The organism is Acidovorax sp. CF316 (assembly GCF_000276605.1).
In the GTDB taxonomy this organism is placed as follows: domain Bacteria; phylum Pseudomonadota; class Gammaproteobacteria; order Burkholderiales; family Burkholderiaceae_C; genus Acidovorax.
In genome coordinates this window covers 1-46,765 of sequence record NZ_AKJX01000173.1, presented here as the reverse complement: position 1 = coordinate 46,765, position 46,765 = coordinate 1, and the positions used below count along the sequence as shown (strand labels likewise).

Annotated in this window: 37 protein-coding genes; 12 read left to right on the top strand and 25 right to left on the bottom strand. The window is 68.2% G+C overall.

What is annotated here, in order from left to right; translation table 11 throughout:
* Positions 1-124: 124 nt before the first annotated feature.
* Complete coding sequence (locus PMI14_RS22325) at positions 125-910, bottom strand: enoyl-CoA hydratase (protein WP_007857669.1); 786 nt, start codon at positions 908-910, stop codon at positions 125-127.
* Positions 911-929: 19 nt separating this feature from the next.
* Positions 930-1,883, bottom strand: coding sequence for a histone deacetylase family protein (locus PMI14_RS22320; RefSeq protein ID WP_035205114.1), 954 nt, complete (start codon positions 1,881-1,883; stop codon positions 930-932).
* A 48-nt stretch (positions 1,884-1,931) separates the two neighbouring features.
* Between PMI14_RS22320 and PMI14_RS22315 the strand changes: the two genes are divergently transcribed.
* The 5 genes from PMI14_RS22315 (at position 1,932) to PMI14_RS22295 (ending at position 8,462) form a co-directional block, all read left to right on the top strand.
* A complete protein-coding gene (locus PMI14_RS22315; protein ID WP_035205112.1) occupies positions 1,932-2,852 on the top strand; it encodes a MoxR family ATPase in 921 nt (306 codons plus the stop codon).
* Between the two features lie 11 nt (positions 2,853-2,863).
* Entirely contained in the window at positions 2,864-3,913 is a 1,050-nt protein-coding gene (locus PMI14_RS22310) for a DUF58 domain-containing protein (RefSeq protein WP_007857666.1), read from the top strand.
* A gap of 70 nt (positions 3,914-3,983) precedes the next feature.
* Complete coding sequence (locus tag PMI14_RS22305; protein WP_007857665.1) at positions 3,984-6,020, top strand: DUF3488 and transglutaminase-like domain-containing protein; 2,037 nt, start codon at positions 3,984-3,986, stop codon at positions 6,018-6,020.
* Between the two features lie 10 nt (positions 6,021-6,030).
* On the top strand, positions 6,031-7,107 hold the full coding sequence (gene mltB / locus PMI14_RS22300) for a lytic murein transglycosylase B (RefSeq protein ID WP_007857663.1): 1,077 nt from the start codon (positions 6,031-6,033) through the stop codon (positions 7,105-7,107).
* A 311-nt stretch (positions 7,108-7,418) separates the two neighbouring features.
* On the top strand, positions 7,419-8,462 hold the full coding sequence (locus PMI14_RS22295; RefSeq protein WP_157405905.1) for a DUF2059 domain-containing protein: 1,044 nt from the start codon (positions 7,419-7,421) through the stop codon (positions 8,460-8,462).
* 38 nt (positions 8,463-8,500) lie between these two features.
* On the opposite strand, the gene PMI14_RS22290 is transcribed toward PMI14_RS22295, so the two are convergent.
* The 9 genes from PMI14_RS22290 to PMI14_RS22245 all read right to left on the bottom strand — a co-directional run bounded on the left by PMI14_RS22290 (position 8,501) and on the right by PMI14_RS22245 (position 19,240).
* The gene (locus tag PMI14_RS22290; RefSeq protein WP_007857660.1) at positions 8,501-9,565 is read right to left on the bottom strand and encodes an LLM class flavin-dependent oxidoreductase; all 1,065 of its coding nucleotides are present in this window, start codon (positions 9,563-9,565) and stop codon (positions 8,501-8,503) included.
* Positions 9,566-9,723: 158 nt separating this feature from the next.
* A complete protein-coding gene (locus tag PMI14_RS22285) occupies positions 9,724-10,659 on the bottom strand; it encodes an ABC transporter substrate-binding protein (protein ID WP_007857659.1) in 936 nt (311 codons plus the stop codon).
* An 8-nt stretch (positions 10,660-10,667) separates the two neighbouring features.
* On the bottom strand, positions 10,668-11,597 hold the full coding sequence (locus PMI14_RS22280) for an ABC transporter substrate-binding protein (RefSeq protein WP_007857658.1): 930 nt from the start codon (positions 11,595-11,597) through the stop codon (positions 10,668-10,670).
* Between the two features lie 103 nt (positions 11,598-11,700).
* Positions 11,701-13,557 (bottom strand): amino acid ABC transporter permease/ATP-binding protein, encoded by a 1,857-nt coding sequence (locus PMI14_RS35860; RefSeq protein ID WP_007857657.1) that lies wholly within the window; start codon positions 13,555-13,557, stop codon positions 11,701-11,703.
* 28 nt (positions 13,558-13,585) lie between these two features.
* Positions 13,586-14,101 (bottom strand): GNAT family N-acetyltransferase, encoded by a 516-nt coding sequence (locus tag PMI14_RS22265; protein WP_007857656.1) that lies wholly within the window; start codon positions 14,099-14,101, stop codon positions 13,586-13,588.
* Between the two features lie 40 nt (positions 14,102-14,141).
* A complete protein-coding gene (locus PMI14_RS22260) occupies positions 14,142-15,359 on the bottom strand; it encodes a M20 aminoacylase family protein (RefSeq protein ID WP_007857655.1) in 1,218 nt (405 codons plus the stop codon).
* Positions 15,359-16,711, bottom strand: a complete 1,353-nt coding sequence (locus PMI14_RS22255) for an LLM class flavin-dependent oxidoreductase (protein ID WP_007857654.1) — start codon at positions 16,709-16,711, stop codon at positions 15,359-15,361. Before PMI14_RS22255 ends, PMI14_RS22260 begins: the two co-directional genes overlap by 1 nt.
* A gap of 26 nt (positions 16,712-16,737) precedes the next feature.
* Positions 16,738-17,739, bottom strand: coding sequence for an LLM class flavin-dependent oxidoreductase (locus PMI14_RS22250; protein ID WP_007857653.1), 1,002 nt, complete (start codon positions 17,737-17,739; stop codon positions 16,738-16,740).
* A gap of 154 nt (positions 17,740-17,893) precedes the next feature.
* Entirely contained in the window at positions 17,894-19,240 is a 1,347-nt protein-coding gene (locus PMI14_RS22245; RefSeq protein WP_007857652.1) for a branched-chain amino acid ABC transporter substrate-binding protein, read from the bottom strand.
* A gap of 95 nt (positions 19,241-19,335) precedes the next feature.
* On the opposite strand from PMI14_RS22245, the gene PMI14_RS22240 reads away from it, so the two are divergent.
* Positions 19,336-19,722, top strand: a complete 387-nt coding sequence (locus tag PMI14_RS22240) for an Hsp20/alpha crystallin family protein (RefSeq protein WP_007857651.1) — start codon at positions 19,336-19,338, stop codon at positions 19,720-19,722.
* 151 nt (positions 19,723-19,873) lie between these two features.
* Here the strand turns inward: PMI14_RS22240 and PMI14_RS22235 are convergent, their stop codons facing one another.
* From PMI14_RS22235 to PMI14_RS22190, 10 genes are all read right to left on the bottom strand, one after another.
* Positions 19,874-21,619 carry a bifunctional protein-serine/threonine kinase/phosphatase gene (locus PMI14_RS22235; protein ID WP_007857650.1) on the bottom strand — a complete coding sequence of 582 codons (1,746 nt, stop codon included), beginning with the start codon at positions 21,617-21,619 and terminating at the stop codon, positions 19,874-19,876.
* Between the two features lie 178 nt (positions 21,620-21,797).
* Positions 21,798-22,610, bottom strand: a complete 813-nt coding sequence (locus tag PMI14_RS22230; RefSeq protein WP_007857649.1) for a formate/nitrite transporter family protein — start codon at positions 22,608-22,610, stop codon at positions 21,798-21,800.
* A 340-nt stretch (positions 22,611-22,950) separates the two neighbouring features.
* Positions 22,951-24,264: a nitrate regulatory protein gene (locus PMI14_RS22225; RefSeq protein WP_007857648.1), complete on the bottom strand. Its 1,314-nt coding sequence runs from the start codon at positions 24,262-24,264 to the stop codon at positions 22,951-22,953.
* 61 nt (positions 24,265-24,325) lie between these two features.
* Positions 24,326-24,685 carry a nitrite reductase small subunit NirD gene (gene nirD, locus PMI14_RS22220; RefSeq protein WP_007857647.1) on the bottom strand — a complete coding sequence of 120 codons (360 nt, stop codon included), beginning with the start codon at positions 24,683-24,685 and terminating at the stop codon, positions 24,326-24,328.
* 182 nt (positions 24,686-24,867) lie between these two features.
* Positions 24,868-27,411 carry a nitrite reductase large subunit NirB gene (gene nirB, locus PMI14_RS22215; RefSeq protein WP_007857646.1) on the bottom strand — a complete coding sequence of 848 codons (2,544 nt, stop codon included), beginning with the start codon at positions 27,409-27,411 and terminating at the stop codon, positions 24,868-24,870.
* A 373-nt stretch (positions 27,412-27,784) separates the two neighbouring features.
* Complete coding sequence (locus tag PMI14_RS22210; protein WP_007857645.1) at positions 27,785-28,990, bottom strand: ABC transporter permease; 1,206 nt, start codon at positions 28,988-28,990, stop codon at positions 27,785-27,787.
* Positions 28,990-29,766 (bottom strand): ABC transporter ATP-binding protein, encoded by a 777-nt coding sequence (locus PMI14_RS22205; RefSeq protein ID WP_007857644.1) that lies wholly within the window; start codon positions 29,764-29,766, stop codon positions 28,990-28,992. The genes PMI14_RS22210 and PMI14_RS22205 overlap by 1 nt, the downstream gene beginning before the upstream one ends.
* On the bottom strand, positions 29,763-31,160 hold the full coding sequence (locus PMI14_RS22200) for an efflux RND transporter periplasmic adaptor subunit (protein WP_007857643.1): 1,398 nt from the start codon (positions 31,158-31,160) through the stop codon (positions 29,763-29,765). Before PMI14_RS22200 ends, PMI14_RS22205 begins: the two co-directional genes overlap by 4 nt.
* Before the next feature lie 148 nt (positions 31,161-31,308).
* Entirely contained in the window at positions 31,309-32,739 is a 1,431-nt protein-coding gene (locus PMI14_RS22195; protein WP_007857642.1) for an efflux transporter outer membrane subunit, read from the bottom strand.
* Between the two features lie 132 nt (positions 32,740-32,871).
* Entirely contained in the window at positions 32,872-33,852 is a 981-nt protein-coding gene (locus tag PMI14_RS22190) for a helix-turn-helix domain-containing protein (protein WP_007857641.1), read from the bottom strand.
* Positions 33,853-34,070: 218 nt separating this feature from the next.
* Here PMI14_RS22190 and PMI14_RS22185 point away from each other — a divergent pair, with 218 nt between their 5' ends.
* Genes PMI14_RS22185 through PMI14_RS22160 form a run of 6 tightly spaced genes read left to right on the top strand, consistent with a single transcriptional unit; the run spans position 34,071 to position 40,061 of the window.
* Positions 34,071-35,264 carry an amino acid ABC transporter substrate-binding protein gene (locus PMI14_RS22185; RefSeq protein ID WP_007857640.1) on the top strand — a complete coding sequence of 398 codons (1,194 nt, stop codon included), beginning with the start codon at positions 34,071-34,073 and terminating at the stop codon, positions 35,262-35,264.
* A gap of 6 nt (positions 35,265-35,270) precedes the next feature.
* Complete coding sequence (locus PMI14_RS22180) at positions 35,271-36,149, top strand: branched-chain amino acid ABC transporter permease (RefSeq protein ID WP_007857639.1); 879 nt, start codon at positions 35,271-35,273, stop codon at positions 36,147-36,149.
* Positions 36,146-37,087: a branched-chain amino acid ABC transporter permease gene (locus tag PMI14_RS22175; RefSeq protein ID WP_007857638.1), complete on the top strand. Its 942-nt coding sequence runs from the start codon at positions 36,146-36,148 to the stop codon at positions 37,085-37,087. The genes PMI14_RS22180 and PMI14_RS22175 overlap by 4 nt, the downstream gene beginning before the upstream one ends.
* Positions 37,080-37,844 (top strand): ABC transporter ATP-binding protein, encoded by a 765-nt coding sequence (locus PMI14_RS22170; protein ID WP_007857637.1) that lies wholly within the window; start codon positions 37,080-37,082, stop codon positions 37,842-37,844. The genes PMI14_RS22175 and PMI14_RS22170 overlap by 8 nt, the downstream gene beginning before the upstream one ends.
* On the top strand, positions 37,841-38,551 hold the full coding sequence (locus PMI14_RS22165; RefSeq protein ID WP_007857636.1) for an ABC transporter ATP-binding protein: 711 nt from the start codon (positions 37,841-37,843) through the stop codon (positions 38,549-38,551). Before PMI14_RS22170 ends, PMI14_RS22165 begins: the two co-directional genes overlap by 4 nt.
* A 58-nt stretch (positions 38,552-38,609) precedes the next feature.
* The gene (locus PMI14_RS22160; protein WP_007857635.1) at positions 38,610-40,061 is read left to right on the top strand and encodes an aldehyde dehydrogenase; all 1,452 of its coding nucleotides are present in this window, start codon (positions 38,610-38,612) and stop codon (positions 40,059-40,061) included.
* Between the two features lie 185 nt (positions 40,062-40,246).
* Here PMI14_RS22160 and PMI14_RS22155 read toward each other — a convergent pair whose 3' ends face one another.
* The 4 genes from PMI14_RS22155 to PMI14_RS22140 form a co-directional block, all read right to left on the bottom strand.
* A complete protein-coding gene (locus PMI14_RS22155) occupies positions 40,247-41,911 on the bottom strand; it encodes a bluetail domain-containing putative surface protein (RefSeq protein WP_007857634.1) in 1,665 nt (554 codons plus the stop codon).
* A gap of 197 nt (positions 41,912-42,108) precedes the next feature.
* Positions 42,109-43,764 carry a bluetail domain-containing putative surface protein gene (locus PMI14_RS22150; RefSeq protein ID WP_007857633.1) on the bottom strand — a complete coding sequence of 552 codons (1,656 nt, stop codon included), beginning with the start codon at positions 43,762-43,764 and terminating at the stop codon, positions 42,109-42,111.
* Positions 43,765-43,798: 34 nt separating this feature from the next.
* Positions 43,799-45,370, bottom strand: coding sequence for a hypothetical protein (locus PMI14_RS22145; protein WP_007857632.1), 1,572 nt, complete (start codon positions 45,368-45,370; stop codon positions 43,799-43,801).
* A gap of 113 nt (positions 45,371-45,483) precedes the next feature.
* On the bottom strand, positions 45,484-46,765 hold a 1,282-nt coding region (locus PMI14_RS22140; protein WP_035205103.1), incomplete at its 5' end, for a bluetail domain-containing putative surface protein.

Sequence of the window (46,765 nt, the reverse complement as noted above, 5' to 3'; positions counted from 1 at the left end):
CGCCTTTCTTTTGGGTACTTTTCTTTGGCGAAGCAAAGAACAAGTACCTCGGCCGCCGGGCCGAGACCCGGCCTCCGCCTTCAGCAAAGGAACTGAAGCAATAACAACCCATGTCGGTCGACCATCATTTCCAGGCCGGAGCCCGCTTCTCGACAAAAGCCCGGGCCCCTTCCTGAGCAGCCCCATCCATCATGTTCACCGCCATGGCCTGCCCAGCCAACTGGTAAGCCGCATCCATCCCCAGCTCCCGCTGCTGGTACACCAGCGCCTTGCCCATGGCCACCGCCACGCGCGGCTTCTGCAGGATGGACGCCACGAGCTTTTCAACCTCCGCATCCAACTCAACGGCAGAAACCACCCGATTCACCAGCCCCTGCTCCAACGCAGTGGCCGCATCGATGAAGTCCCCCGTCAACAGCATCTCCATCGCCCGCTTGGCTGGCACATTGCGCACCAGCGGCACGCTGGGCGTGGCGCAGAACAGGCCGTAGTGGATCCCGCTGGTCGCAAAGGTCGCGCTGTCCACCGCCACTGCCAGGTCGCACTGGGCCACCAGTTGGCACCCTGCCGCCGTGGCCATGCCCTGCACGCGCGCGATCACCGGCACGGGCAGCTTGTGGATGGTGAGCATCATGCGGCTGCACTGTGCGAAGAGCTGCTGGTACCAGGCCAGGTCGGGGTGGGCCGCCATGTCCTTGAGGTTATGGCCGGCGCAAAAGGCCTTGCCCTCGGCCGCCAGCACCACCACACGCGCCGCCTCGTCGCGGGCCACGGCGTCGAGCGCCTGCTGCAGGGCCGTGAGCATCTCCCCGCCCAGGGCGTTGAAGCGCGCGGGGTCGTTCAGGGTCAGGGTCACCACGCCGCGCGCGTCGCGTGCAATGCGCAGGGGCTGGTGTTCGGATTCCGTCATGTCGTTGCAGTCCCAAAAATCACAGATCGGCCAGCACGCGCAGGTGGGCTTCCACGCTGCGGGCCAGTGGCCCCATCACATAACCGCCTTCCAGGCAGGACACGATGCGCCCCTTGGAGTAACGCCGCGCGATGTCCTTCACACGCTGGGTGATCCAGGCATAGTCGGACTCGGTCAGGCCCAGCTGCCCCATGTCGTCCTCGCGGTGGCCGTCGAATCCGGCGCTCACGAAGACCATCTCGGGCTTGAAGGCCTCGAGCCGGGGGATCCACATCATCTCGATGATCTCGCGGATGTCCATGCCGCGCGTGTAGGCGGGCACCGGCACGTTGACCATGTTGGGGGCCGGGTCCTGGTCGCCACTGTAGGGGTAGAACGGGTGCTGAAAAATGCTGACCATCAGCGCCCGTGGGTCATTGGCCAGGATGTCCTCGGTGCCATTGCCGTGGTGCACGTCGAAATCAACCACCGCCACGCGCTGCAGGTTGTAGCGCTGCAACGCGTACTTGGCGGCCACGGCCACGTTGTTGAAGAAGCAGAACCCCATGGCCTTGCTGCGCGTGGCGTGGTGGCCTGGCGGGCGCACGGCGCAAAAGGCGTTCTCCAGCTCGCCGGCCATCACCGCATCGGTAGCGGCCAGGGCGGCCCCGGCGGCGCGCAGCGAGGCCTTCCAGGTGTGGGCGTTGATGGAGGTGTCGGGGTCGAGCTGCGAGTAGCTCGGGCCGCCGGCCAGGATCTCCTCGTTGAGCCGGTCGGACAGGCCGCGCATGGCGGCCACGTGCAGGCGGTCGTGGGCCAGCTCGATGTCGGCCAGGGATGCCTCGGGCGCCTCGCGGCGGTCCAGGGCATCGCCCACGCCGGTGATCAGCAGCCGGTCCTCGATGGCGTCGAGCCGCTCGGGGCATTCGGGGTGCCCGGGCCCCATTTCATGCTTCCAGCAATCGCGGTGGGTGAAATAGCCCGTTTTGCTCACAGTCAATCCCCGTGTCTCATACTTTTAGGATAACGTCGCGCCATGACTATGAATGCACAGCACAAGATCAAATCGCTTCTGGACCAGCTTAACACGGTGATCGTGGGCAAAAAGGCCCAGGTACAGGACTGCGTGGCCTGCCTGCTGGCTGGCGGCCACCTGCTGATCGAGGACGTTCCGGGCGTGGGCAAGACCACTTTGGCGCACGCCCTGTCGCGCACCTTCGGGCTGCAGTTCTCGCGCGTGCAGTTCACGGCCGACCTGATGCCTAGCGACCTGACCGGGGTGTCGGTCTATGAGCGCGGCAAGGAAGCCTTCGTGTTCCACCCCGGGCCGGTGTTTGCCCAGGTGCTGCTGGCCGACGAAATCAACCGCGCCAGCCCCAAGACGCAGAGCGCGCTGCTCGAGGCCATGGAGGAAAAGCAGGTGTCGGTAGAAGGCGAGACGCGCGCCCTGCCCCACCCCTTCTTCGTGATCGCCACACAGAACCCGCACGACCAGCTGGGCACCTTTGCACTGCCCGAGTCGCAGCTGGACCGCTTTCTGATGCGCATCTCCATCGGCTACCCCGACCGCGCGGCCGAGCGCGTGCTGCTGGCCGGTGCCGACCGGCGCGACATGGTGGATACCATGCTGCCCCTGCTGTCGGATGAAGAACTGGCCGAGCTGCAGCGCGAGGTGCAGGCCGTGCACACGGCCGATCCGTTGCTCAACTATGTGCAGGACCTGATCGCCGCCACGCGCTCGGGCCGCTGGTTCCTGCAGGGCCTGTCGCCACGCGCCGGCATTGCCCTGGTGCGCGCGGCCAAGGCGCAGGCGCTCATCAGCGGGCGCGACTATGTGGCGCCCGACGACGTGCAGGCCATCCTGCCCCAGACCATTGCCCACCGCCTGGTGCCGGTCGGCGATGCCGGCCGCGGCGCGGTGGAGCAGGTGCGGGCCATGGTCGAGTCCGTGCCTCTTCCTTGAGCACGAGGGAAATGTCCGCCACCCCATCGCCCGCGGCAGCTGCCGTACCGGCCGGCCGGCTGCGCGCTGCCCTGGCGACGCTCAACCCGCTCACGCGCGTGCGCAAGCGCTTCGAGGCCTGGTGGATGGTGCGCCGGCCGCTGAGCGACACGCTCACGCTGACGCAGCGCAATGTCTACATCCTGCCCACCGGCGCGGGTTGGATGCTGGCGCTGACGCTGCTGATCCTGCTGATCGCCTCCATCAACTACCAGCTCAACCTGGGCTATCTGCTGACCTTTTTGCTGGCCGGCAGCGCGGTGATCGGCATGCACATCTGCCACGCCACGCTGCGCGGCATCACGCTGCACCTCAAGGCGCCCGAGCCGCACTTCATGGGAACCAGCGCCACCGTGGAGGTCCAGGTGTCCAGCGAACGCAAGACGCCGCGCTATGGCATCGGCCTGGCCGTGCATGGCAGCGGCGGCGAGGCGCACCACTGGGCCTGGACTGATGTGCCCGCACAGGGACGTTCCACCGTGCACGTGGCCTTTTCGCCCCCGCGTCGGGGCCTGCACCGCGTGCCCGTGCTCACGGCCGAGACGCGATTTCCGCTGGGCACCTTCCGCGTCTGGACCTATTGGCGCCCGGCGGCCCAGGTGCTGGTGTACCCGGCGCCCGAGCTGCCCCCACCGCCGCTGCCCCCCGGCGAGCCGCGCGGCGCCGGCACGGGCAGCGCCCCTTCGCAGGGCATTGGCGAGTTCGACGGTGTGCGCGCCTACCGGCGCGGCGACCCGCTCAAGCTCGTGGTCTGGAAGAAGGCGGCCAAGACGCTGGGCACTGGAACCGACGACCTGGTGAGCCGCGACTCCCAGCAGGCGCAGCGCCACGAACTCTGGCTGGACCCGGCCCTGGCCGCCCTGCCCGACCCCGAGGCCCGTATCTCGCGCCTGGCGGCCTGGGTGCTGCAGGCCGACCGGCTGGGCCTGGACTACGGCCTGCGCCTGCCGGGCGTGGAGATCGCGCCCGACACGGGCACCGCCCACCGCCGCCGCTGCCTGGAAGCGCTGGCGCTGTGCTGAACTTCTGCCGGCAACCAGCCCTCCAAAGGCATTGCCCCTTGCCTCCTTTTTCGCGGAAGACCGACGCTCCATGAGCCTGCGCCAGACCCTCGCCACCCTGCCACGCGACGCGCGGGACACACTGTTCCTGCTGTTCGCCACGGCCTGGGTGATCGCGCCCCAGGTGGCCAACCTGCCCGGCTGGGCCAGCGCCATGGCCTTTGGCATGCTGTTGTGGCGCGGCTGGATGGCCTGGACGGCGCGCCCCCTGCCCGGGCGCTGGCTGCTCACGGTGCTGGTCATCGTGGCCGTGGGGGGCACGCTGCTCACGCACCGCACCATCCTCGGGCGCGATGCCGGCGTCACCCTCATGGTGATGATGCTGGCCTTCAAGACCCTGGAGCTGCGCGCGCGCCGCGACGCCATGGTGATCTTCTTCCTGGGCTTCTTCACGATGCTCAGCAACTTCTTCTTCTCGCAGTCGCTGCTCACGGCCGCCGCCATGCTGGTGGCGCTGCTGGGCCTGCTCACGGCCCTGGTCAATGCCCACATGCCGGTGGGGCGCCCGCCGCTGGCGCAGACCTTCCGCATGGCCGGCACCATGGCCCTGCTGGGCGCGCCCATCATGGTGGCGCTGTTCATGCTGTTTCCGCGCATGTCGCCGCTGTGGGGCATGCCCAGCGACAACCTCACGGGGCGCAGCGGCCTCTCGGGCACGATGAAGATCGGCGACATGGCGGAGATTGCGCTCGATGAGCGGGTGGCGATGCGCCTGCGCTTCGAGGGTGCGCCCACTGACATCCCCCCGCAGTCCATGCTGTATTTCCGCGGGCCGGTCATGGCCGCCTTTGACGGCCGGCAATGGCAGGCCGAGCCCTTCCGCGAGGACAGTGCCTGGGCGGCGCGCGTGGCGGTGCCTGCCAATCTGCAGACCCGCGGCCAGGCCGTGCGCTACGAAGTCACCCTGGAGCCGCAACGCCAGCCCTGGCTGATGGTGCTGGAAGCCACGCCCGAAGCCCCCCAGTTGCCCAACATGCAGGCCTACATGACGCAGGACCTGCAGTGGATGACCACGCGCCCCATCACCGAGGTGCTGCGCTACCAGGCAGTGAGCTACCCCGAATTCCGCCATGGCCCGCAGCAATCCGTGCGCCAGTTGCGCGTGCACACCGAGCTGCCGCCCGGCTTCAACCCGCGCACCCTGGCCCTGGCCGAACAGATGAAGGCCGACCCCGCGCTGGCCGGGGCCGGCACCCAAGCACTGGTGAATGCCGTGCTGCAGCGCCTGCGCACGGGCGGCTACAGCTACTCGCTGGAGCCGGGTGTCTTCGGCGAGCACACGGCCGATGAGTTCTGGTTCGACCGCAAGGAAGGCTTCTGCGAGCACATCTCCTCGGCCTTCGTTATCCTGATGCGCGCGCTGGATGTGCCGGCACGCATCGTCACCGGCTACCAGGGGGGCGAGCGCAACCCCGTGGATGGCTACTGGACCGTGCGCAACGCCGATGCCCACGCCTGGGCCGAGGTCTGGATGGAAGGCCGCGGCTGGGTGCGCGTGGACCCCACGGGCGCTGTTTCACCAGGCCGCGTGGGCCAGTTCCAGCGGCTGCGGGCGCCCGAGGGCGCATTTGCCAGCGCCATGGGAACCATCAGCCCCGGAATGGTGCAATCCTTGCGCGCCGTCTGGGAGGCCGTGAACAACAGCTGGAGCCAGTGGGTGCTCAACTACAGCCAGAGCCGCCAGTTCGACCTGCTCAAGGCCCTGGGATTCGAATCGCCGAGTTGGCAGGACCTGACCACCGTGCTCGGCGCCCTCATCGTGATCGCTGCCAGCGGCGGTGGCCTGTGGACGCTGTGGGAACGCAGCCAGCACGACCCCTGGCTGCGCCTGCTGGCCCGCGTGCGCCAGCGCCTGGCCAAGGCTGGCCTGGTGCTGCCCGAGACCCTGCCACCGCGTTCCATGGCCCAGCAGGTGACCGCGCACTTCGGTGACAGCGCCAGCGGCGTGGCGGCCTGGCTGCTGCGGCTGGAACAGGTACGCTATGCCCCTCTACCTGCCCAGCAGTTCGGCGCCCTGCGCCGCGAATTCAACACCCTGCCCTGGCCCCCGTCCGCACGGGGCCGATGACCCGAACGACATGCGCCTCCTGAAATCCGTTGCCGTCGCCTGTGTGGCGGCGGCCTGTGCCCTGCCAGCCCTTGCCAGCCCCTCCAAGCCCCCCAAGCAGAAAACCACCGCCGCGAGCTCCACCGTACAGGGCGGCGCGCCCTATGCGGGCCGTGCCGATGCCATGGCCTTTGCCGACGACCTGGCCGCGCGGCGCGGCCTGGACCGCGAATGGGTGCGCCAGGCCATCGGCCAGGCGCGCCTGCTGTCCCAGGTGCCGCGCCTGATGCTGCCACCGCCCGTGGGCACGCCCAAGAACTGGCGCGTGTACCGCAGCCGCTTCATCGACCCGGTGCGCATCCGCGCCGGGGTGCGCTTCTGGCAGGAGCACCGCGAGGCCCTGGAACGCGCCGAGGCCGAATACGGCGTGCCGGTGGAGATCATCGTCGGCATCATCGGCGTGGAGACCATCTACGGCCAGCAGATGGGCAACTTCCGCGTGATGGACGCGCTGGCCACGCTGTCGTTCGACTTTCCGAATGCCCACCCGCGCGCCAAGGAGCGCCGCGAGTTCTTCCAGCGCGAGCTCGAGCAGTTCCTGAGCCTCGCCAACCGCAGCAACATCGACCCCTTCGAGCCGCGCGGCAGCTACGCCGGCGCCATGGGCCTGGGCCAGTTCATGCCTTCGAGCTGGGTGCGCTATGCGGTGGACTTCGATGGCGACGGCCGCATCGACCTGTTCAGGAGCCCGGTGGACGCCATCGGCTCGGTGGCCAACTACTTCAAGGGCCACAACTGGACCACCGGCATGCCCACGCACTTTGGCGTGCAGTTCGACACCGCACGGCTGCAGCTCGACACCTTGCTGGCACCGGACATCCTGCCCACCTTCAGCGCCGCCAGCATGCAGGCCAAGGGCGCGGTGCTCGACGCCGCAGGCGCGCAGCACACGGGCCCGCTGGCGCTGGTGGAGCTGCAGAACGGCGGCGACGCTCCGACCTATGTGGCGGGCACGGAGAACTTCTATGCCATCACCCGCTACAACTGGTCGAGCTACTACGCCATGGCCGTGATCGAGCTGGGGCGCGAGGTGGCGGCGGCGCGGTAGTCCACTGAAACCGAGAAATCGGCTGTGCGCCGGGGTGGCAGCGGGATGCAGCGCAAGGCGCGGGCTGCAGCCAAGGCTGGCCGCCTTGGCAAAGCCCGCAACGCCGCGATGCGCCCGCGGCCACCCCGGCCCGAAGGGTGAGGGTCTGGCAGGGCCGCACTCGCCGTTGCCATGCTCGCCGGGTGTGCAACTCGGCTGCGCCCGCCGCTTGGATTGTGGCCCTGCCAGGCCCTCACGCACAGCCGATTTCTCGGTTTCAGTGGGCTATGGATGCCGCTACCATGGCGGCCATTGTCAACAGACCTGACCCCATGCATTCCACCGCCGCCCAGCCGCCCCACCCCCGCAACGCACGCGCCGCCCTGCTGGCCACGGCGCTGCTCCTCGCCCTTGCCACCCTGGTGCCGCCCGCAGGCGGCCCGGGCACGGCCCATGCCGCGCCCAAGGCCACCGCAGCAGCAGGAGCAGCCAACGCGAGTGAGGCCACGCTGCACGCCTTGTTCGATGCCGAGCAGATGCCCGAACGCATGCGCCAGATCATGCAGGCCGTGGACCAGGCGCAGCTGGATGCCATTGCCAGCATCGCCGACCCGGCGGAGCAGGAGCGCAAGCGCAAGGCCTATGCCACGGCGCAGCCCGTGATGCAGCAGCACTTCGCGTGGCAGAAGCTGCGCCCCCTGGTCACCGAGGTGTACCAGACCCAGTACACCGAAGCCGATGCGCAGGCCTTGCTGGCCTTCTATGGCACGGCACCGGGCCAATTGCACCTGAACAAGCTGCAGCCCGCCATGATCGAGGCCACCCTCGCACTGGCGAAATTCATGGACGAGCGCGTGGACGCCCTCTTCGATTCCAGCGACGACCAGGGCCGCGCCAAGGGCCCCAAGCCGCCCAAGCCAACGGCCTGGACCGCCGCGGATGCCCACGATGGCCTCGCCGCCGACCTGGTCCGGTTGCTGATGCAGGACGAGTTCAACGCGCGCATGCAGCGTCTGGAGTCCGCCATGCGTGCGCAAACCGGGCTGGTGCAATCCGGAGCCCCCAGCAAGCAGCAGAAGCAGTGGTTTGCCAACATCTCGCAGCGCATGCGCGCGGAGATCCGCTTCGATACCGTGCTGCCCCTGATCGTGCAGCCCCTGCGTGCGCACCTGGCACCCGAGGAACTGCGCGTGCTGCTGGCCAGCGAACGCAGCCCCGCTCGCAAGGCGCAGCGCGCCAAGGCACTGGCCGCCAGCGACGCCCTGAGCGCCCGCCTGCAGCAGACGATCCGCACAGAGATCTTCCCCGAGCTGCTGGCGGCCATGGCGCGGGCCGAGAACGCGGCGGCACCCGCCAACAGCGACACCAAGCGCTGAGGCACCGCCCGCGCAGGGCCCAACAACCTGTTCAGGTTCTAAGCAACCCAGGTATCACCCACTCCGGCCGCTGTGGCCTGCGTGGCCCCTGCCCGCCACCCCAGCTCCGGCGCGATCAGCCGGGCTGTGTCCTCCAGGATCTGGCGGTATTCCTCGGGCGCGAAGTCGTAGGGCAGCTCCAGCCGCAACTCCTGCACCAGGGGCAGGATCGGGTCCTCGCGCAGCCACTGCAGGATCTGCTCGCTGTGGCCCACCAGGTCGCGCGCGAACAGCGTGCGCCGCTCGCCCTGCGGCGCCAGGGTGCGCGCCTGCCGCGTGGCCGCCCAGGCCAGGTAGCGCGCGCGGGTGGAGGCATCGGCCCCGTCCAGCGGCACGATCACCCGCCCCAGCGCCACGCGCGGCACGCTGCCCGGCGGCTGCTGCGCGCGCCAGCGGGCATGGAACAGGTCGAGCTGGGTGCGCTGCGCCTCGAAGAAATGGTCGGTCTGCTCGCCCCGGTTGATGTTGCCGATGAGCAGGTGGTAGCCCTGCTCGCCCGCCCACTGCGCCGAGCGCAGCGAGCCCCCGCCGTACCACAGGCGCTGCGCCAGGCCCGGCGCGTACGGCTGCAGGCGTGGCCGCTGGCGGCCTGCGGGGCTTTCGACAAAGGTCTCCTCGTCACCCAGCAGGTCGCCCTGCAGGTTGCGCCGCAGGCGCTCCACGCGGGCGTGCGAGAAATCGATGCTGCCCGCATCGCCATCGAACAGGCGCTCGCCCAGCAATGCGCCAAAGGGCGGCGCCCCGGCACTCAGGCCCACGTGCAGGCGCCCACGCGCGAGTACATCCACCGTGGCCAGGTCCTCGGCCAGGCGAAACGGATTCTCGTAGCCCATCTGCACCACGGCCGTTCCCAGGCCGATGCGCAGCGTGCGCTGGCTCGCAGCGGCCAGGAAGGTCGCGGCCGAGGACACCCCGCGCTCCAGGTGGCGTTGGCGCACCCAGGCGCTGTCGAACCCCAGGGCCTCGCCATAGGCGAACAGCTGCAGCGTGTGCTCCAGCCCGTCGAAGGGATCGGTGTCAGGGAAATTACCCGGCGACAGGAAGGCGAGGTGGCGGATGGGCATGGCGTGGAAGTTGGGATGATCTCGGTTTCAGCGGCACACCACATCGCTCGCAGGCCACGAAACCGGCGTGGCCGAAGCCAGTGCCCCCGTGCAAGGGCCGCCCCGCCGCACTGGGGGCGTCCCCCTTTCAGGGGGAAGGCGCGAAGCGACTCAGGGGGTCAAAATTTCGGCAAGCCCGGGGGATTCGTCTCCGACCGCGGCAGCGCCTCTTCCGTCAGGCTCCAGCGCGTCAGCGCCTTGCCGTACTGGCCCCCCTGGATCAGGCCATTGGCCGCGAGCGTGAGCGCATCGGCCAGGCCGCTGCCCTTGCGTGTGGTGATGCCCACGTCGGACTTGAGCGGCCAGCCGGCGTTCACGGTGCCCACGAGCTTGATCTTGCCGTCCTTGGCCGCGTGGTAGGCCTGGGGGGCGTTGGGGTTGAAGTTGGCATCGGCACGGCCCGAGACCACGCCCAGCAGGCGCGCCGCATCGTCGTCGAAGTACAGGATTTCCGCCGGCTTCAGGCCTGCCGCCTGGTTCTTCCTGTTCCATTCGAGCAGGATGCGCTCCTGGTTGGTGCCCGACGCGGTGATGACCTTGAGGCCGGCCACGTCCTTGGGTTCCTTGATGGCGGCGATCTTGCTGTCGGCACGCACGTAGAAGCCGTGCAGCCCCAGGCGGTAGGTGGAGAAGTCGAACTTCTCCTTGCGCTGCTCGGTCACGCCCACATTGGAGATCACCGCGTCGTACTTGCCCGAGGACAGGCCCAGGGGCCAGTCGGCCCAGGCGATGGGCACCAGCTCCAGCTTGAGGCCCAGCGCATCGGCAATCAGCAGCGCGTAGTCGGGATCGAAACCCACCACGGTTTTGGCATCGGTGGCATAGGTGGAGATGGGGGGCGCGAACGGCGCGATCGCCACGGTCAGCACACCGTCCTTGACGAACTTGAAGTCCTTGGGAAGGGCGGCAATGGCTGCGGCATTGCGCTCGGTGCGCAGCCGGCCTTTTTGCTCGGGGCTGAAGTCGAAGGTCTGGGCCAGGGCGCCGCCGCCGAATGCAGCCAATGCCACCGCGGCCAGCCAGCGCCGCAGGGATGGTGAGGAGAGGATGGTCATGGCGCGCCTCACTTCTTGGGCAGGCCGGGTGGGTTGGTGCGCGAGACCTGGATGGCCTCGGACTGCAGGTTCCAGCGCTCCAGCGACTTGGCGTAGTTGCCGTTCTGGATCTGCGCATTGAGCGCAGCGGTGATGGCCTCGGCAATGCCCGAGCCCTTGCGCGAGGTCACGGCGATCTCGGCGTTCTGCGGCCAGCCGCCCGAGAAGGCACCGACCAGCTTGGTGCGGCCATCGCGCGCGTTGTGCGCGGCGATGCCGTTGGGCGCAAGGTAGGCGTCGGCGCGGCCCGACAGGATGGCCAGGTACAGCACCACATCGTCGTCGTAGTACTGGATCTCCACGGGTTTCAGGCCCGCGGCCACGTTCTGCTGGTTCCAGCGCAGGAGGATCTGCTCCTGGTTGGTGCTCGCGCCGACGATGATCTTCAGGCCCGCCACGTCCTTGGGTTCCTTGATCGCGGCGATCTTGCTGTCGGCCTTGACGTAGATGCCGAGCTGGTCATTGCGGTAGGTGGAGAAGTCGAATTTCTCCTTGCGCTCCTCGGTCACCGTGACGTTGGAGATCACCACGTCGAACTTGCCCGACTGCAGGCCCAGCGGCCAGTCGGCCCAGGCCACCGACACCAGCTCGAGCTTGCGCCCCAGGCTGTCGGCCACCAGCTGCGCCACGTCGGGCGCATTGCCCACGGGGGTCTTGTTGTCGGTGGCGTAGGCGCCGAAGGGCAGGCGCCCCGTGGTGGTGCCCACCGTGAGCACGCCCTCCTTGGCGAACTTGAAGTCCTTGGACACGAGCTTGAGCGCCTCGTCGACCTTGGCCGAGCGCGGGCGCCCGGGCTGTTCAGGGCTCAGGTCCACGGCCTGGGCCGTGGTCTGCAGCGGGACCATGGCCGCGGCGGCCAGCGCCAGGGCAAGGAAGGTGGAGCGGCGGGTGAAGTTCATCGGATGGTTCCTGAAAAAAGCCATGAAAAAAAGACAATGCGGGCACGCTGGCGCCCAGCCGGGCGCTGCGCGTGCAAGGGAGGGAAAGAACTGCGGCGGGCTGCTAGAGCACCTTGGCCAGGAACTCCGCGGTGCGCGGGTGCGCCGGGCGGTTGAACACCTGCTCGGGCGTGCCGGTCTCCAGCACCCGGCCCTGCTCCATGAAGACCACGGTGTCGGCCACTTCGCGGGCAAAGCCGATCTCGTGCGTGACGATGACCAGCGTGGTGCCCGAGCGCGCCAGTTCCTTGATCACGTCGAGCACCTCGCCCACCAGCTCGGGGTCGAGCGCCGAGGTGGGCTCGTCGAACAACAGCACCTTGGGCCGGAGGGCCAGCGCCCGCGCGATCGCCACGCGCTGCTGCTGGCCGCCCGAGAGCTGGCGCGGGTAGCTGTGTGCCTTGTCGGACAGGCCCACGCGGGCCAGCAGCTCCTGCGCCAGGGCCTCGGCTTCGGGGCGCAGCAGGCGGCGCACGCTGATGGGTGCCTCGATGATGTTCTCCAGCACCGTGAGGTGGGGGAACAGGTTGAAGTTCTGGAACACCATGCCCACGTCCACGCGGCGCGCGAGGATGTCCTTCTCGCCCAGTTCGTACAGGGTGTCGGCATCCTGGCGGTAGCCGATGAGCTCGCCGTCGATGGCGATGAAACCGCCGTCCACCCGCTCCAGGTGGTTGATGGTGCGCAGCAGCGTGGACTTGCCCGAGCCCGACTGGCCCAGCACCACCGTCACGCTGCCGGGCGGCACGGTGAGCGTCACGTCCTTGAGCACCTGCAGCGCCCCGTAGTGCTTGGAGACGCCGTGGATGGTGACCTCGCCACCACGCGTGAGGCCGCCGCTCCAGCGCGGCACGGTGCCGGCGGGTGCTGCCTGGGGCGCGGCCGCGACGGCCGGCTGGGCCTCCTCCAGCAGCACCGCCTTGGGAGCGAAACCCAGGCGCCGCGCGATGGCCGTGAACAGCGAGGGTGGCGGGTTGCGCAGCGCGCCCTTGGCGAAATGCCGCTCGATGTAGTGCTGCATGACCGACAGCACCGTGAGGATCACCAGGTACCAGACGGTGGCCACCATCAGCAGCGGGATCACCTCCAGGTTGCGCCGGTAGATGATCTGGATGGTGTAGAACAGCTCGGGCAGCGCCAGGATATAGACGTTGGACGTGCCCTTGGCCAGGCCGATGATGTCGTTGAAGCCGCTGGGCAGGATGGAGCGCATGGCCTGCGGCAGCACGATGCGAAAGGCCTGGCGCCGGCGCGGCAGGCCCAGCGCGGCGGCCGCCTCGAGCTGCCCCTGGTCCACCGACAGGATGCCCCCGCGCACGATCTCCGAGGCGAAGGCCGCCTGGTTGAGCGTGAGCCCGATCAACGCCGCCACGAAGGGGCTGATGAGCTGCGTGGTGGGGTACGAGAAGAAGGTCCAGCCCGTGAACGGCACGCCCAGGCTCACCGACTCGTAGAGGTAGCCCAGGTTGTTGATGATGAGCAGCAGCACGATCACCGGGATGGAGCGGAAGATCCAGACAAAGGTCCACGACAGGCCCGCCAGCAGCGGCGAGCGCGATACCCGGGCCAGCGCCAGCGCCGTGCCCAGCGTGAAGCCGAACAGCGCCCCCAGCGCCGTGAGCAGCAGCGTGCGGCCCAGGCCCACCAGCACCGGCTCGGCAAAGAACCATTCGGCAAAAATGCCCCAGCCCCAGCGCGGGTTGGTGAGCACCGAGTACAGCACCAGCGCGATGACCACGGCGGCGAACACGGTGCCCACCGTGCGCGCCCGGTAGCGTGCGGGCACCACCTTGTAGTGGGAGTAGTCACCCTTCACGGGGGGCGCGGCGGGGACTGCCGCAGCCGCAGCAACAGGGGGTGCCGCATGGTGCGCCGGGCCCGCGGGCAGCGCATGGGCATCGAGCGTGGTGGTGGTCGACATCGTGGTGTATGGGAATGGAAGGGAAAACTCAGGCGGCGCGTGCCAGCGCAGGCGCCTGCACCAGGATTTTTTCGAACGGCAGCGAGCGGTAGGTGCCCTCGGGCGCCGATGGGTCGAACAGAGCCGCATAGCCCTGGCCCAGGTACAGCGCCACGGCTTCGGGCTGGCGAAAGCCCGTGGTCAGGTAGATGCGCGTGTAACCCTGGCGCAGCGCCTGGGCCTCGAGTTCCTGGACCACACGGCGTGCCAGGCCCTGGCGGCGCAGGGCCGAGTGCGCCCAGACGCGCTTGAGCTCGGCCGTACCGGGGTCCGGGTGGCGCTTGAACGCGCCGCCGCCAATGGCCACCCCATCGCGCAGCAGCAGCACGAAGTTGCCGCCCTCGGGTGGCGAGAACAGCTCGGCCGGGTACTTCTCCATCTCGCGCGGGCCACCCTCCAGCGCATAGACGTCGCTGTAGCGGGTTTCGTACTCGTGGCTGAGTTCTTCCACCAGCGGGCGCGCCAGCGGGTCCAGGGGGGTGGTGTAGACGAATCGTTCGCTCATGGTGTTGTCGCGTCCATCAAGGCAACAGGAAGAAGGGGAGTCATGCGGCCGGCGCCAGGAAACGCTCGGCCAGGCGCACCCAGTAGGTGGCCGAGGGCGCGAGGATGGCGTCGTTGAAGTCGTAGTAGGGGCTGTGCAGCGAGGCGCCGTCGCCATTGCCCACGAAGACATAGCTGCCAGGCCGCTTGAGCAGCATGAAGGCGAAGTCCTCGCTGGCCGTGCGCGGGCGAAAGCCGGCGTCCACGCGCGCGGCGCCAAAGGTGTCCACGGCCACGCTGCGCGCCAGGGCCGTCTCGGCATCGTGGTTGAGCACGGCCGGGTAGCCCGGGCGGTACTGCACCTCGGCCGTGGCGCCGAAGCTCTCGGCCTGGGCCCGGGCGATGGCCGGAATGCGCTCCTTGAGGATGGCGCGCACCTCGGGCTTGAAGGCCCGCGCCGTGAGCTTGAGTTCCACGCTTTCGGGGATCACATTCGGGGCGGCACCGCCGTGGATCGAGCCCACGGTGACCACGCCCATGTCCAGCGGGTCGACGTTGCGCGACACCACCGTCTGCAGTGCCGTGATGATGTGGGCGCTGGCCACCACCGGGTCCACCGTTTCGTGCGGCGCGGCGCCATGGCCGCCCTTGCCGCGCACGGTGATGGTGATCTGGTCCACCGAGGCCATGGCCGGCCCGGTCACGCAGCCGAAGTGCCCTTCGCCCACGCAAGGCCAGTTGTGCAGGCCGAACACCGCATCGCAGGGAAAGCGCTCGAACAGCCCTTCGGCGATCATGCGGTTGGCGCCACCGCCGTTCTCCTCGGCGGGCTGGAAGATCAGGTTCAGCGTGCCGTCGAAGCGCCCCGACTCGGCCAGGAAGCGCGCCGTCGCGAGCAGCACCGTGGTGTGGCCATCGTGCCCGCAGGCATGCATCACGCCGGCGTTTTCGCTCGCATAGGGCAGGCCCGTGGCTTCGGTGATGGGCAGCGCGTCCATGTCGGCGCGGATGCCCAGGGAATTGCCACTGCCATTGCCTCTGCCACTGCCGCGCACGAGCCGCCCCACCACGCCCGTGCCGGCGATGCCGGTCGTGACCTCGTAGCCCCACGCCGCAAGGCGCTCGGCCACGATGGCGGCCGTGCGGTGCTCCTGGAACGAGAGTTCCGGGTGGCGGTGCAGGTCCTGGCGCAGGGCCTTGAACTCGCCGATGAAGGCGGCAATGCCCTCCTCGACCCGGGCCACATCCTGGGAGCTTTCGACAGGCAATGCGGCGCCCATCAGGCAACCTTCCGGTCGGCAGCAGCGCCCAGCTCTGGCGCAGCCGCATACCGGCTGGCCTTGCGCGGCAGGCCCAGGTGGTCGCGCAGCGTGGCGCCGGGCAAGGTGCGCTCGTAGCGGCCGCGTGCCTCCAGCACCGGGATGACATGCGTCACGAAGTCTTCGAGCCCCTGCGCCAGCACCGGGAAACCGAGGATGAAGCCGTCGGCCGCGCCCTCGTCCACCCAGCGGATGATCTCGTCGGCCACCCGCTCGCCCGTGCCCACGAACTGCGAGCGTGGCGTGGCCGCCTCCAGCGCCACCTGGCGCAGCGTAAGGCCGCGCTCCCTGGCATCGGCCTTGATGCGGTCGGTGGTGGAGCGAAAGCTGTTGCGCCCGATCTCGCCCAACTCGGGGAAGGGTTCGTCCAGCGGGTACTGCGTGAAGTCGTGGTGGTCGAAATAGCGGCCCAGGTAGGCCAGTGCTTCCTGCACCGTGAGCAGTTCGCGGATGGCCTGGTACTTGGCCTCGGCTTCTTCCTGGGTGGCGCCCACCACCGGGCCGATGCCCGGGAAGATCTTCACGTCGTCGCCCTGGCGGCCCTGCGCCACGGCGCTGGCCTTGACCTGGCGCAGGAAGCCGCGCGTGGCTTCGAGGTTGGGCGAATGCGTGAACACCGCGTCGGCGTACTTGCCCGCCAGGCCCACGCCCGCATCGGACGAGCCGGCCTGGAAGATCACCGGCTGGCCCTGGGCCGAGCGCCCGATGTTCAGCGGACCGGCCACCTGGAAGAAGCGGCCCTTGTGGTTGAGCGTGTGCAGCTTGGCCGGGTCGAAGAACTGACCGGTGGCGCGGTCGCGCACCACGGCGTCCTCGTCCCAGCTGTCCCACAGGCCTTGCGTCACCTCCAGGTACTCGTCGGCGATCTCGTAGCGCAGCGCGTGGTCGGGGTGCTGGCGGCTGTAGTTGCTGGCCGTGCCTTCGAGCGGCGTGGTCACCACGTTCCAGCCCGCGCGGCCCTGGCTGATGAGGTCCAGCGAGGCGAACTGGCGCGCCACCGTGAACGGGTCGCTGTACGAGGTGGAGATGGTGCCCGCCAGGCCGATCTTCGTCGTGGCCACGGCCAGCGCCGAAAGGATGGAGATGGGCTCGAAGCGGTTGAGGAAATGCGGGATCGACTTCTCGTTGATGAACAGGCCATCGGCCACGAAGGCGAAGGCGATGCCGTTGGCCTCGGCCTTGCGCGCGGTGTCGATGTAGAACTGCAGGTTCACGCTCGCATCGGCCGGGCCGGCGGGGTGCTTCCAGGAATTCATGTGGCCGCCTGCGCCGTGCAGCATCAGGCCGAAGCGGATGGGGGTCGGGTTGCTCATGTGTTTTTCCTTCTTGGGGGCAGGGGTCAGGCCTCGGCGGTCTGCAGGGCGCCGGCGAGCAGCTCCACCGACGCGAGGCGCTCGGCAAAGCCGGTGACGGGCGTGTCGACCACGAACTCCTCGATGCCGTAGCGCTCGGCCAGTGCATCGAGCGCATCGCGCACGAAGGCCTGCGAGCCGGCGATCACGTGCGGGCGGGTTTCTTCGAGGCGGTAGTCGCTCACGCCGGCCTGGCGCGCGAACTCGGCGGCGGCCTTCTCGTTGGGCAGGTTCACGCTCTGGCCGGTGGACAGGTGCAGCTTGACGATGCGCAGCGCACCCACCAGGCGCTCGGCCTCCTCCTGCGTGTCTGCGACCAGGGCATAGAGCGCGAGCAGTGGCGCGCGGCCCGCGGCCTCGCGGTAGACCTGCACCGAGCGCTCGATGTTCACCGGGTCGCCATTGAAGTGCCCGGCATAGACGAACTGCCAGCCATGGCGCGCGGCCAGCGCGGCACTCTCGGGGCTGCCGCCGAGCAGAAAACGCTCGGGCAGGCTCGGCGGCTCGGGCAGGGCCACGGCACCGGCCAGCGGGTGGTCGGCGGCAAGGGTGTTGGAGACGAAGGCGTCAAGCTCGGCCAGTTGCGCCGCGAAGTCGGCCTTGCGTGCCGGGTCGCGTGCAGCCTGCAGCGCACGGGTGGACAGGGGCAGACCGCCGGGCGCCTTGCCCACGCCCAGGTCCACACGGCCCGGGGCCAGCGCGGCCAGCAACTTGAAGGCCTCGGCCACCTTGAAGGGGCTGTAGTGCTGCAGCATGACGCCGCCCGAACCCACGCGGATGCGCGTGGTGCGCGCCAGCAGGTGCGCAACCAGCACCTCGGGTGCCGAGCTGGCCAGGCCCGGGTTGCCATGGTGCTCGGCCACCCAGAAACGCCGGTAGCCCAGTTGCTCGGCGCGCTGCGCCAGCGCTACGGTGCGCTGCAGCGCCTGGGCCGCGGTGGCGCCTTCAGGAACGGGGCTCTTGTCGAGCAGGGACAGGGCATAGGACACGGTGGGGGCGATTCGCGCATGGGTGAGCAATGCTGCAAATTCTGTGGCCCCGGGCCGGCGCGCGTTGCGCTAACTTGTCATATCGATATGCGGACAAAAGGCGCCCCCACCCTTTGCCCGCGCGGCGTGGATCACCACGCCGCCAGCGCCTCCTTCAGGGGCGCTGCATGGTGCAGGTATGGGGTTGTTGCGCCTTTGCAGGGGCGATCTGGCGCACCACGCGGAAACCATAGCCCGAGCCCTCGACGTCGAACTTGACGCCCGTGGCCCCCTTCTTGTCCATCACGCCCACCACCAGCGCCTGCTGGAACTGGTGGTCCGCCGCGCGCATGCTGCCGCCCTGGCCCGAGAGCTGCACGCTGGCCTTTTCCATCTGGCGCGCCACGGCCACCGGATCGGTGCTGCCCGCGCGCTCGATGGACTGGGCCAGCGCCTCCACCATGAGCTGCATGCGCATGTGCACGTAGTCGTCCTGGGGCTTGGGAAAGCGCTCACGGAAGGACTGGTAGAAGGCCTCGCTCTGCGCGCCCGGCACATTGGGCAGCCAGTCGGCCACGGCCACCACCTTGCCGATGCCGGCATCGCCGATGGCCGCGGGCGCGCCCAGCGCATTGCCGTAGAAGGTGTAGAAGCTGCCTTCGTAGCCCACCTCGCGCGCGGCCTTGACCAACAGCGTGAGATCGTTGCCCCAGTTGCCGGTGACCACGGCCTGCGCGCCGCTGGTCTTGATCTTCACGGCGTAGGGCGCAAAATCCTTCACGCGGCCCACGGGGTGCAGCTCTTCGCCGACCACGGCCACGTCGGGGCGCTGGGTCGACAGTTGCTTCTTGGCCTCGCGCAGCACGGCCTGGCCAAAGCTGTAGTCCTGGCCGATCAGGTAGACGCTCTTCAAGGCCTTGTCGTCGCGCATCACCTCCATGAGTGCGGCCATGCGCATGTCGGCATGGGCGTCGAAACGGAAGTGCCAGAAGCTGCACTTCTCGTTGGTGAGGATGGGGTCCACCGCCGAGTAGTTGAGGAAGATCACGCGCTTGTTCGGCTCGCGCTCGTTGTGCTTGTTGATGGCCTCGATCAGCACCGCGGCAGTGGCCGAGGAATTGCCCTGCAGCACGACCTGCGCACCATCGTCGATGGCCGCGCGCAGGGCCGACAGGGCCTCTTCGTTCTGGCCCTTGCTGTCATAGCGCTCCAGCGCCAGCAGGCGCGGGCCGCCGGCGCTGGCCGGCAGGGCCACGCCACCGCGCGCGTTGACGCGCTCCATGGCCCAGTAGATGTTGCGGTAGACGGCCTCGCCGGTGTTGGCAAAGGCGCCCGAGAGGCTCTCGATCAGCGCCATCTTCACGGGCTTGGCGGGTGCTGCGGCAGCAGCGGGTGCTGTGCCCTGCGCCCAGCTGCTGGAGGCCGGTGCCAGCGTGCAGGCCAGTGTGGCAGCGACGGCCAAAACGGAATGACGTAATGCCGCAGCGCCTGATTTCAAGCCCGCGAACCGCAATTTATTCATGCTCTTTTTCCCCTTGAAAACCCGCGCGGCCGTACACAAGTTCTGTCCATGCGGCGACCACGTCGAGAGCCGCGCAGTGTATAGGAGTCCTTTTCATGATCTTCGCCCCCGTCGCCCGCCGTTCCGCCTTCAACGCACCCCGCTCTGCCGACCTGGCGCTGCAGCGCTTTCTGCTCGGCAGCTTTGCCAATGCTGCCCCTGCCCGCTCTGCCGGCGTGACCGTCACGCAGGACGACAAGGCCACCACCTTGCAGCTGGATGTGCCCGGCCTCGCCCGTGAGCAGCTGCAGCTCGCCATCGAAGACAATGTGGTGCGCCTGTCCAGCGTGGAAGGCGCTCCCCGCCAGGTGCAGCGCGCCTGGGAGCTGGCCACCGACATCGATGCCGCGGCCAGCAGCGCCAAGCTCGAAAACGGCGTGCTCACGCTCACCCTGGTGCGCGTGGAGCCCGTCAGCAAGGCCACCACGCTGAGCATCCAATAAGTCGATACACGGCGCAGTGGAGCGCGGCCTGGCGGCCGCGCTCCACCCGTGCGTGCACTTTGCCCCTCCCTTTTGCCCCAGTCCGGCAAAGGCCTTATCCCATCAGGGCTTTGCCCCCGCTTATCTCACGCGCCGAACCGCAAGGGTTCCTTCAATTTCCGTACGCGCGCATTCCCAACAGCACCAACACCGCCAGCCCCAGCAGGCACGACACGGCCTGCCAGAACAGCACCGGATTGCGCTCCACCAGCGGTGGCGCACGCAGACGCTGGAATTGTGCACCCGGCGCCTCCAGGTCGTGCAGGAATTCCGAGACCGCCTCCTGGCGTTTGAGCGGCTGCGGCTGCAGGGCCTTGTGCAGCACCCCATCGAGCCAGGCCGGCAATTCGGGCCGCAGGTGGCGCACGGGCACATAGCGCAGCTGCTTGAGCTCCGCCGGTGAACGCAGGCGCACCACCTGCAGGCCGTAAGGCAGTTGGCCGGTGAGCATCTGGTACGTCAGCACCGCCAGCGAGAACAAATCCGCCCGGGCATCGCCCTCGCCGCCCACGAAGTACTCGGGCGCGGTGTACTGCAGCGTGCCGGCAATGGCATCCGCGCGCGCAGCGCCCGTCCCCTCGGCAAGGCCCGCCACGTGCACCGACCCGAAATCGATGAGCTTCACCGTGCCGCCGCGGTCGACCAGCAGGTTCTCGGGTCGGAGGTCCTGGTGCAGCATTTCGCGCGCATGGAAGGCCTGCAGCCCCTTGCCGATCTGTGCGACCAGGCTGCGCACGGCGTCCAGGCCGGGCTGGGGGTGGTCGGTCATCCATTGGCCCAGGGTCTGGCCTTCCACGAATTCCATGGCCACATAGACATGCTGGCGCGGCCGCTCGCCGCCCGCGGCGCGCAGCACATGCGGGCTGTGGATGCGCCGCGCCACCCATTCCTCGAGCACAAAGCGGTCCAGGTAGTCCTTCTCGGCGGCCAGCTCCACCGACGGGGTCTTGAGCGCCACCTGCTGGCCCGTGGCGTCGTCCACGGCCAGGTGCACGTGGCTGCGCGAACTCGCATGCAGCTCACGCACGATGGTGTAGCCCTCGAACTGCATGCGCGGCGCCAGCGGCGGCGGCAAGGCCAGCCCCTCGCGCGCAGCCGGCAGGCTGGCCAGGGCCCGGTTCTCGGGCAGCGCATCGATGCGCAGCAACTGCAGTGTCAGGTCATCGGTGGCGCCGCGCGCCCGGGCAGCGGCCACCAGCGCCCGCGCGGCCACGTCCAGGTCGCCCGCAGCGTGCGCGATGGCAGCCTGCACGGCCGCCACATCCAGGTGCGTGTACGCCCCGTCGGTGGCCAGCAGGTAGACATCGCCCACCTCGGCCGGCAGGCTGCGGTAGTCGATCTCCACATTCGGGCCCATGCCCAGGGCCCGGCCCAGGAAGGACTCGACCGAGGACAGGTGCACACGGTGGTCCTCGGTAAGTTGCTCCAGGGCCGTGGCGTGCACGCGGTAGATGCGCGCATCGCCCACGTGCAGCAGGTGCACCTCGCGGCCCTTGAGGATCAAGGCGCTGAAGGTGGTGACGTAGCCGCGGTCCTTATCGAAGCGCGCATGGCTGCGCATGGTCTGCGCGTGCAGCCAGGCATTGGTGGCGCCCAGCACGCGCTGGGCCGAGCGGCGCACCGACCAGGCCTCGGAGGTGGCGTAGTAGTCGTCCAGGAAGCCACGCACCGCTGCCGCGCTGGCCTCCTGGCTCACCGCGCTGGAGCCTATGCCGTCGGCCAGCGCCACCACGATGCCCTTGGTGCCGCGCTGCGGCCCCACGGGCAGCATGGCGCCGTGGAAGTCCTGGTTGACCCCCTTGTGACCGGCCTCGGAATGCTGGCCGAGCGTGACGTTCAAGCTATTGCTGTCGCTCATAGGGAGGCAGGCAGGAAGGCGAGGATGAATGGGTCTTCACGATGGCGCGTGCCCTGATTTGGGATGGGATGCTAGGCGCAAAGCGCAGCCATAGCCCGTGCTATGGCGAGCATTTGCTTGCGCCGAGACCGCCCAAAGCAGGGTGCGCGGCGCGTGAGGGACCCGTTCAGCCTCGTCTTTAGGCGATCTTGCGCTTGGGGGCGGTCTTGTAGTGCGTGGAGTACAGCATCGCGCCGACGAAGGTCAGGCCGCCCACCAGGTTGCCGATCACGGTGGGGATTTCATTCCAGACCAGGTAGTCCATGACCGTGAAGTTGCCACCCAGCAGCAGGCCCGAAGGGAACAGGAACATGTTGACGATGCTGTGCTCGAAACCCATGTAGAAGAACAGGGCGATGGGAATCCACATGCCGATGGCCTTGCCCGACACCGATGTGGACATCATGGCCGCCACCACGCCGGTGGACACCATCCAGTTGCACATCACGCCGCGGACGAACAGGGTCAGCATGCCAGCGGCGCCGTGTGCGGAGTAACCCACCGTGCGGCCCTCTCCGATGTGGCCGATCTTTACGCCGACGGCGTTGGGCGCCTCGCTGAACCCGAAGGTGAAGATGATGGCCATGAACACCGCCACCATGAAGGCACCGGCGAAGTTGCCGCAGAACACCAGCGTCCAGTTGCGAAAGACGCCACCCCAGGTGGCACCAGGACGCTTGTCGAGCACGGCCAGCGGGGCCAGGGTGAAGACACCGGTCAGCAGGTCATACCCCAGCAGGTACAGCAGGATGAAGCAGCCCGGAAAGAGCAGCGCGCCCAGCAGCGCGTTGCCGGTGTTCACCGTGACGGTGACGGCGAAGGCGGCGCCCAGTGCCAGCATGGCACCGGCCATGAAGGAGCGGATCAGCGTGTCGCGGGTGGACATCAGGAGCTTGGATTCACCGGAATCGACCATCTTGGTCACGAACTCGGCGGGGGCGAGGTAGGCCATTGAAATTCCTTTGGGACGGGAAGACTGACATGCGCCCCAGGGGTCCACCCAGGGAAGCGCGCAAGAAAAGGAGGAAAAGAAAACGGCGTCCGCTGCGCCCCCATGCAGATGGGGAACGCAATGGACGCCGTTATCCTCGGATGCGCGATTCCTGGACCTGCGGGTGAACCGCAGGCGGTGGATGGCAGGCCGCCGTTAGCCCGCCATCCAATGCACTCCATGCAATTTCCGTACCCTCATTGGGGCCGTTCAGGGTGGCTTGCGTCCCGCATTCCGTGCATGCGCGGCGCCTGCGGAGCAGGAATGGCTTCACGGCGGTGCAGTCAAGCACCACCATGGATCAGCTGGATTTGTCGCCCTTGCGGTCGGGGTGGGCGAAAGCCAGGTCCGGCAGGGACAGCGTGGCCTCGGCCACATCGAGCAGGCGGCGGTTCTGGTCCATCGAGGTCTTTTGCAGCACGCGGAAGGCGACTTCCTCGTTCATGCCCAGGCGGGCCATCAGCACGCCCTTGGCGCGCTCGATCACCTTGCGCTCGTTGAGCGTGCGGCGCGCCGCTTCGAGCTCGGCTTCCATGCTGGCCATGCGCGCCGACTGGGCCTGCAGCAGCTCCAGCAGCGATGCCGATTCGGCCCCCTGCGCTCCCGCTGCCGACTGCTCCACCGCCGTCGGCGCGATGGCGATGTCGAAGAAGCGGTCCACCGCGTGCGTGCGCTGCGGCGGGTTGTCGCGCAGGCCGCGCAACAGGCCCTTGGAGTCCTGCAGGTCCTGCTGGGCCTGCACGATGTGCGCGGCGCAGTCCTCGCGCAGGCGCTGCACCAGGTCCACCTGCAACTGCCACAGGGCCGTGATGCGCTCGGTGCACACATCGAACCAGGCGTCGCTGAGGTTGCTGTCCAGCGCCGCACCCGGCCGCACCACGCACAGCGTGCGCCGCAGCCGCTCCAGCTGGGCCATGCCGGGGGCCAGTTGCTGCTGCTCCCAGCGGGTGCGCAGCGCCACATCGGCAAACTCGGCAAAGGCGCGCAGGCTGCGCTCCTGGGCATCGATCAGGTGCAGCACGCGCTGCTGGTGGGCGTCGCTGCCCTGGCCCGAGGCGAACAGCAGCGCGCCCATGGCCCGCTCCTGCCCCGCCTCTTCCTGCGCCTGTACCAGGTGCACCAGGGCCACGAGCTGGCGCGAGACGCTGGGCAGCCCGGCCGCATCGGCCACGTGGAAGACCAGCTCGACCAGCCCGGCGATCAGGTGGCTGAACGCGGCAATCGAATCGTGGGCGGTCATCGCCTGCTTGTCGATCTGGCTGCGCAAGGCGGGTAGCGCATCGAGGCCCAGCAGCGCCCAGGCCATCAGCGACAGGGCCTTGGCTGTGGCGCCCTGCGCAGGCTCGACATGCTGGGCGAATTCTCCGCGCAGCTGGGCCTCCAGCGCCACGACCTCCTGCACGATGCGACCCCGCAGGTCGGCAAAACGCTGGGCCTTGGAGGCCAGGTAGACGCCCGAAGCGCCGCGCTCGCGCTGCAGCCCCTCGATCAGTTGCCCGACCACGTCGACCAGCGCGGCCCGGCTGGCAAGGTGGCGCACCGCATCGATCTCGAGCTGGCGCGAGCGCAGCACGAGGCTGGAAACGGACAGGGGCGCGGCGGCCAGATCGGGCATGCGGTGACTCCGGGATTCAGGATACGCAGATGCTAACCCCGCCGGACACCGCCCAGGGCATTCAGGCGACGGCCACGCTGATGCGCCCGCCCTCGGCGCGCACACCGTGCGCCTGCACCGAATGCTCGGGCGCCTCCAGGCATTCGCCGGTGCGCAGGTCGAAATGGTTCTTGTACAGCGGCGAGGCGACCACGACGCGCTCGCCCAGGTTGCCGATCAGCCCGCGCGAGAGCACGCTGGCGCCCGACTTGGGGTCCACGTTGTCGATGGCGAAGAACTGGTCGCTGCCGGTGCGGAACACGGCCACATGGCGGTCGGCCACCAGGGCGCAGACGCCGGTGCTGGGCAGGATGTCGTCGACCGCGCAGATGTCGGTCCAGGCAAGGGGGTCGGTGCTGCTGTTCATGGGAAGTGCGCTCATGGGAGTTCTCCGTTATTGATTCATTGCGCTACAAGTTGCCCGCAGCGCGAGCAACTGGCGCAGCCGACACCAGTGCCCCCGCGCAAGGGCCGCCCCGCCGCGCTGGGGGCGTCCCCCTCCCGACTCGCGTAGCGAGTCGAGAGAGGGGTGAAGGCGCGAAGCGACTCAGGGGGTGCTTCATGTCAGGCGGCCTGGCGGATAGGGATCACTTTCGCAGGGGTCTGGCCACGTTCCTCTGCGCGTGCGGGGCGGATCTGGCCGCGTTCCTCGACGAAGAGCACGTTCTCGTCGGCCTTGTCGCTGTTCACGAACGAGCGGAAGCGCTTGCGCGTCTCGGGATCGGTCACGGCGGTCTTCCACTCGCACTGGTAGGTGGCCACCACGTGCTGCATCTGCGATTCGAGCTCGGCGCACAGGCCCAGGCTGTCCTTTTGCAAGACATCCTTGAGGTAGTCGAGGCCACCCTCCAGGTTCTCGCGCCAGGTGCTGGTGCGCTGCAGCCGGTCGGCCGTGCGCACGTAGAACATCAGCACCCGGTCGATCATGCGCACCAGGTCTTCCTTGGACAGGTCGGAGGCGAACAGCTCGGCGTGGCGCGGCTTCATGCCGCCGTTGCCGCAGATGTAGAGGTTCCAGCCCTTTTCGGTGGCGATGACGCCGATGTCCTTGCCCTGCGCCTCGGCGCATTCGCGCGTGCAGCCCGAGACGCCGAACTTGATCTTGTGCGGGGCACGCAGGCCCTTGTAGCGGTTCTCCAGCTCCACGGCCAGGCCCACGCTGTCGCCCACGCCATAGCGGCACCAGGTCGAGCCCACGCAGCTCTTGACCGTGCGCAGGGACTTGCCGTAGGCATGGCCGGACTCGAACCCGGCGGTGATCAGCTCCTCCCAGATCAGGGGCAGCTGCTCCAGGCGCGCACCGAACATGTCCACCCGCGCACCGCCGGTGACCTTGGTGTACAGGCCGTACTTCTTGGCCACCTGGCCCACGGCGATCAGGCCGTCGGGCGTGACCTCGCCACCGGGCATGCGCGGCACCACCGAGTAGGTGCCGTCCTTCTGGATGTTGCCCAGGTAGTAGTCATTGCTGTCCTGCAGGCCGGCCAGCTCCTTCTTGAGCACGAACTCGTTCCAGCACGAGGCGAACACGCTGGCCGCCACGGGCTTGCAGATGTCGCAGCCCATGCCCTTGCCATGCTGGGCCAGCAGTTCGCCAAAGCTCCTGATGTTGCCCACGCGCACCAGGTGGTAGATCTCCTGGCGCGAGTACGCGAAGTGCTCGCAGATGTGGTTGTTCACGGCCATGCCGCGGCGCGCCATCTCGGCCTTCATGACCTGGGTGACCAGGGGCACGCAGCCGCCGCAGGTGGCACCGGCCTTGGTGCAGGCCTTCATCTCGGCGATGGTGCAGGCACCGTTGCCCACGGCCTCGCAGATGCCGGCCTTGGTGACGTTGTTGCACGAGCAGATCTGTGCCGTGTCGGGCAGGGCGTCCACGCCCAGGCCGGGCTTGGCCTTGCCGTCGCTGGACGGGAAGATCAGGAACTCGGGGTCCTCGGGCAGCGTGATGCCGTTCAGGGCCATCTGCAGCAGCGTGCCGTACTCGGTGGCGTCGCCGATCAGCACGGCGCCCAGCAGCTGCTTGCCGTCTTCGCTGATGACGATCTTCTTGTAGACCTGGCGGCGCTCGTCCACGTACTGGCAGGTGCGGCTGTGCGGCGTTTTCGCATGCGCGTCGCCGATGCTGGCCACGTCCACGCCCATGAGCTTGAGCTTGGTGCTCATGTCGGCACCGACGAAGGCCGCGTCGGTCTCGCCCGCGATGTGGCGGGCCGCCACGCGCGCCATGTCGTAGCCGGGGGCCACCAGGCCGAAGGTCTGCTCGTTCCACGAGGCGCATTCGCCGATGGCGTAGACATCGTGGTCGCTGGTGCGGCAGGCACTGTCGATGGCCACGCCACCGCGCGGGCCGATGGCCAGCAGGCTCTGGCGCGCCAGTTCGTCGCGCGGGCGGATGCCGGCGGAGAACACGATCATGTCGGTTTCCAGGTAGGTGCCGTCGGCAAACACCATGCGGTGGCGCGCGCGGGCGCCATCGGTGATCTCCTGGGTGTTGCGGCCGGTGTGCACCTGCACGCCCAGTTCCTCGATCTTGGCGCGCAGCACGCGCCCGCCGCCCTCGTCCACCTGCACGGCCATGAGCCGGGGGGCGAACTCGACCACGTGGGTTTCAAGACCCATGTCGCTCAGGGCCTTGGCGCATTCCAGGCCCAGCAGGCCGCCACCCACGACCACGCCGGTCTTGGATTTGGCGCCCGAGGCCTGCATGGCCTCCAGGTCTTCGATGGTGCGGTAGACGAAGCAGTGGTCGCGGTCGCGCCCCGGCACCTGGGGCACGAAGGGGTTGGAGCCGGTGGCCAGCACCAGCTTGTCGTAGTGGAGCACCTCGCCGTCCACCGTGGTCACGGTGCGGATGCGGCGGTCCACCGATGCGGCCCGCGCCGCCAGGCGCAGCGTGTAGCCGGTGCGCTCGAAGAAGCCGGGCTCGACCAGGGAGAGCTCGTCGGCCGAAGTACCGCTGAAGAAGGCCGACAGGTGCACCCGGTCGTAGGCGGGGCGCGGCTCCTCGCACAGCACGGTGACTTCGACGCCGGTCATGCCGGTCTCGGCCAGGCTTTCGAGGAACTTGTGGCCGACCATGCCGTGGCCAATGAGAACGATTTTCATGCTTGCTCATCCTGCAAGAACCCGGGGAACCGCATCAAGGGGTGCAGGATGTGCCGTGCCTTGCGGCACAACGCACCCTCCGCGGAACCACGGGCGTGGGTTGGAACTACCAGGCAGCCCGCTGCGACGCTGCGGCTTGCCCGGGTGTTCCGCCATCATTAGCGGAGGGGTTGTTTATCAGTGCGCAGGCAGCTTTACCGGCGGACAGCCAGTGTTCAGCAATAAGCGTGCCCGGCTTTTGAAGGGGGTTCGTCGCCACGTGGTCGGGCTTTGTCCCCTGGGCGCCTCGCTGCGGTGCAGCATGTCACCAATTTGGGGCGGGCCCCTGGCAAGCCCCCGCCCTGCCCCGGTGCCTGGGCACCGGGGAGGCGCCTCACTCGTGGCGCAGGGCGTCGATGGGGTCCATGCGCGCGGCCCGGCGCGCGGGGAAGTAGCCGAACACCACGCCGATGCCGGCCGAGAACACGAAGGACAGCAGGTTCACACCCGGGTTGAACAGGTAGGGCACGCCCATCAGCACCGACAGCCCCAGCGACGCGGCCGTGGCCAGCACGATGCCGATGAGCCCTCCCAGCGCGGCCAGCACCACCGCCTCGACCAGGAACTGCAGCAGCACCTCGCGCTCGAGCGCGCCGATGGCCAGGCGCAGCCCGATCTCGCGGGTGCGCTCGGTCACGCTGACCAGCATGATGTTCATGATGCCGATGCCGCCCACCAGCAGGCTCACGGCCGCCACCGCCCCGAGCAGCGTGGTCATGACCTTGGTGGTGCCCGACAGCGCCTCGCCCAGCTGCTTGGTGTCGAGCACGTTGAAGTTGTCCTCGTCGGTGTCGGAGAGCTTGCGCAGCTCGCGCAGCAGCTGGGTCAGGCTGGCCTTCACGCGCTCGGGTTCGCTGCCGTCCTTCATCGACACCAGCAGGGTGTTCACGCGGGTGTTGCCCGTCACGCGGCGCTGCAGGGTGCGCAGCGGCACCAGCACGGTGTCGTCCTGGTCGTTGCCGAAGGCGCCCTGCCCCTTGGAGGCCAGCACGCCCACCACCTCGCACGAGAAGGCCTTCACGCGCAGCTGCTCGCCCACGGCGTCGCGCGTGCCGTAGAGCTCGCGCCGCACGGTCTCGCCGATCACGCAGACGGCGGCACCGGCGCGCAGTTCGTCGTCGCTGAATGCGCGGCCGATGCGCAGCGTCCAGTTGCCCGTCTGCAGCCAGGCGTTGGTGCTGCCGATGATGCTGGTGGACCAGTTGCGCCCGCCGGCCACCACGGTGGCGGCCGCGCGCGATTCGGGCGCCACGGCCAGGATGCCGCCGATCTGCTGGGCGATGGCATCGGCGTCGGTGTCCTTGAAGGCCGCGGCACCAGTGCCGCCGCCCGGGCCCATGCGCTGCCCCGGGCGCACCTGCAGCAGGTTGGTGCCCAGGCCCGAGATCTGGTTCTGAATGGACACCGTGGCGCCATTGCCCAGCGTGACCATGGTGATCACCGCGCTCACGCCGATCACGATGCCCAGGATGGTCAGGAACGAGCGCATGAGGTTGCGCCGGATGGAGCGCAGCGCCAGCAGGATGGAACTGAGGAACATCAGTGCACCTCCGCCGGCAGCAGCGCACCGTGAGCGGCCAGGCCGCGTGGGTGCGGATTCGGCTCGTCGCTGCCCACCACGCCATCGACGAAGCGCACGATGCGCCGTGCGTACTCGGCCATGTCGCCCTCGTGCGTGACCATGAGCACGGTGATGCCCAGGTCCACGTTCAGGCGCCACAGCAGCTGCATGATCTCGTGGCTGCGCTGGGTGTCGAGGTTGCCGGTGGGCTCGTCGGCCAGCAGCACGGCCGGCTCGGTGACGATGGCGCGCGCGATCGCCACGCGCTGCTGCTGCCCGCCCGAGAGCTCGGCCGGCGTGTGGTGCTCCCAGCCCTTGAGGCCCACGGCGGCCAGCGCCTTCGCAGCCGCCGCATGGCGCGCCGCGGCGGGCTCGCCACGGTACAGCAGCGGCAGCTCGACGTTCTCCTGCGCCGAGGTGCGCGCCAGCAGGTTGAAGCCCTGGAAGACGAAGCCGAAGTAGCGCCGGCGCAGCCGCGCGCGCTCGTCGCGCTGCAGCGCCTCCACATGCACGCCCTTGAACAGGTAGTCGCCCGTGGTGGGCCGGTCCAGGCACCCGAGGGTGTTCATGGCCGTGGACTTGCCCGAACCACTGGGGCCCATGATGGCCACGAAGTCGCCCTGGGCGATGTCCAGGTCCACGCCCTTGAGCGCCTGGAAGGCGAGCGCGCCTTCACCATAGACCTTGGTGACGCCGCGCAGGCGGATCAGCGCCGTGTCGTCGCCCGTGCTGTCCATGCGGTGGGTGGCCGTCATCGCGCGGCCCCGTTGCTGCGCTGGTCGGTGATCACCGCCATGCCGGGGGCGATGCCCTCGCCCGTCACCTCGGTCATGCGGCCGTCGCTGATGCCCACGCGCACCTTCAGGGCCTGCGGCGCGCCGTCCTTGAGCACCCAGACCTGCTTCATCTTCGATGCGGCGTCCTCGCCCGGCGCACCGCCGCCTGCGGGGCGGCGCCCACCCTGGCCACCTGGGCGCGGCATGCGCGGCATGAGCTGCCCCATGATGCCGCCGCCCTGCTGCCCCGCCTGGGGCTTGCCAGCGCCCGCACCCGGGCCGCCAGCGGGCGCTCCCGCCTGCGCCGGCGTGAAGCGCAGCGCGGTGTTGGGCACCAGCAGCACGTCCTTGCGCTCGGTGGAGGTGATGGTGGAGGCCGCCGTCATGCCGGGGCGCAGGCTCATGTCGCGGTTGTCCACCTCCAGCCAGGTGACGTAGGTGACCACGTTGTCGGTCTTGGTGGAGCCGAAGGACACGCGCGTGACCGCGGCCGGATAGCGCCGCGAGGGGAAGGCGCTGACCGTGAAGCTGGCCTTCTGCCCGACCTGCAGCGAGCCCACGTCGGCCTCGTCCACGCTCACGTCCAGGCGCAGGCGCGTGAGGTCCTCGGCCACGGTGAACAGGGTCACGGCCTGCAGCGATGCGGCCACGGCGTTGCCGGGCTCCACCGTTCGGGTGAGCACCACGCCATCGATGGGCGAGCGGATGGAGGCCTTGGACAGGCTGGTCTCGTCGGTGGACAGCGCCGCACGCGCATCGTCCACGCTGGCACGGGCGCTGGCCTCGTCGGCGCGGGCCCGGTCCAGCGTGGCGCGGCCGGTGTCCAGTTCAGCCGCCGAAGGCACCTTGCCACCCGACAGGCGGGCGACCTCTTCCAGCCGCCCGAGGCCCGCCAGCGCCTCCTTGGTGGTGGCCGCGGCCTGTGCCTGCCGCGCCTGCGCGGACGCCAGCGAAGCGCGCGAGCGCAGCACCTGCGCATCGAGCTTGGCAGTGTCGAGTTCCACCAGCACCTGGCCTTTCTTGACCTTCTCGTTCACGTCCACCATCACCTGGCGCACCGTGCCCGAGAGCTCGCTGCCGATGGTCACCAGCCGCGTGGGCTGCAGCGTGCCATTGGCCGATACCGAGAGCGTGAGGTCACCCGTCTTCACCTCTTCGGTCACGTAGACCGGCGCGGCGCTGGCCTGCTTTTGCAGCTGCCAGGCGTAGATGCCGCCGCCTGCCAGCGCCAGGGCCGCCACGCCCAGCCACAGCGCGGTGCGCCGGTACCAGCGGCGCGGCTTCTCGCCGCCCAGCAGGGCCTGCAGGTCGGCCGGGGCACGGGCCCCGGGGGTGGCAGCGCCGGGCTGCGGTTCCTTGGTGTTGTCGGTCATGGCGATGGGCTCGGGAAAAGACAGGAAATGAGGGGCGACAACGCCCGCGCACGGGCCGTGCGCGGGGTCGATGGCCTTTGGCTGCCAGGTGTCCGTGCGCCGTGTGCGCCGCGACCTCCAGGTGGCTGTGGATGGAATAAGGGCTCAGTCAGGGCTGCCAGCCGCCGCCGAGCGCCTTGTACAGGCGCACATGGTCGGCGGACAGGCTGGCCACCGTGGTGGCCACGCCCTCCTGCGTGGACAGCAGCGTGCGCTGGGTCTCCAGCACCGCCTGGAAGTCGATCAGCCCGCTGCTGTAGCGCTGGCGCGCGAGCAGTTCGGCATTGCCCGCGGCATCGGCGGCGGAGCGCAGGCGCACCAGGCGCTCGCGGTTGCCGCGCAGGGAAACGAGTGCGTCTTCCACGTCCTTGAGCGCCGTGAGCACGGCCGCCTGGTAGGCGATGCGCGCCTGCTCCAGGCCGGCCTCCTGCGCCCGCACCTGGGCGCGCGCGGCACCGCCATCGAGCAGCGGCACCGAGACGCTGCCCAGCAGCGATGCGGCCACGGCGCTGCCGCCGCTGAGCGCTCCCAGCGTCAGGGCGCGCAGGCCCACCGAGCCGCTGATGCCGAAGTCCGGGTAGCGCGCCGCATCGGCCTGCGAGACGCGGGCCAGCGCCGCGGTGATGCGCTGCTCGGCCGCGCGCACGTCGGGGCGCCGGCGCAGGGTTTCGGCAGGTATCGCCATGGCCAGTTCATCGCCGGGCTGGGGCACGGCGGCGCTGGCCGCCAGTTGCGCATCGAGCGCGGCCGGCGCCTGCCCGGTCAGCACGGCCAGGCTGTGGCGCGACTGGGCCAGGCTGGCTTCGAGCGCGGGGATCTGGGCAGCGGTCTGCTCGGACGCCGCACGCGCCTGCTCGGCCACGAGCGAGGTGGTGAGGCCGGCCTGCAGGCGCCACTGCGTGATCTGCAGCGTCTCGCCCTGGCTGGCCAGGTTGCTGCGCGCGATCACCAGGCGCTGCTGCAGGCTGCGCAGCTCGATGTAGTTCACGGCCACCTCGGCGGCCAGCGACACCTGCACGTCGGCCAGGCTGGCCTCGGCGGCGCGGGCATCGGCTTCGCTGGCGTTGACCCCGGCGCGCACGCGGCCGAACACATCGGGCTCCCAGCTCGCGTCGAAGCCCAGCTGGAAATTGTTGCCCGTGCCGCTGTTGCCCGAGCGGCTGCGCTGCGCCGAGGCCGAGGCACCCACCTGGGGCGCCAGGCCGGCAGCCTGCACATCCACCTGGGCGCGGGCCTGCCGCAGCGCGGCCTGGGCCGTGCGCACGCTGGTGTTGGCCGCCAGGGCCTGCTCGACCAGCGCGGTCAGCTGGGCATCGCCCAGGCGCTGCCACCACTGGGCGAGCGAGGTGGCCGTGCTGCCGGGGGCGGCCGTGGTGCCGGCGGACCAGGTGGTGGGCACAGGGGTGTCGGGCAGGCGCGCGTCCTGCGGGGCCATGCTGGCGCAGCCGGCCAGGGCCGCAGCCAGGGCCAGTACCGGCCAGCGCAGGGCATGGCGGCAGGGGGGCAGGCGGCTCAGGGAACGCGGGGAGGAAGGGCGCATGGAATGGGTTGGCTCCGGGTTGATGGCCATATTGTGCGGACCCCACCCTTCGCAAAGTTAGCCAACGCGTCAACCCCATGTAAAGAATTGCTGCAGTGCACGATGTCCTCTGCCCGGCAGGGAACGGTCTCTTCAATGCGCCTGCAGTTCGGGCGCCGGCAGCGATGCCCGCGCCCGGTACTCGCTCGGGCTGCAGCCCGTGTGGGCCTTGAACACCCGGCTGAAATGGCCGCTGTTGCGAAAGCCCCAGGAGATGGCGATGTCCGTCACCGAGCGGTGCGCATGCCCGGGGTGGCGCAACTCGCGCAGGCAGGCTTCGAGGCGGCGCTGCTGGATGGTGGCGGCCAGGGTGTCGCCATCGTCGGTCATGGCGTTGTACAGGTGGCGGCGGCTGCAGTTGAGCGCCTGGGCGATGCGGTCGATGGTGAGGTCCGGGTCGGCCAGGTGGCGGTCGATGTACTGGCCGATGCGGTCGCGCAGGGCCTCGCGCTGCGACACGGCGCTGTGCTGGCCGTTGCGCTCCAGCAGCGACAGCTGCACCAGGTGCGTGATGACGTCGGCCACGCCGTCGGCCGCCGCGTCGGACATGGTGGGCAACTCGGTGAAGGCAGCGCGCATCGTGTCCCAGGCCAGGCGCGAAACGCCGCTGGTGCCCGAGAAGCGCTGCACCATGAGGTCGTCGAGCCGCAGCCGGCGCTCGGGCATCTGCTCCTTGGGGATCATCAGCACCATCTGGCGCACGGCCTCGGGGTTGCTCACCGCGTAGGCGCGCGTGGTGTCGTACACGCTCCATTCGCCCGGGGACAGCCAGAGCTGGCGGCCGTTCTGCTCGAAGCAGGCACGCCCTTCGAGTTGTGCCACCACCTTGATGTAGGCCCGGTCGCTGCCGCGGATCAGGCTGGGGGTACGCACCACGCGATGGCGGCTCACGTCGAGCTGGCACAGGTTGACGTAGCCGGCCTGCCCCGAGGTGATGTGGCCCGCGAAGGCCTCGTCGCCGAAGGCATCGGACTCCAGCCCGCCGATGAGCCGCCACACCGCGTCGCCCCACAGGTGCAGGCGGTCGCGCGGTGCCACGGTATCGGTGGATACCTCGGTCAGGGGGTGGGCCATGGTGTCTCCAGTACAGCGGCTGGCGCCGCCGGTATGTCCCGGATTATCCGGCGCAGCCCTATTCCCCGGCGCAGCACGGAAATCCGGGTAAACCCGCTGCGCCGTGCACGCTGGGACCAGCGTTTTGTGCACGCTCAGCACAGCAGGCCCGGGCGCCCCTGCCTACGATCGGTCAACGGCCTGCGCTGCGCGGGCCGCCCATCCGAGGAGACAGAAAAATGGTTCAACAATCCAAACGCCAATGGATCAAGGGCATGGCCGCCACGGTGGGCGCCATGTCGGTCGCCCCCCACCTGCTGGCCCAGTCCGGCCCTGTGCGCGTGGGCTACGCCATCGCCCGCACGGGCCCCTGGGCGGCGGGCGCGCAGGTCAGCCAGGAGCCCAACTACCTGCTCTGGGCCGAGCAGGTGAACGCGGCGGGCGGCCTGACCATCAAGGGCGCCAAGCGCCCCATCGAGCTCATCGGCTACGACGACCGCAGCGAGACCGAGACCTGTGTGCGCACCTTCGAGAAGCTCATGGGCAGCGACAAGGTGGATTTGATCCTGCCGCCCTGGGGCTCGGGCGCCAACTTCGCCATCGCACCGCTGGCCAACCGCTTCGGCTACCCGCTGCTGGCGCCCACGGCGCTGTCGCGCAAGCTGATCGACATGAACCTGCCCTACTTCTTCTCCCTGCTGCAGCAGCCCGACAAGATGATGGGCGCGCTGGTGGACATGCTGGTGGCCAACGGCGTCAAGTCGGTGGCCATCGTCTACATGGACGACCTGTTTGGCCTCGAAAACTTCGCGGCGCTGAACAACGCACTCAAGAAGACCAGCATCCAGGTGGTGGAACGCAAGAGCTACCCGCTGGGCGTGAAGGACCTGGCGCCCGTGCTGCGCGGCATCAAGGACCAGAACCCCGACGCCTTCATCGGCATCACCTACCCGCCCGACACCATCCTGGCCAGCCGCCAGGCGCGCGAGGTGGGGCTGAACCCCAAGTTCTTCTACGCCTCGGTGGGCACGGCCTTCCAGCTGTACAAGAACGTGATGCAGGCCAACACCGAGGGCGTGATCGGCATGGGCTCGTGGAGCGTGAAGACCAGCCCCGAGGCCAAGGCCTATTTCGACGCCCACGTGAAGAAGTTCAACAAGGAGCCCGACCGCTGGGCCAGCGGCCATGCCTGGGCAGGCCTGCAGATCCTGCAGCAGGCGGTGGAGAAGGTGGGCCTGGACCGCAAGGCGCTGCGCGAGCACATCGCCAAGAACGAGTTCAAGACCATCCTGGGCGGCATCCGCTTTGCAGGCAGCGAGAACGCCTCCATCCCCGGCACCGTGAGCCAGTGGCAGGGCAGCGACTTCGAAGTGGTCTGGCCCAAGGACCGCGCCACGGCGCAATTGAACACCAACAAGCCTGCCTGGAAGTAACACGGAATGTCCCTGACCTCCTGGGCCGAACTGGTCGCCAGTGGCCTCATTACCGGCGGCATCTATGCGCTGGTGGCCATGGGCCTGAACCTGCAGTATGGGCTGATGCGCATCATGAACATCTCGCATGGCGAGTTTCTGATGCTCGGCGCCTTCATCACCTGGTGGGCGCACACCGCCTGGGGCTGGTCGCCGCTGCTGCTGATGCCCATCGCCTTCATCGCGCTGTTCGTGCTGGGGGTGGCGGTGCATGCGCTGTGCTTCAAGCGCCTTGCGGCGCGCGCGCCGAACGTGGACGTGTTCGAGGCGCGCAGCCTGATGGTGGGCTTCGGCCTGATGTTCCTGGTGCAGAACACCGCCCTGCTCATCTGGGGCGGCGACCTGCGCGGCTACGAGTATCTGGCCGACCCGGTGCAAGTGGCGGGCATGCGCTTCACCGAGAACAAGCTGGTGCTGTTCGGCGTGGCGCTGGCCCTGTCGGCCGCACTGATCGCACTGCTCAAGCTGACCTTGCTGGGCAAGGCCGTGCGGGCGCTGATGCAGTCGCCCACGGGCGCGCAGCTGGTGGGCATCAACACCCGGCGCCTGCACCCCATGATGTTCGGCATTGGCCTGGGCCTGTCGGGCGTGGCGGGGGCCCTGCTGTCGATGACCTACGAGATCTCTCCCTCGATGGGCGAGCCCTATACCGTGACGGCGCTGATCGTGATCACGCTGGGCGGCTTCGGCAGCCTGGCGGGCAGCCTGGCCGGCGGCCTGCTGCTGGGTGTGGTCGAGGCCCTGGGCATGCACTTCAGCAGCCCGTCTCTCAAGATGCTGCTGAGCTATGCGGTGTTCATCGGCGTGCTGATCTGGCGCCCCAACGGACTCTTCTCCAAAAAATGAAATCTCTGCATTCCAACAAGCCCTGGCTGGCGCTCGCCATGGGAACGGCCGTGGTCGGCACCCTGCCCTGGCTGGTGTCCGAGTTCGTGGCCTCGGTGCTGCTCAGCTGCCTGATGTACATCGCGCTGGCCACCAGCTGGTCGCTGTTCTGCGGCGCCACGCGCTACCTCTCGCTGGCCACATCGGCCTTCTTCGGCATCGGGGCCTATGCCAGCGCCACGCTGCTGGAAGTGCTGCCCTGGCCGCTGGTGATCGTGGCCGGCGCGCTGATCGCCGCCGTGGTGGCCGTGGTCATGGGTGCGGCGGTGCTGCACCTGCGCGGCACCTACTTTGCGGTGCTGACCTTCGGCATGACGGAGCTGATCCGCCGCGCAATGACCTTTGTCGAAAAGCAGGTCTCGGGCACCGTGGGCCGTGTGCTCACAGTGGTGCCCAGCAACGAGACGGTGTACCTCACGGTGCTGCTGATCGCGGCGGCCGCCATTGCCACGGCCATCGCCATCCAGCGCAGCCGCTTCGGCCTGGCGCTCTCGGGCATCGGTGCCGACGAGCAGCGTGCGCAGACTCTGGGCGTGGACACGCGCCTGGCCAAGATCGCGGGCTTCGGCATCACGGCCGCGTTTGCAGGCGCCGTGGGCGCGGCCATGGCCGTGCGCTGGACCTACATCGAGCCGGCCGCCGTGTTCAGCCCCTTCATCGGCTTCCAGACGGTGCTGATCGCGCTGATCGGCGGCGCGGCCAGCATCGGCGGGCCGGTGCTCGCGGCCATCGTCTTCAGCCTGCTGGCCGAGACGCTGCGCCTGCAGCTGCCCTATGGCTACATGATGGTGCTGGGCCTGCTGCTGATCCTGTGCGTGATGTACCTGCCCAACGGGCTGGCCACGCTGTGGCAGCGCAAGCGGGCGGCCACGCCTGCAGCGGAGGCCGGCCATGTCTGAAGCCCTGCTGACCATCGACAGCGTGACCGTGCGCTTTGGCGGGCTGACCGCCGTGGACGGCGTGAGCGCCACGCTGCACGCAGGCGAGCTCATCGGCATCATCGGCCCCAACGGCGCGGGCAAGACCACGTATTTCAACGCCATCTCGGGCGTGCAGCCACCGACCTCGGGCACGCTGCACTGCGGTGCCGACAACCTGACCGGCAAGGGGCCGCACCACTATGCGGCCCATGGCATCGCGCGCACCTTCCAGACGCCGCGCGTGTTCCCGGACATGACGGTGCGCGACAACGTGCGCTTCGGCATGCAGTTCGCGGGCCGCCACCGCCAGGGCCCCGTGGGCCTGCGCAGCGAGGACGAGATCCTGGCCATGCTGGGCCTGTCGGCCCTGGCCGAGCGGCCCGCGGCCGATGTGACGCCCTCGCAGCAGCGCCTGCTGGAGATCGGCATGGCCCTGGGGACGCGCCCGCGCCTCTTGCTGCTCGACGAGGTGGCCGCCGGCCTGACCGAGGCCGAGGTCGATGCCATGGCCCAGCGCATCCGCCGCCTGCGCGATGACTGGGGCCTCACGGTGGTGTGGATCGAGCATGCGGTGACCACGCTGCTCAAGTACGTGGAGCGCGTGCTGGTGCTGCACCAGGGCCGCAAGATCGCCGATGGCACACCCGCCGAGGTGGTGCGCAACCCGGAGGTGATCGAGGCCTACCTGGGCGATGAGATGGGCACCCAGGCAACACCCGAAGGAGCCACGGCATGAGCGGCGCACACCTCACGGTACAAGGGCTGGTCACGGGCTACAACGGCTTTCAGGTGCTGCAGGACCTGTCGCTCGAGGCCCAGCCCGGCATCACGGTGATCGTCGGCCCCAACGGCGCCGGCAAGACCACGCTGCTCAAGGCCCTGGCCGGCCTGCTGCCGCGCCAGGGCACGGTGCAGCTCGACGGCCAGGCCGTGCCGGCCCTCAATGCGACCGCCTGCGTGCAGCGCGGCCTGGCCCTGGTGGCCGAGGGCCGCCAGCTGTTCCCGCAGATGACGGTGACCGAGAACCTGGAGCTCGGCGGCTGGCTGTTGCCCTCGCGGGTGCGCGCCGGGCGCCTGGCCCAGGCCTTCGAGGACTTTCCGCGCCTCAAGGAGCGTGCCCAGCAACTGGCCGGCACCATGAGCGGCGGCGAGCAGCAGATGGTGGCCGTGGCCCGCGCCATGATGAGCGGGCCGCGCCTGTTGATGCTGGACGAGCCCTCGCTGGGCCTGGCACCGCGCATGGTGGACGAGCTGCTGACCATCGTGCAGCGCATCGCCGCGCAGGGCGTCACGGTGCTGATGGTGGAGCAGAACGTGCGCAAGGCGCTGCAGGTGGCGCAGCGCGGCTATGTGCTGGAGCGCGGGCGCATTGTGGCCTCGGGCGATGCCGCCGCGCTGCTGCAGTCCGACGCCGTGCGCCAGGCCTACCTGGGCGTTGCCTGAACATCCCGCCCCCCATCCCCATCCGACTTTTCCTTCCTATTCATCCAGGAGACATTCCATGACTGCCATTTCCATGCTGATCAACGGCGAGCGCGTGCAGGCCGCAGGCGGCGCCACCTTCGAGCGCCGCAACCCGCTCGACGGCTCCGTGGCCACCACCGCGCCTGCCGCCACGGTGGCCGATGCCAAGGCCGCCGCCGACGCCGCCGCCAAGGCCTTCCCGGCCTGGTCGGCCCTGGGGCCCAATGCGCGCCGTGCGCTGCTGCTCAAGGCCGCGCATGCGCTCGAAGCCAAGGGCGAGGCCTTTGCCGCCGCCATGGCGGCAGAGACCGGCGCCTCGGGCCTGTGGGCCGGCTTCAACGTGCACCTGGCCGCCGGCCTGCTGCAGGAGGCCGCGGCCCTGACCACGCAGATCGCCGGCGAGGTGATCCCGTCCGACGTGCCCGGCAGCCTGGCCATGGGCGTGCGCCAGGCCGCGGGCGTGGTGCTGGGCATCGCACCGTGGAACGCGCCCATCATCCTCGGCGTGCGCGCCATCGCCACGCCGCTGGCCTGCGGCAACACGGTGATCCTCAAGGGATCGGAGCTGAGCCCCGCCACGCACGGCCTGATCATCGAGGCCCTGCAGGAGGCCGGCCTGCCCCCGGGCGTGGTGAATTTCGTGACCAATGCACCGGCCGATGCCGGCGCCGTGGTCGAGGCCATCGTGGCCCACCCGGCCGTGCGCCGCGTGAACTTCACGGGCTCGACCAAGGTCGGCCGCATCGTCGCGCAGACCTGCGCCAAGTACCTCAAGCCCACGGTGCTGGAGCTCGGCGGCAAGGCGCCGCTGGTGGTGCTGGACGATGCCGACGTGGATGCGGCCGTGGATGCCGCCATCTTCGGCTCGTTCGCCAACTCGGGCCAGATCTGCATGTCCACCGAGCGCATCGTGGTGGACGCCTCCATCGCCAACGACTTCGTGGCCCGTTTCGCAGCGCGCGCCCAGGCGCTGCCGCTGGGCGACCCGCGCAAGGGCCCGGTGGTGCTCGGCTCGGTGGTGGACATGGCCACCGTGCAGCGCTGCAACGCGCTGATCGACGACGCCCTGGCCAAGGGTGCCAAGCTGGTCTGCGGTGGCAAGAGCGAGAACACGCTGATGGCTGCCACCATCCTGGACCACGTGACGCCCGCGATGGACATCTACCGCGAGGAGTCCTTTGGCCCGCTCAAGCCCATCGTGCGCGTGAACGGGGTCGAGGAAGCGGTTGCCTGTGCCAACGACAACGAGTTCGGCCTGTCCGCCGCCGTCTTCGGCCGCGATGTGGCCCGTGCCTGGAACGTGGCTGCGCGCATCGAGTCGGGGATCTGCCATGTCAACGGACCTACCGTGCACGACGAGGGGCAGATGCCGTTTGGCGGGGTGAAGAATTCGGGGTGGGGGCGGTTTGGGGGGATGGCCGGGGTGCGGGAGTTCACGGAGTTGCGCTGGATCACGGTGCAGACTACGGCGCGGCACTATCCGTTCTGAGCTTTCTGCAAAGTTGCTGCGTGGTTGCTGCGTGCCTTGGTTGAGGGCGGAAGCCGGGTCTCGGCCCGGCAGCCGAGGTACCTTTCTTTGCTTCGCAAGAGAAAGTTACTGCGCCGCCGGGCGCACATCCCGGCCTCCGCCTTCAAACAAGGCACACAGCAACTACCAGCACCAGAGGCCAAACGTCAAGCAACGATCCAAGAAGCATCCGCCAGTGCGGATACACCGCTGAGCTTGACCAGGCTGTCGTTCACACCCAGCGCAGCCACGCTGTCATTCACCAGGATGTAGGTGTCGGCACCATAACGGAAGGCAATGGCCTTGTTGGCGCCCGCCGTGGTGGCTGCCAGGGCCGTGGCGTCCAGCAGGGACGATGCATCGGAAATGCCAGCCAGTTGCAGGCCGGTAGGCACAGCCTTGGCGGTCGCCGTTGTGGCCGCCAACACCAGCCTGTCGGTCCCGCTCACGAAGTCGGTCAATACGATGGCTGACCCGCCAAGCCCGGCGGAGAAACTGATGTCCAGATCCTTGGCGGCGGCACCCGCCAGGCCGGTGAGGTTCAGCGTATCGGCGCCGCCGCCCAGGGTGATGCTGTGGGCGTTGCCGGCACCGATGGTGATCGTGTCATCACCCTCGCCCGTCGCAACGATCACCTGGGCACCAGAAGCGTCGTTGATGACGAAGGTATCTGCTCCTCCGCCGCCGGTGATGGTCACCGCACTCTGCGTGGTGGCAAACGCCAGCGACAGCGCGCCGGTCAGCGCAGAGGCATCGATCACCGAGACCTGGGCGCCCACCACGGTAGTCTTCAAGGTCTGTTCGCCGGTGAGCACGATCTTTTCGGCCGCGTTGGCGGTGATCCTGGCGGTATTGGCGGCTCCGTCCGTCGAACTGAACCCCTGGCTCCTGACGTTCAAGTGCTCAACCGAGTCCACGACCACCTCATCATTGCCAGCAGCCCTGAAGAGCACCAGGTTCGCAGTGTCTGCGCCGCCGCTGGTTCCCGCAAAAACCACCGTCAGTGCGCCACCACTGCCGGAATCGCGGATACCGACAGTGGTAGCAAGATCCACTCCACGAAACTCGGCCGGACCTGCCGCGGACTCTCGCCACAGCTCCGTGAGGCCAGTCGCACTGGACGCCATGAACGTCGAGTGAGCCCCGGCCTGAATGAACACCTTTTCGACACTCTGCAGTGTGGGTGCAACCGTCGCATTCGCGGCCAGCGTGGCCCTGAGCGTATCCACCCCTCCAGCGCCATCAATGGCGTCAGCAGTGGACAGCAGACCGGCAGTGGTAGCCAAAATGGTGTCCTGGTTGGCAGTTGTCTTGAACTTGGCCTGTGCAGCCGAAGGCGATACGGCGTCGTCACCGGCTGTCAGTAACAGAGTGACGCCAACGCCGGGGCCCCATCCATAAGTTGGTATTCCAGTGTTGTTCGGGTTGATGGAATAGGCATGGGATGCAGTGACTTCACTGTTCCACTGCACCGCCGCTGCTGCATAGACGGACAGATCACCGGTGGCGTTTTCAAGCCCCGAAAGGATTTGCCCCAGTTGAAGGGCCACGATGCCCACATTGGCCTTGCCGACAGACACAAGATAGTCCCGCAAGGCGGTCTGCAAGCCCGCATTGGGCAGCACGCCCAGGTTCATCAACAGCTTAGTGGACAGCGCATCCTCGGTCAGCCCGGTAAAGCCGGCGCCGAACCGCTGGGCAAAGGCCGTGATGCCGATGGGCTCGACCGCCGCCACCTGGTTGACATAGACATTGTGCGAAGGGGACTGGTCGTTGAACGCCCGGTTGAGCATGGTGACGTCGGCATACGTGCCGGAAACTTGGACAGGCATCCATTCCTCCCGTGGTGTTGTGGTGAGCTTTGTGAGCCTAAGGTGCGCCCCGACAGCAAGGTGTCGCAGCGGTCAAAAAGAAACTTTTTGAAACCAAAGCTGCCTCCGCTCACAGGGTCAGGGCTGGAACAGCGAGAAAAGCCGGCAACCCAGGCACAAAAGATCGCGTTGCGCAGCCGAAGCCCTTTGGCACCCGATCAGGCCAAGGTCCATGAAGCATCGGCCAACGTGGCCACGCCTGTGAGCTTGACCAGGCTGTCATTGGCACCCAGCGCAGCGGCGCCATCGTTCACCAGGATGTAAGTGTCGGCACCGTAGCGGAAAGCGATGGCCTTGTTGGCACCTGCCGTGGCGGCTGCCAGGGCCGTTGCGTCCAGCAGCGAGGACGCCGCCGCAATGCCGGCCAGTTGCGCAGGAGCAGGGGCTGCCTTGGCCGTCGAGTCAGAACCGAACAGACGGATTAGATCGACCCCGCTTTCGAAATCCGTCACACGAATGAACGACCGGCCCAGCGCAGCGTCCGAACTGGTGTCCAGATCGCGGGCGGTGGCGCCCGCCAAACCCGCGATCGTCAACGTATCGCTTCCACGGCCCAGGGTGACCTCGTGGGCATTGGCGGCTCCGACAATGACGGTATCGTCACCAGCACCCGCATCAATGGCCACTCTGCCACCAGAAGCCTCGTTGACGTTGATCCGGTCGCCCGCTGTGCCACCGATGATGCCAACCGGCGTGCTTCCCGTGGTGTTGAATGCCAAGTCCAGGGCCCCTGTCAGCCCGGTTGCATTGATGACCTCTACATGGACGCCGGTCACGGTGGTGGTCAGCGCCTGGTCACCCCAGATCCGTATTTCCTCGGCAGCATCAGCCGTGATCCTGGCGGTGTTGTTGGTGGTGGTTGCCACATTGCCGGCAGAGCTACGGACCGACAGTAGCTCGATGCCCGGCGCGATCACCTCGTCGAGTCCCGTCGCATCGGCCAACACGATGCTGGCGGAGTCCAGGGTGCCGGAGGCGCCCGCGAACTTCACGGTGAGCGGTCCGCCGGACAGGGAGTTCCGCACGCCCACGGTGGTGTTCAGGCTGACGTCTGCAAACGTGGCTGGGCGCGTAGCCCCATCCCCCCACAACATCCTGATGTCGGTCGCATTGGCAGAACTGAACTGGGCGGATTCGCCTGCGGTGATGATGACCCTTTCAATGCCATAGAGCTTGGGCGCCACGGCCTCACCCCCACCCAGCGTGGCCATGAGGATGTCCCCGCGTCCGCCATCCCCCCCACCGTTGAGTATGTCCGGAGAGCCCAGCAGCCCAGGTGCAGGAGCCAGAAAAACGTCGTCATACAAGGTGCCGCTCAGGACATCCACGCTGCTGGTCAATGTCAGCGTGGTCCCTGTACCCACATTGAAGTAGGGATTTCCTATAGGTCCCATTCCGTTTGCAGGGTTGCTGGAATAGGCATGCGAGGCGGTCACCTCATTGTTCCAACGCACTGCGGCAGCCGAGTAGATGGCAAGGTCACCGGTGGCGTTTTCAAGCCCCGACAGTATCTGGCCCAGTTGCAATGCAACCGTTCCGACATTGATCTTGCCGATGGCGATCAGGTAGTCCTTCAACGCCACTTGCAGATCTGCATTGGGCAACAAGCCAAGATTGGTCAGCACCATGGTAGACAATGCGTCCTCGGACATACCCCCATGGCTGGCGCTGTACTGTCGCGCCAGTTCGTTGATACCTATCGAGGGAATGGCGGCCAACTGGTTGGTGTAGATCTCGTAAGTGCGCGACTCGTTGGAAATCGCCCGATGCAGCATCGAGAGGTCTGCATGGATACCGGATACTTGTGCAGGCATGGGTGGTTTCGCTGTTCGGTTGAAGGACTGCTTGTCACGCAATGGACCATGACGCATCGGCCAGCGCGTCCACGCCGGTGAGCTTGACCAGGCTGTCATTGACGCCCAATGCTGCGACGCCATCGTTCACGAAAATGTAGGTATCGGCACCATGGCGGAAGGCGATTGCCTTGTTGGAGCCTGCCGTGGTTGCCGCCAATGACACGGCATCCAACAGGGAAGTTGCTGCAGCCATACTGGCCAGTTGCGCATCGCTCGGGGCTACCTTGGCCGTCGAGGAGGCGCCATGCAGCCGGATCACATCGGTGCCGCTCGAAAAGCCCCGCACCTCGATGGCCGATGCGGCAAGAGTGGCTGCCGATCCCAGGTCCATGTCCTTGGCCAGAGCGCCTGCCAGGCCTGTGATGGTCAGCGTATCCGCCCCATCGCCCAGGGTGAGCTTGTGGCGGGCCTGGGCGTTGGCGGTGATGGCAACGCCCCCTGCGGTGCCGGCCAGCGCCAGGTCCAGCGCCGAGTTGAATGCCGAGGCGTCGACAACGGACACCCTGGCACCGGTCACGGTGCTAACCAGGGCCTGGTCACCCAGGATGACGATTTTTTCCGCCTGGGCCGCACTGATTTTGGCGCCGTTGACCGTGGTGGCGGCGACCGTGCCGGCCTTACTCCAGACGTTCAGGTGCTCAATATTGGCAACGACGATTTCGTCACGGCCCACTGCATCGGCGAACACAATGTTGGCCGAATCCATCGGGCCGGAGACATCGCTGAAATTCACGGTCAGGACACCACCCGTGACGGAGTTCTGGATGCCGACGGAGGTGGCCAATTTCACGTCCGAGAATGTGGCCGCACCCTCTGCGGCATAGACCCACAGTTCCTGCAGACCGGCGGTATCCCCGGCACCCAATTCGGCCCCTGCGCCTGCGGTGATGTAAACCTTCTCGACGCTGCGCAACCGAGGGGTGACCTTGCTTGCGGCTGCAAGGCTCGCCCTGAGGGTATCGAGACCCTCGGCGCCATCGATCACATCCGCCGTCGAGAGAAAGCCCGCGGTGGTTGCCAAGATCGTGTCCTTGTCGGCTGTTGTCTTGAACCTGGCCTCTGCCGCTGCAGGCGATATCGCATCGTCGCCGGACGTCAGCGAAAGGGTGACGCCCGTGACAGGAACGTTAGGCCCTGCGATGACGCCGTAAGGGTCGATGGAGTATTTGTAGGAATCCACCAGCTCCTTGTTCCATGCCACGGCAGCGGCATTGAATGCTGCCTGGTCACCCGTGGCCTGCTCCAGCCCCGAAAGGATCTGCCCGAGCTGCATGGCGACGACGCCCACGCTGGCCTTGCCCACGGACACCAGGTAGTCCCGCAAAGCAGTCTGCAGGCCGGCATTCGGCAACAAGCCCAGGTTGCCAAGCAGCTTGGTAGACAACTGGTCCTCGGTCAGGCTGGTAAAGCTGGCGCCAAAAGAGAGGGCAAAAGTGTTGATGCCCACCGACGTGGCCCTTGCCACCTGGTTGTTGTATACCGCGTGGGCAGGCGATTGGTCGTTGAAGACCCGGTTCAAAATCGTCGTGACGACATAGGGTTCATCGAGAAAGGTCTGTGCCATCAAGAGCTTCCAAAAAAATCAAACAGGTGAGCAGTACGGGGTGAAGCCCTGCGGTTCAGAATTCAGGCCAGCGCATGGCGGCACCGCGCGGCCAAGGTGGCTTGGGCGGGCCGTCAGGCCGAGGTCCAGGAGGCATCGGCCAGCGCCGCCACACCCGTCAGCTTGATGAGGCTGTCATTCGCACCCAGCGCCGCCGTGGCGTCATTGACCAAGATATAGGTGTCCGCACCAAAGCGGAAGGCAATGGCCTTGTTGGCACCTGCCGTGGTAGCGGCCAGGACCGTTCCGTCTAGCAGCGAAGCCGATGCAGCGATGCTGGCGAGGTCCGCAGCGCCGGGTACCGCCTTCGCCGTTCCCTTGGCAGCATCCAGCTGGATCGAGTCGATGCCGTTGGCAAAGCCGGATACTTCGATGGCCGAAGCAGCCAGCGTGGTCGATGTGCCGAGGTTGATGTCCTTGGCCGCATCGCCTGCCAGGCCCGTGATTTTCAGTGTGTCAGCGCCGTCACCCAAGGTGATCTTGTGGGCGGCCTGCGCATTGACCGCCACGGCAACGCCGCTGGTGCCAGCGAGCGTCAGGCCCAGGGCCTTTGTCAGCGCCGTGGCATCGACCACGCCCACCCGGGCGCCAGCCACCGTGGTGGTCAGGGCCTGGTCGCCCCAGATGACAATTTTTTCCGCCTGGGCGGCGGTGATTCGGGCGCTGTTGACCGTGGTGCCCGCAATCGTACCGGCCGTGCTTTTCACGCTCAGGGTTTCGATATTCGCAATGATGACTTCGTCGTTGCCCGTGGCATCGGCCAGCACAATGGTGGACGCATCCATTGGGCCAGAGGCATTCGTGAAGTTCACGGTCAAAACGCCGCCCGCGACGGAGTTCTGGAGGCCGACCGTGGTCCCCAGGGCCAATCCAGAGAACGTCGCTGAGGCCTCTGCGCCATTGATCCACAGCTCGGCCAAGCCCGTGGTGCCCGCCGCACTGAATTCAGCTCCGGCCCCTGCGGTGATGTAGACCTTTTCGACATTGCGCAGAACAGGCGCCACCGAAGCGCCGGCTGCCAGGGTCGCCCGCAGAACATCGATCCCCCCGGCGCCATCGATCACCTCGGAAGAAGACAGCAAGCCTGGAGTGGGCGCCAGAATGGTGTCGTTGTAGTCCGTGGACTTGAACTTGGCCTCTGGCGCCGTGACGGATATAGCGTCGTCACCGGATGTCAGTAGCAAGGTGACGCCGGTGACCTCCCCCCAACCATCTGTAATCGCAATTCCGGTATTGGCAGGGTTGCTGGAATAGGCATATGAACCGTCCAACTCCTCGTTCCACGCCACCGCGGCCGCATTGAACACCGCCTGGTCGCCCGTGGCGTGCTCCAGCCCCGACAGGATCTGGCCCAGT

Excerpts from the sequence above, each read along its gene's own strand:
- PMI14_RS22325 (WP_007857669.1), bottom strand. The coding sequence starts at position 910 with ATGACGGAATCCGAACACCAGCCCCTGCGCATTGCACGCGACGCGCGC.
- PMI14_RS22315 (WP_035205112.1), top strand. The coding sequence starts at position 1,932 with ATGAATGCACAGCACAAGATCAAATCGCTTCTGGACCAGCTTAACACG.
- PMI14_RS22310 (WP_007857666.1), top strand. The coding sequence starts at position 2,864 with ATGTCCGCCACCCCATCGCCCGCGGCAGCTGCCGTACCGGCCGGCCGG.
- PMI14_RS22305 (WP_007857665.1), top strand. The coding sequence starts at position 3,984 with ATGAGCCTGCGCCAGACCCTCGCCACCCTGCCACGCGACGCGCGGGAC.
- mltB (WP_007857663.1), top strand. The coding sequence starts at position 6,031 with ATGCGCCTCCTGAAATCCGTTGCCGTCGCCTGTGTGGCGGCGGCCTGT.
- PMI14_RS22295 (WP_157405905.1), top strand. The coding sequence starts at position 7,419 with ATGCATTCCACCGCCGCCCAGCCGCCCCACCCCCGCAACGCACGCGCC.
- PMI14_RS22290 (WP_007857660.1), bottom strand. The coding sequence starts at position 9,565 with ATGCCCATCCGCCACCTCGCCTTCCTGTCGCCGGGTAATTTCCCTGAC.
- PMI14_RS22285 (WP_007857659.1), bottom strand. The coding sequence starts at position 10,659 with ATGACCATCCTCTCCTCACCATCCCTGCGGCGCTGGCTGGCCGCGGTG.
- PMI14_RS22280 (WP_007857658.1), bottom strand. The coding sequence starts at position 11,597 with ATGAACTTCACCCGCCGCTCCACCTTCCTTGCCCTGGCGCTGGCCGCC.
- PMI14_RS35860 (WP_007857657.1), bottom strand. The coding sequence starts at position 13,557 with ATGTCGACCACCACCACGCTCGATGCCCATGCGCTGCCCGCGGGCCCG.
- PMI14_RS22265 (WP_007857656.1), bottom strand. The coding sequence starts at position 14,101 with ATGAGCGAACGATTCGTCTACACCACCCCCCTGGACCCGCTGGCGCGC.
- PMI14_RS22260 (WP_007857655.1), bottom strand. The coding sequence starts at position 15,359 with ATGGGCGCCGCATTGCCTGTCGAAAGCTCCCAGGATGTGGCCCGGGTC.
- PMI14_RS22255 (WP_007857654.1), bottom strand. The coding sequence starts at position 16,711 with ATGAGCAACCCGACCCCCATCCGCTTCGGCCTGATGCTGCACGGCGCA.
- PMI14_RS22245 (WP_007857652.1), bottom strand. The coding sequence starts at position 19,240 with ATGAATAAATTGCGGTTCGCGGGCTTGAAATCAGGCGCTGCGGCATTA.
- PMI14_RS22240 (WP_007857651.1), top strand. The coding sequence starts at position 19,336 with ATGATCTTCGCCCCCGTCGCCCGCCGTTCCGCCTTCAACGCACCCCGC.
- PMI14_RS22235 (WP_007857650.1), bottom strand. The coding sequence starts at position 21,619 with ATGAGCGACAGCAATAGCTTGAACGTCACGCTCGGCCAGCATTCCGAG.
- PMI14_RS22230 (WP_007857649.1), bottom strand. The coding sequence starts at position 22,610 with ATGGCCTACCTCGCCCCCGCCGAGTTCGTGACCAAGATGGTCGATTCC.
- PMI14_RS22225 (WP_007857648.1), bottom strand. The coding sequence starts at position 24,264 with ATGCCCGATCTGGCCGCCGCGCCCCTGTCCGTTTCCAGCCTCGTGCTG.
- nirD (WP_007857647.1), bottom strand. The coding sequence starts at position 24,685 with ATGAGCGCACTTCCCATGAACAGCAGCACCGACCCCCTTGCCTGGACC.
- nirB (WP_007857646.1), bottom strand. The coding sequence starts at position 27,411 with ATGAAAATCGTTCTCATTGGCCACGGCATGGTCGGCCACAAGTTCCTC.
- PMI14_RS22210 (WP_007857645.1), bottom strand. The coding sequence starts at position 28,990 with ATGTTCCTCAGTTCCATCCTGCTGGCGCTGCGCTCCATCCGGCGCAAC.
- PMI14_RS22205 (WP_007857644.1), bottom strand. The coding sequence starts at position 29,766 with ATGACGGCCACCCACCGCATGGACAGCACGGGCGACGACACGGCGCTG.
- PMI14_RS22200 (WP_007857643.1), bottom strand. The coding sequence starts at position 31,160 with ATGACCGACAACACCAAGGAACCGCAGCCCGGCGCTGCCACCCCCGGG.
- PMI14_RS22195 (WP_007857642.1), bottom strand. The coding sequence starts at position 32,739 with ATGCGCCCTTCCTCCCCGCGTTCCCTGAGCCGCCTGCCCCCCTGCCGC.
- PMI14_RS22190 (WP_007857641.1), bottom strand. The coding sequence starts at position 33,852 with ATGGCCCACCCCCTGACCGAGGTATCCACCGATACCGTGGCACCGCGC.
- PMI14_RS22185 (WP_007857640.1), top strand. The coding sequence starts at position 34,071 with ATGGTTCAACAATCCAAACGCCAATGGATCAAGGGCATGGCCGCCACG.
- PMI14_RS22180 (WP_007857639.1), top strand. The coding sequence starts at position 35,271 with ATGTCCCTGACCTCCTGGGCCGAACTGGTCGCCAGTGGCCTCATTACC.
- PMI14_RS22175 (WP_007857638.1), top strand. The coding sequence starts at position 36,146 with ATGAAATCTCTGCATTCCAACAAGCCCTGGCTGGCGCTCGCCATGGGA.
- PMI14_RS22170 (WP_007857637.1), top strand. The coding sequence starts at position 37,080 with ATGTCTGAAGCCCTGCTGACCATCGACAGCGTGACCGTGCGCTTTGGC.
- PMI14_RS22165 (WP_007857636.1), top strand. The coding sequence starts at position 37,841 with ATGAGCGGCGCACACCTCACGGTACAAGGGCTGGTCACGGGCTACAAC.
- PMI14_RS22160 (WP_007857635.1), top strand. The coding sequence starts at position 38,610 with ATGACTGCCATTTCCATGCTGATCAACGGCGAGCGCGTGCAGGCCGCA.
- PMI14_RS22155 (WP_007857634.1), bottom strand. The coding sequence starts at position 41,911 with ATGCCTGTCCAAGTTTCCGGCACGTATGCCGACGTCACCATGCTCAAC.
- PMI14_RS22150 (WP_007857633.1), bottom strand. The coding sequence starts at position 43,764 with ATGCCTGCACAAGTATCCGGTATCCATGCAGACCTCTCGATGCTGCAT.
- PMI14_RS22145 (WP_007857632.1), bottom strand. The coding sequence starts at position 45,370 with ATGGCACAGACCTTTCTCGATGAACCCTATGTCGTCACGACGATTTTG.